59 protein-coding genes, 1 tRNA gene and 2 riboswitches are annotated in these 57062 nt (G+C 31.3%); of the genes, 25 read left to right on the top strand and 35 right to left on the bottom strand.

What is annotated here, in order from left to right; all coding sequences use genetic code 11:
- Nucleotides 1–268 precede the first annotated feature (268 nt).
- Together N5D46_RS08975 and N5D46_RS08970 are read left to right on the top strand one after the other, a co-directional pair.
- Complete coding sequence (locus N5D46_RS08975; RefSeq protein WP_125350177.1) at nt 269–1225, top strand: NAD-dependent epimerase/dehydratase family protein; 957 nt, start codon at nt 269–271, stop codon at nt 1223–1225.
- A 66-nt stretch (nt 1226–1291) separates the two neighbouring features.
- Entirely contained in the window at nt 1292–2650 is a 1359-nt protein-coding gene (locus N5D46_RS08970; protein WP_280049777.1) for an acyl-CoA dehydrogenase family protein, read from the top strand.
- Between the two features lie 46 nt (nt 2651–2696).
- Here N5D46_RS08970 and N5D46_RS08965 read toward each other — a convergent pair whose 3' ends face one another.
- The 3 genes from N5D46_RS08965 to N5D46_RS08955 all read right to left on the bottom strand — a co-directional run bounded on the left by N5D46_RS08965 (nt 2697) and on the right by N5D46_RS08955 (nt 6784).
- Nucleotides 2697–3197, bottom strand: a complete 501-nt coding sequence (locus tag N5D46_RS08965; RefSeq protein WP_280037347.1) for a YqiA/YcfP family alpha/beta fold hydrolase — start codon at nt 3195–3197, stop codon at nt 2697–2699.
- Nucleotides 3198–3311: 114 nt separating this feature from the next.
- Nucleotides 3312–6434 carry a preprotein translocase subunit SecA gene (secA, locus tag N5D46_RS08960; protein WP_114999722.1) on the bottom strand — a complete coding sequence of 1041 codons (3123 nt, stop codon included), beginning with the start codon at nt 6432–6434 and terminating at the stop codon, nt 3312–3314.
- Nucleotides 6435–6562: 128 nt separating this feature from the next.
- Entirely contained in the window at nt 6563–6784 is a 222-nt protein-coding gene (locus N5D46_RS08955; RefSeq protein ID WP_019976296.1) for a DUF2795 domain-containing protein, read from the bottom strand.
- A gap of 170 nt (nt 6785–6954) precedes the next feature.
- Here N5D46_RS08955 and N5D46_RS08950 point away from each other — a divergent pair, with 170 nt between their 5' ends.
- Together N5D46_RS08950 and N5D46_RS08945 are read left to right on the top strand one after the other, a co-directional pair.
- Nucleotides 6955–7896, top strand: coding sequence for a nitronate monooxygenase (locus N5D46_RS08950; protein ID WP_280049776.1), 942 nt, complete (start codon nt 6955–6957; stop codon nt 7894–7896).
- A gap of 61 nt (nt 7897–7957) precedes the next feature.
- Nucleotides 7958–8725 (top strand): hypothetical protein, encoded by a 768-nt coding sequence (locus N5D46_RS08945; RefSeq protein ID WP_181816286.1) that lies wholly within the window; start codon nt 7958–7960, stop codon nt 8723–8725.
- Between the two features lie 32 nt (nt 8726–8757).
- Here the strand turns inward: N5D46_RS08945 and N5D46_RS08940 are convergent, their stop codons facing one another.
- The 3 genes from N5D46_RS08940 to N5D46_RS08930 all read right to left on the bottom strand — a co-directional run bounded on the left by N5D46_RS08940 (nt 8758) and on the right by N5D46_RS08930 (nt 10674).
- Nucleotides 8758–9657: an MBL fold metallo-hydrolase gene (locus tag N5D46_RS08940; protein ID WP_114999717.1), complete on the bottom strand. Its 900-nt coding sequence runs from the start codon at nt 9655–9657 to the stop codon at nt 8758–8760.
- 1 nt (nt 9658) lies between these two features.
- Nucleotides 9659–10114, bottom strand: coding sequence for a hypothetical protein (locus N5D46_RS08935; protein ID WP_038332187.1), 456 nt, complete (start codon nt 10112–10114; stop codon nt 9659–9661).
- A 74-nt stretch (nt 10115–10188) separates the two neighbouring features.
- The gene (locus N5D46_RS08930) at nt 10189–10674 is read right to left on the bottom strand and encodes a TlpA disulfide reductase family protein (RefSeq protein ID WP_125350184.1); all 486 of its coding nucleotides are present in this window, start codon (nt 10672–10674) and stop codon (nt 10189–10191) included.
- 117 nt (nt 10675–10791) lie between these two features.
- On the opposite strand from N5D46_RS08930, the gene N5D46_RS08925 reads away from it, so the two are divergent.
- Nucleotides 10792–11259 (top strand): DUF4268 domain-containing protein, encoded by a 468-nt coding sequence (locus N5D46_RS08925; RefSeq protein ID WP_125350185.1) that lies wholly within the window; start codon nt 10792–10794, stop codon nt 11257–11259.
- A 41-nt stretch (nt 11260–11300) separates the two neighbouring features.
- Here the strand turns inward: N5D46_RS08925 and N5D46_RS08920 are convergent, their stop codons facing one another.
- Nucleotides 11301–12152, bottom strand: a complete 852-nt coding sequence (locus N5D46_RS08920; RefSeq protein WP_125350186.1) for an ATP cone domain-containing protein — start codon at nt 12150–12152, stop codon at nt 11301–11303.
- Nucleotides 12153–12263: 111 nt separating this feature from the next.
- Here N5D46_RS08920 and N5D46_RS08915 point away from each other — a divergent pair, with 111 nt between their 5' ends.
- The gene (locus tag N5D46_RS08915; RefSeq protein ID WP_125350187.1) at nt 12264–12848 is read left to right on the top strand and encodes an alkylphosphonate utilization protein; all 585 of its coding nucleotides are present in this window, start codon (nt 12264–12266) and stop codon (nt 12846–12848) included.
- A gap of 44 nt (nt 12849–12892) precedes the next feature.
- Here N5D46_RS08915 and N5D46_RS08910 read toward each other — a convergent pair whose 3' ends face one another.
- On the bottom strand, nt 12893–14524 hold the full coding sequence (locus N5D46_RS08910; RefSeq protein ID WP_280049775.1) for an ABC-F family ATP-binding cassette domain-containing protein: 1632 nt from the start codon (nt 14522–14524) through the stop codon (nt 12893–12895).
- 133 nt (nt 14525–14657) lie between these two features.
- Between N5D46_RS08910 and N5D46_RS08905 the strand changes: the two genes are divergently transcribed.
- Nucleotides 14658–15632, top strand: coding sequence for a tetratricopeptide repeat protein (locus N5D46_RS08905; RefSeq protein WP_280049774.1), 975 nt, complete (start codon nt 14658–14660; stop codon nt 15630–15632).
- 50 nt (nt 15633–15682) lie between these two features.
- Here N5D46_RS08905 and N5D46_RS08900 read toward each other — a convergent pair whose 3' ends face one another.
- On the bottom strand, nt 15683–16363 hold the full coding sequence (locus tag N5D46_RS08900) for a metal-dependent hydrolase (protein WP_038332212.1): 681 nt from the start codon (nt 16361–16363) through the stop codon (nt 15683–15685).
- Nucleotides 16364–16380: 17 nt separating this feature from the next.
- A complete protein-coding gene (gene menA / locus N5D46_RS08895; protein ID WP_114999711.1) occupies nt 16381–17307 on the bottom strand; it encodes a 1,4-dihydroxy-2-naphthoate octaprenyltransferase in 927 nt (308 codons plus the stop codon).
- An 88-nt stretch (nt 17308–17395) separates the two neighbouring features.
- Between menA and N5D46_RS08890 the strand changes: the two genes are divergently transcribed.
- Nucleotides 17396–18241 (top strand): GH25 family lysozyme, encoded by an 846-nt coding sequence (locus N5D46_RS08890; protein WP_038332218.1) that lies wholly within the window; start codon nt 17396–17398, stop codon nt 18239–18241.
- On the opposite strand, the gene N5D46_RS08885 is transcribed toward N5D46_RS08890, so the two are convergent.
- The 12 genes from N5D46_RS08885 to N5D46_RS08830 all read right to left on the bottom strand — a co-directional run bounded on the left by N5D46_RS08885 (nt 18238) and on the right by N5D46_RS08830 (nt 30345).
- Nucleotides 18238–18834 (bottom strand): hypothetical protein, encoded by a 597-nt coding sequence (locus tag N5D46_RS08885; RefSeq protein ID WP_280049773.1) that lies wholly within the window; start codon nt 18832–18834, stop codon nt 18238–18240. The genes N5D46_RS08890 and N5D46_RS08885 overlap by 4 nt on opposite strands.
- Nucleotides 18835–18973: 139 nt before the next feature.
- A complete protein-coding gene (locus N5D46_RS08880; protein WP_280049772.1) occupies nt 18974–19747 on the bottom strand; it encodes a hypothetical protein in 774 nt (257 codons plus the stop codon).
- Between the two features lie 78 nt (nt 19748–19825).
- A complete protein-coding gene (locus N5D46_RS08875; RefSeq protein ID WP_280049771.1) occupies nt 19826–21079 on the bottom strand; it encodes an MFS transporter in 1254 nt (417 codons plus the stop codon).
- 153 nt (nt 21080–21232) lie between these two features.
- Nucleotides 21233–21895 carry a 3,4-dihydroxy-2-butanone-4-phosphate synthase gene (ribB, locus tag N5D46_RS08870; RefSeq protein ID WP_114999705.1) on the bottom strand — a complete coding sequence of 221 codons (663 nt, stop codon included), beginning with the start codon at nt 21893–21895 and terminating at the stop codon, nt 21233–21235.
- A gap of 131 nt (nt 21896–22026) precedes the next feature.
- Nucleotides 22027–22155, bottom strand: a riboswitch (FMN riboswitch).
- 355 nt (nt 22156–22510) lie between these two features.
- Nucleotides 22511–23134: an SGNH/GDSL hydrolase family protein gene (locus tag N5D46_RS08865; RefSeq protein ID WP_280049770.1), complete on the bottom strand. Its 624-nt coding sequence runs from the start codon at nt 23132–23134 to the stop codon at nt 22511–22513.
- A 2-nt stretch (nt 23135–23136) separates the two neighbouring features.
- On the bottom strand, nt 23137–24546 hold the full coding sequence (locus N5D46_RS08860) for a radical SAM protein (protein WP_280049769.1): 1410 nt from the start codon (nt 24544–24546) through the stop codon (nt 23137–23139).
- A gap of 46 nt (nt 24547–24592) precedes the next feature.
- The gene (locus N5D46_RS08855; RefSeq protein ID WP_114999703.1) at nt 24593–24826 is read right to left on the bottom strand and encodes a hypothetical protein; all 234 of its coding nucleotides are present in this window, start codon (nt 24824–24826) and stop codon (nt 24593–24595) included.
- A 1-nt stretch (nt 24827) separates the two neighbouring features.
- A complete protein-coding gene (locus tag N5D46_RS08850) occupies nt 24828–25028 on the bottom strand; it encodes a hypothetical protein (RefSeq protein WP_114999701.1) in 201 nt (66 codons plus the stop codon).
- Nucleotides 25028–25774 carry a prolipoprotein diacylglyceryl transferase family protein gene (locus N5D46_RS08845; protein ID WP_311394708.1) on the bottom strand — a complete coding sequence of 249 codons (747 nt, stop codon included), beginning with the start codon at nt 25772–25774 and terminating at the stop codon, nt 25028–25030. The genes N5D46_RS08850 and N5D46_RS08845 overlap by 1 nt, the downstream gene beginning before the upstream one ends.
- A gap of 94 nt (nt 25775–25868) precedes the next feature.
- Nucleotides 25869–26702 (bottom strand): 1,4-dihydroxy-2-naphthoyl-CoA synthase, encoded by an 834-nt coding sequence (locus N5D46_RS08840; RefSeq protein WP_114999699.1) that lies wholly within the window; start codon nt 26700–26702, stop codon nt 25869–25871.
- A gap of 260 nt (nt 26703–26962) precedes the next feature.
- Complete coding sequence (locus tag N5D46_RS08835) at nt 26963–29008, bottom strand: pitrilysin family protein (protein WP_280049768.1); 2046 nt, start codon at nt 29006–29008, stop codon at nt 26963–26965.
- Between the two features lie 14 nt (nt 29009–29022).
- Nucleotides 29023–30345: a pitrilysin family protein gene (locus tag N5D46_RS08830; protein ID WP_038335678.1), complete on the bottom strand. Its 1323-nt coding sequence runs from the start codon at nt 30343–30345 to the stop codon at nt 29023–29025.
- A 221-nt stretch (nt 30346–30566) separates the two neighbouring features.
- Here N5D46_RS08830 and N5D46_RS08825 point away from each other — a divergent pair, with 221 nt between their 5' ends.
- The 4 genes from N5D46_RS08825 to N5D46_RS08810 all read left to right on the top strand — a co-directional run bounded on the left by N5D46_RS08825 (nt 30567) and on the right by N5D46_RS08810 (nt 34134).
- Nucleotides 30567–31370 carry a sulfite exporter TauE/SafE family protein gene (locus N5D46_RS08825; RefSeq protein WP_115001218.1) on the top strand — a complete coding sequence of 268 codons (804 nt, stop codon included), beginning with the start codon at nt 30567–30569 and terminating at the stop codon, nt 31368–31370.
- Between the two features lie 8 nt (nt 31371–31378).
- Nucleotides 31379–31966, top strand: a complete 588-nt coding sequence (locus N5D46_RS08820; RefSeq protein ID WP_280049767.1) for a methyltransferase domain-containing protein — start codon at nt 31379–31381, stop codon at nt 31964–31966.
- 137 nt (nt 31967–32103) lie between these two features.
- Nucleotides 32104–33543 carry an MBL fold metallo-hydrolase gene (locus tag N5D46_RS08815; RefSeq protein WP_280049766.1) on the top strand — a complete coding sequence of 480 codons (1440 nt, stop codon included), beginning with the start codon at nt 32104–32106 and terminating at the stop codon, nt 33541–33543.
- 78 nt (nt 33544–33621) lie between these two features.
- The gene (locus N5D46_RS08810) at nt 33622–34134 is read left to right on the top strand and encodes a hypothetical protein (protein ID WP_221854750.1); all 513 of its coding nucleotides are present in this window, start codon (nt 33622–33624) and stop codon (nt 34132–34134) included.
- Nucleotides 34135–34149: 15 nt separating this feature from the next.
- Here the strand turns inward: N5D46_RS08810 and N5D46_RS08805 are convergent, their stop codons facing one another.
- On the bottom strand, nt 34150–35391 hold the full coding sequence (locus N5D46_RS08805) for a glycosyltransferase (protein WP_221854751.1): 1242 nt from the start codon (nt 35389–35391) through the stop codon (nt 34150–34152).
- Nucleotides 35392–35490: 99 nt separating this feature from the next.
- On the opposite strand from N5D46_RS08805, the gene N5D46_RS08800 reads away from it, so the two are divergent.
- Together N5D46_RS08800 and N5D46_RS08795 are read left to right on the top strand one after the other, a co-directional pair.
- A complete protein-coding gene (locus N5D46_RS08800) occupies nt 35491–35892 on the top strand; it encodes a hypothetical protein (protein ID WP_125350201.1) in 402 nt (133 codons plus the stop codon).
- Between the two features lie 115 nt (nt 35893–36007).
- Nucleotides 36008–36589 (top strand): tRNA-(ms[2]io[6]A)-hydroxylase, encoded by a 582-nt coding sequence (locus N5D46_RS08795; protein ID WP_280049764.1) that lies wholly within the window; start codon nt 36008–36010, stop codon nt 36587–36589.
- A gap of 46 nt (nt 36590–36635) precedes the next feature.
- Here N5D46_RS08795 and N5D46_RS08790 read toward each other — a convergent pair whose 3' ends face one another.
- Both N5D46_RS08790 and N5D46_RS08785 read right to left on the bottom strand, forming a co-directional pair.
- On the bottom strand, nt 36636–37016 hold the full coding sequence (locus N5D46_RS08790; protein ID WP_038335667.1) for a hypothetical protein: 381 nt from the start codon (nt 37014–37016) through the stop codon (nt 36636–36638).
- 52 nt (nt 37017–37068) lie between these two features.
- Complete coding sequence (locus tag N5D46_RS08785; RefSeq protein WP_236688210.1) at nt 37069–37662, bottom strand: MgtC/SapB family protein; 594 nt, start codon at nt 37660–37662, stop codon at nt 37069–37071.
- A gap of 165 nt (nt 37663–37827) precedes the next feature.
- Here N5D46_RS08785 and N5D46_RS08780 point away from each other — a divergent pair, with 165 nt between their 5' ends.
- Entirely contained in the window at nt 37828–38493 is a 666-nt protein-coding gene (locus tag N5D46_RS08780) for a DUF2490 domain-containing protein (RefSeq protein WP_280049763.1), read from the top strand.
- A gap of 82 nt (nt 38494–38575) precedes the next feature.
- On the opposite strand, the gene N5D46_RS08775 is transcribed toward N5D46_RS08780, so the two are convergent.
- From N5D46_RS08775 to N5D46_RS08755, 5 genes are all read right to left on the bottom strand, one after another.
- Nucleotides 38576–39130: a biliverdin-producing heme oxygenase gene (locus tag N5D46_RS08775; protein WP_280049762.1), complete on the bottom strand. Its 555-nt coding sequence runs from the start codon at nt 39128–39130 to the stop codon at nt 38576–38578.
- A 3-nt stretch (nt 39131–39133) separates the two neighbouring features.
- Complete coding sequence (locus tag N5D46_RS08770; RefSeq protein WP_280049761.1) at nt 39134–41314, bottom strand: ATP-binding protein; 2181 nt, start codon at nt 41312–41314, stop codon at nt 39134–39136.
- Nucleotides 41315–41361: 47 nt separating this feature from the next.
- Complete coding sequence (locus N5D46_RS08765) at nt 41362–42063, bottom strand: hypothetical protein (RefSeq protein ID WP_038333628.1); 702 nt, start codon at nt 42061–42063, stop codon at nt 41362–41364.
- Between the two features lie 178 nt (nt 42064–42241).
- Nucleotides 42242–44128, bottom strand: coding sequence for a S9 family peptidase (locus N5D46_RS08760; RefSeq protein WP_038333627.1), 1887 nt, complete (start codon nt 44126–44128; stop codon nt 42242–42244).
- Nucleotides 44129–44313: 185 nt separating this feature from the next.
- Nucleotides 44314–45153, bottom strand: coding sequence for a hypothetical protein (locus tag N5D46_RS08755; RefSeq protein WP_236688191.1), 840 nt, complete (start codon nt 45151–45153; stop codon nt 44314–44316).
- 258 nt (nt 45154–45411) lie between these two features.
- Here N5D46_RS08755 and N5D46_RS08750 point away from each other — a divergent pair, with 258 nt between their 5' ends.
- The 3 genes from N5D46_RS08750 (at nt 45412) to N5D46_RS08740 (ending at nt 48036) form a co-directional block, all read left to right on the top strand.
- The gene (locus N5D46_RS08750) at nt 45412–45702 is read left to right on the top strand and encodes a hypothetical protein (RefSeq protein WP_280049760.1); all 291 of its coding nucleotides are present in this window, start codon (nt 45412–45414) and stop codon (nt 45700–45702) included.
- A gap of 103 nt (nt 45703–45805) precedes the next feature.
- On the top strand, nt 45806–47350 hold the full coding sequence (locus tag N5D46_RS08745; RefSeq protein WP_038333625.1) for a SulP family inorganic anion transporter: 1545 nt from the start codon (nt 45806–45808) through the stop codon (nt 47348–47350).
- 50 nt (nt 47351–47400) lie between these two features.
- Complete coding sequence (locus N5D46_RS08740; RefSeq protein WP_280037400.1) at nt 47401–48036, top strand: carbonic anhydrase; 636 nt, start codon at nt 47401–47403, stop codon at nt 48034–48036.
- A gap of 71 nt (nt 48037–48107) precedes the next feature.
- Here the strand turns inward: N5D46_RS08740 and N5D46_RS08735 are convergent, their stop codons facing one another.
- Both N5D46_RS08735 and N5D46_RS08730 read right to left on the bottom strand, forming a co-directional pair.
- Nucleotides 48108–48980, bottom strand: a complete 873-nt coding sequence (locus N5D46_RS08735) for a hypothetical protein (protein WP_280049759.1) — start codon at nt 48978–48980, stop codon at nt 48108–48110.
- A gap of 286 nt (nt 48981–49266) precedes the next feature.
- A complete protein-coding gene (locus N5D46_RS08730) occupies nt 49267–49719 on the bottom strand; it encodes a type I restriction enzyme HsdR N-terminal domain-containing protein (RefSeq protein ID WP_221854544.1) in 453 nt (150 codons plus the stop codon).
- Between the two features lie 3 nt (nt 49720–49722).
- Between N5D46_RS08730 and holA the strand changes: the two genes are divergently transcribed.
- Both holA and trxB read left to right on the top strand, forming a co-directional pair.
- Entirely contained in the window at nt 49723–50733 is a 1011-nt protein-coding gene (gene holA / locus N5D46_RS08725; RefSeq protein WP_280049758.1) for a DNA polymerase III subunit delta, read from the top strand.
- A gap of 71 nt (nt 50734–50804) precedes the next feature.
- Nucleotides 50805–51749 (top strand): thioredoxin-disulfide reductase, encoded by a 945-nt coding sequence (trxB, locus tag N5D46_RS08720; RefSeq protein ID WP_280049756.1) that lies wholly within the window; start codon nt 50805–50807, stop codon nt 51747–51749.
- 141 nt (nt 51750–51890) lie between these two features.
- On the opposite strand, the gene N5D46_RS08715 is transcribed toward trxB, so the two are convergent.
- Both N5D46_RS08715 and N5D46_RS08710 read right to left on the bottom strand, forming a co-directional pair.
- Nucleotides 51891–52538, bottom strand: coding sequence for a 2OG-Fe(II) oxygenase (locus N5D46_RS08715; protein WP_125350130.1), 648 nt, complete (start codon nt 52536–52538; stop codon nt 51891–51893).
- A 123-nt stretch (nt 52539–52661) separates the two neighbouring features.
- Nucleotides 52662–53198 carry a GNAT family N-acetyltransferase gene (locus tag N5D46_RS08710; protein WP_306822322.1) on the bottom strand — a complete coding sequence of 179 codons (537 nt, stop codon included), beginning with the start codon at nt 53196–53198 and terminating at the stop codon, nt 52662–52664.
- A gap of 370 nt (nt 53199–53568) precedes the next feature.
- On the opposite strand from N5D46_RS08710, the gene N5D46_RS08705 reads away from it, so the two are divergent.
- From N5D46_RS08705 to N5D46_RS08690, 4 genes are all read left to right on the top strand, one after another.
- On the top strand, nt 53569–54024 hold the full coding sequence (locus tag N5D46_RS08705; protein WP_125350131.1) for a hypothetical protein: 456 nt from the start codon (nt 53569–53571) through the stop codon (nt 54022–54024).
- An 87-nt stretch (nt 54025–54111) separates the two neighbouring features.
- Nucleotides 54112–54215, top strand: a riboswitch (TPP riboswitch).
- 25 nt (nt 54216–54240) lie between these two features.
- A complete protein-coding gene (gene pnuC / locus N5D46_RS08700) occupies nt 54241–54828 on the top strand; it encodes a nicotinamide riboside transporter PnuC (RefSeq protein ID WP_125350155.1) in 588 nt (195 codons plus the stop codon).
- Complete coding sequence (locus N5D46_RS08695; protein ID WP_185144185.1) at nt 54812–55837, top strand: hypothetical protein; 1026 nt, start codon at nt 54812–54814, stop codon at nt 55835–55837. Before pnuC ends, N5D46_RS08695 begins: the two co-directional genes overlap by 17 nt.
- 28 nt (nt 55838–55865) lie before the next feature.
- Nucleotides 55866–55937: transfer RNA gene (locus tag N5D46_RS08690), tRNA-Arg, on the top strand.
- 296 nt (nt 55938–56233) lie between these two features.
- On the opposite strand, the gene N5D46_RS08685 is transcribed toward N5D46_RS08690, so the two are convergent.
- On the bottom strand, nt 56234–56464 hold the full coding sequence (locus N5D46_RS08685) for a helix-turn-helix transcriptional regulator (protein WP_125350133.1): 231 nt from the start codon (nt 56462–56464) through the stop codon (nt 56234–56236).
- Nucleotides 56465–56638: 174 nt separating this feature from the next.
- Here N5D46_RS08685 and N5D46_RS08680 point away from each other — a divergent pair, with 174 nt between their 5' ends.
- Nucleotides 56639–56992 carry a hypothetical protein gene (locus N5D46_RS08680; protein WP_280049755.1) on the top strand — a complete coding sequence of 118 codons (354 nt, stop codon included), beginning with the start codon at nt 56639–56641 and terminating at the stop codon, nt 56990–56992.
- Nucleotides 56993–57062 lie beyond the last annotated feature (70 nt).

Below are 57062 nucleotides of genomic sequence, written 5' to 3'. Positions count from 1 at the left end.
AAGTATTAATAATTCGTGCAATTTTCAACACTTTTAAGGATAAAAATTAACATTTTTAAAACTTTCAAACCAAAACTCTTTATCATTTAAGATATTTTATATTGTAAAAAGCTTATTAAACAGAAAATTTTTCTATATATATCATTCCATATTTATATATTTAGCAAAAAACAATCGATTTCATTATTAATATCTAAATATTATTTTGTTATATCCATATTCAATAGAAAATCTTTAAATTTGGGACCAAACAAAGTAACTTTTTAAGATGGAAACCGATACGATTTTGATCACCGGCGCTTTAGGACAAATTGGTTCTGAATTGGCTGAGAAATTAAAAACCATTCATGGAAAAAATAATGTAATTATTTCTGATATACGTGATCCTAAAGATGTTGATTACGACGGGATTTACGAAGTAATTGATGTAATGGATGCTGATCGAATAAAAGAAGTCATTGCAAAACACAATATTAAAACTGTTTATCATTTAGCGGCTCTACTTTCTGGTACAGCTGAAAAAAATCCAATGTTTGGTTGGAAATTAAACATGGACACTTTACTTACTTTCCTTGAATTAGCGAAAGATAAAGTAATCGATAAAATCTTTTGGCCTTCTTCTATTGGCGTTTTTGGTCCAGATACACCAAAAGACAATACACCACAAAATACAATTCAAACTCCTTCTACAGTTTATGGCATTTCCAAATTGTCAGGAGAATATTGGTGCAAATGGTACCAACAAAATCATAATGTAGACGTTCGTTCTGTTCGCTTTCCTGGTCTTATTTCTTGGAAAACTCCTGCTGGAGGTGGAACTACAGATTATGCAGTTGATATTTATTACAAAGCAATTGAAGATGGAAAATATACTTCTTTCTTGAAAGAAGGAACTTATTTACCAATGTTGTATATGGATGATGCAATAAATGCCATTATTGAATTAATGTCTGCTGATCCAAAACAATTAGGTGAATTTAAATCTTATAATTTAGGAGGTTTAAGCTTCGCACCAGAACATTTAGCAGCAGAAATCAAAAAACATATTCCAAATTTCACAATCGATTATGCGCCAGATTTCCGTCAAGCTATTGCAGATTCTTGGCCGTCTTCTATCGATGATTCTGTTGCAAAAGCAGATTGGGGATTTGAACCAAAATTTGATATCGATAAAATGACAACTACAATGTTAGACAATTTGAAAATAAAATTAGGTAAAGCTTAATTTTTTCTTACAATACAATATTTTAGGAATGCTCTTTGATAATTTTTGGTTAAAAAACCACAAAATATGTCAGGAGCATTTTCTAATTTAAAAAATATCGTCCATCTACTAAAATCTGTTAATTTAGAGCAATTAAATAAAATTTCTCAAAAAGTAGATTTACCACTTTTAATGGAAAACTTTTCGAAACTTGATGATAAACAACTTCAAGGAATGATGAAAATGTTAAATCCAAATAAAAAAAACAAAGAACTTCCTCCAATTGATGGTGATTTCTACGATGTTTTTCACACTTTAACTCCAGAACAACGCGAATTACAATTAAAAGTAAGAGCTTTTATGGAAAAAGAAGTTAAACCAATTGTTAATGATTATTGGCTTCGTGATCAATTTCCTTTCGAATTAATTCCAAAATTTAAAGAACTTAACATTTGCGGCGTCACTTACGACGGTTATGGTTGTCCAAATTTACCTTTTATTATGGAAGGCGTTTTGGCTATGGAAATGGCTCGTGTAGATGCTTCGATTGCAACTTTTTTTGGCGTACAATCTGGTTTGTCTATGGGATCAATTTATATGTGTGGATCGGAAGAACAAAAAGCAAAATGGTTACCACAAATGCAAAAATTTGATAAAATTGGAGCTTTTGGATTAACTGAACCTGAAGTTGGTTCTGGTGCGGCAGGAGGTTTAACAACAACGTGTAAAAAAACAGAAGAAGGTTGGATTTTAAACGGTCAAAAGAAATGGATTGGTAATGCGACTTTTGCAGATTTAGTGATTATTTGGGCAAGAGATTTGGATGATGGAGAAGTAAAAGGATTCATTGTTGAGAAAGATAATCCTGGTTTTTCTGTAGAAAAAATCAAAGGAAAAATGGCTTTACGAATTGTTCAGAATGGCTTGATTACTCTGAAAGATTGTTTAATTACAGAAGAAAATCGTTTACAAAATGCTAATTCATTTAAAGATACAGCAAAAGTATTGCGAATGACAAGAGCTGGAGTTGCTTGGATGGCAACTGGCTGCGCGCGCGGAGCATATGAAAGCGCTTTAGATTACACTCGAAATCGAAAACAATTTGGGAAACCAATTGCTTCTTTTCAAATGATACAAGGACATTTAGTAGAAATGTTATCTAATTTAACAGCAATGCAAACTTTAGTTTTTCGCTTATCTGAAATGCAAGACGAGGGAATTTTACTAGACGAACACGCATCTTTAGCTAAAGTTTTTTGTACAATGAGAACACGCGATGTCGTTTCACGAGCACGAGAAGTAATGGGCGGAAATGGAATATTATTAGAGCATGACGTCGCTCGTTTTGTTGCCGACTCCGAAGCCATTTACAGCTACGAAGGCACAAAAGAAATCAATTCGCTTATTGTAGGTCGATCTATCACAGGATTTAGCGCGTTTGTATAAATAAAATTTAAAAATCCCAATAAATTAATTTATTGGGATTTTTTATCTACTTTTTGTTCTCCAAAAAAGTTTCAAAAGCTTTTTCGAATTCTTCTAATGTGATTAAATGTGTCATTTCAGCATCAAAAATCTGTTCGATATTTCCGTTTTGTTTTTGAAGATTTTCTACAAATTCAATCTGAAATTTTGGTTCGATCACATCATCTTTTAATCCTGTAAAAATTAAATTTGATTTTGTTGGAACTCCTTTTAATAATTGTTCTGGCAAAAAAGGTTTTAAACGTTCTACCGCTATTACAGCAGGATTAAACATCAAAACTGGAACATTTAACAATAATCCCAAATAATAACTTATCATTCCGCCTAAACTTGTCCCTGCAATAAATTCGATTGGTTCCTTTGTAAAATGTTCAATCAAATCTTGAATCAAAGTTGGAGCATTATCGTAATCAATTGATGGTGCATAACATTCTCCCAAAGAATCTAAATATTCTCTCTTTTCATCTGTTACAAAACCTTGGTAGCCGTGTAAGTATGCAAATTTCATTTGTTTAAAATTTTAATAATTTGATACTGAAAACTTTCAGTAGTTAATGTAAAAATACTAAAAAACCCTTTCAGAAAATTTCAGAAAGGGTTAAAGTTATATAAAAAAATCTTTTTAGTTTACTGATTCAGTTTCCTCTACAGATTCTTCTTTTTGAGTATTTGGTAATTCTCCTTTGAACAAGAACGAAATAATTTCTTTGTTCACTGTGTCTAACATTCTTTGGAAGATATGGAAAGACTCTTGTTTGTAAACAACCAATGGATCTTTTTGTTCGTAAACCGCATTTTGAGACGTTTTACGTAAGTCATCAACATCACGTAAATGCTCTTTCCAGTTATCATCAATCAAACTTAATACAACTGATTTTTCGAAATCTTTTATTAAAGTTTTACCTTGAGATTCGTATGCTTCTTTCAAATCACAAACAACTGTCATTTGACGAATTCCGTCTGTAAATGGTACTTGAATACGAGAGAACATATGTCCTTGATTCTCGAAAACATTCGAAATTACTGGGAAAGCTGTTTCTGCAACATATTTCATACGTGCTTTGTAATCTTCAATTGCTGCGTCGTACGTAATATTTGTTAAATCTTTGATTGATTTAGATCTAAATTCATCTTCAGTAACAGGAGTTCCCATTGTAAAGAATTTAATTAAATCTAATTCATATTGATCAAAATCTTCGAAATCTTTGTTAGATTTTACAACAGAAGCCGCAACATCATAAATCATATTTGCAATATCAACTTCCAAACGATCTCCGAACAATGCATTGTGACGACGTTTGTAAATTACTTCACGTTGTTTATTCATTACATCATCATACTCTAACAAACGTTTACGAATACCGAAGTTATTTTCTTCTACTTTTTTCTGTGCACGCTCGATAGATTTTGTAATCATAGAATGTTCAATCACTTCACCATCTTTGTGTCCCATACGGTCCATTAATTTTGCAATTCTTTCTGAACCGAATAAACGCATTAATGAATCTTCTAATGAAACGAAGAATTGAGATGATCCTGGATCTCCTTGACGACCAGCACGACCACGTAACTGACGGTCTACACGACGAGAATCGTGACGTTCAGTACCAATAATTGCTAAACCTCCAGATTCTTTTACTTCTTTCGTTAATTTAATATCGGTACCACGACCAGCCATATTCGTTGCAATTGTTACAGCTCCTGGTTTACCAGCTTCTGTTACAATATCAGCCTCGCTTTTGTGTAATTTTGCATTTAAAACATTGTGATTAATTCCACGTAATTTTAATGCTTTTGATAATAACTCAGAAATCTCAACATTAGTTGTTCCAACTAAAACTGGACGTTTGTCATCTTGAGATAAACGAACAATTTCCTCGATTACTGCTTTATATTTTTCACGATTTGTTTTGAAAACAATATCGTTTTTATCGTTACGTAAAATTGGGCGGTTTGTTGGAATAGAAACAACATCTAATTTGTAAATTTCCCAGAACTCACCTGCCTCAGTTTCCGCTGTACCAGTCATACCTCCTAACTTATTGTACATACGGAAATAGTTTTGTAATGTAATTGTCGCAAACGTTTGTGTAGCTGCTTCAATTTTTACATTCTCTTTCGCTTCAATTGCTTGGTGCAATCCATCCGAATAACGACGACCATCCATAATACGACCTGTCGATTCGTCAACGATTTTTACTTCACCTTCAACCACAACATACTCGATATCTTTTTCGAATAATGTATATGCTTTTAACAATTGGCTTAAAGTATGGATACGCTCAGATTTGATTGAGAAATCACGGAAAAATTCTTCTTTCATTTGAAGAATTTCTTCTTTAGTTTTTCCTGAATTTTCAATTGCTCCAATATTTGTCGAAACATCTGGTAAAATGAAGAAATTCTCATCTTCCATTCCTTTAGACAAATACTCGATTCCTTTATCTGTTAAATCTGATTGATTTTGTTTTTCATCAATAACAAAGTATAAATGCTCGTCAACTTTTGGCATTTCACGGTTATTATCCTGAATAAAATGCGCTTCTGTTTTTTGTAATTGAGCACGAATACCATCTTGAGATAAGAATTTGATTAATGGTTTGTATTTTGGTAAACCACGGTAAACTTGGTATAATTTGAAACCACCTTCTTTTAAATCTCCTTGTTTGAATAATGTTTTTGCTTCGTTTAATGTTTTTCCTAACATCTCACGTTGCATTTGATATAAACGATCAATTTTTGGTCTTAATACATCAAATTCGTGACGATCTCCTTGTGGAACTGGACCAGAAATAATCAATGGTGTACGAGCATCATCAATTAAAACTGAATCGACCTCATCGACAATCGCAAAATTTAATTCACGTTGTACCAAAGCATCTGGTGTATTTGCCATATTGTCACGTAAATAGTCGAAACCAAATTCGTTATTTGTTCCATAAACAATATCAGATGCATACGCATCGCGACGACCTGGAGAGTTTGGTTGGTGATTATCGATACAATCTACTGATAAACCATGAAAAGAGAAAATTGGACGCATCCACGCCATATCACGTTTTGCCAAGTAATCATTCACCGTTACTAAGTGAACTCCACGACCAGTTAGTGCATTTAAGTAAATAGGTAAAGTTGCAACCAACGTTTTACCTTCCCCTGTTTGCATCTCCGCAATACGACCTAAGTGTAAAGCGGTACCTCCAATAAACTGAACATCGTAATGAGACATATCCCATGTTACTTGACGACCTGCTGCATCCCAAGAGTTTTTCCAGATTGCAGTATTATCATCTTTAAGAGAAACGAAATCGTGTCCACGATTTACCAAAACTTTATCAAACTCAGAAGCTGTAACTTCTAACGTTTCGTTTTCAGTAAAACGTTTCCCTGTTTCGCGCATTACAGCAAAAGCTTCTGGTAAGATTTCTAATAAAATCTTCTCTTCTACTTCGTATGCTTCTTTATTGATTTTATCAATTTTAGCGTATAAATCTTCTTTTACACCAAAATCTTCTGTTTCCTCAACTTGTTTTTTTAACTCTTCAATTTGAGTTTTGAAATCTTTAGTCGCATCAGCTAATTTAGCTTTAAACTCTAAAGTTTGCCCTCTTAATTCATCAATTGATAATGAACTAAGCTTTTGACCAGCTTCATTCGCTAAGTCAACATATTTTCGTAATTCTTTTACATCTTTGGCATTCTTATCACCTAAGAAACCTTGTAAAATTTTGTTTAAAATATTCATATTTTTCTGCGTTCTTCGTCAAAATTAGCCACAATATATTTGAGACTAATTAAGATGCAAATATACGTTAACTATGTTAGTTATAGATTATAGAATCGAAAAAAGCCCCAATTTGGGCTTTTTTATTTTTAATATTCGTCCTCGTTCCAAAGGAAATCGTCGTCCGTTGGATAGTCAGCCCAAATTTCTTCAATGCTTTCGTAAGAATCTCCTTCATCCTCAATAGATTGTAAGTTTTCTACAACTTCCAAAGGTGCACCAGTACGAATTGCGTAATCAATTAATTCATCTTTTGTTGCTGGCCAAGGTGCATCACTTAAATAAGATGCTAATTCTAAAGTCCAATACATAGCTTATATTTTTTATTATTAGTAGAGACAATTAAACTCTAATTTATTTTCTAAAATTTGATTTTTTGCAAATCAAATAATCTGCCAAAGTCAAACTGTCAGTATTTATGTTAAAATTAAATTTTTTCGTTCTCTATATTTATTTAATTTTATGCCTAAATATAACGAAAATGGACACGAATATAACAAAATTATTTGCAATAAAATATCCAATTATTCAAGGTGGTATGATTTGGAATAGTGGTTGGCGATTAGCGTCAGCTGTAAGTAATGCTGGAGGACTAGGTTTAATAGGTGCTGGAAGCATGTATCCTGATGTTTTACGCGAGCATATAAAGAAGTGTAAAGCTGCTACAAATCATTCTTTTGGCGTTAATGTTCCAATGCTTTATCCGAATATTGAAGAAATTATGCAAATTATTGTGGAGGAAGGTGTAAAAGTTGTTTTTACTTCTGCCGGAAATCCAAAAACGTGGACAGAAACTTTAAAAAAAGAAGGAATAACTGTTGCACATGTTGTCAGTAGTGCCAAATTTGCATTAAAATCTCAAGATGCAGGAGTGGATGCTGTCGTGGCAGAAGGTTTTGAAGCTGGCGGACATAATGGCAGAGAAGAAACCACTACACTTTGTCTTATTCCGAATGTGAAACGTCAAATCGATATTCCATTAATTGCTGCTGGAGGAATTGGAACAGGTTCTCAAATTTTAGCAGCATTTGCATTAGGTGCAGATGGAGTACAAATTGGTTCTCGTTTTGCTGCAACTCAGGAATCTTCTGCTAATCAAGCTTTCAAAGATGTGATTGTAAATGCGCAAGAAGGTGACACGCAACTTACATTGAAAGAATTGGCTCCTGTTCGATTAATTAAAAACGAATTTTATACTCAAGTTCAAGAAAAATATCAACAAGGTACAACCGCAGAAGAATTGAAAGAGCTTTTGGGTAGAGGACGTTCTAAAAAAGGAATGTTTGAAGGTGATTTGGTGAATGGAGAATTAGAAATTGGTCAAGTTTCGTCATTAATAGATTCTATTCCGACAGTTGCAGAAGTTTTTGACGACTTATTAGTAGATTATCAAGTTGCAAAAGACAAATTAATTCGATTATAATCATCACAATTTCATATTTTTACAAGGATGCTTTTGCATCCTTTTTTAATTAGCATAAATGATGAAACAACTTTTAAATATTTTATTATTCTCTTTTTCGATTCTTAGTTTTAGTCAACAATCTAATCAAGAAAAGTCAGAAAATGGAGCGACCATAAAATGGCAGAAATATGAAATTAACAATAATAAATGGGGCGAACACAAAATAAAAAAAGGTGTTTATTCGCAAACAATTTTCGCAACTGACACAGCAGCTGGTTGGAAATGGCAAACGCCTGGCAAGAAATATGGCGTGGTGGGTTATCCTGAAATTTGGTTTGGAGAAAGTGCTTGGTTTAATTTAACTGACATCAAAACTGATAATTATTTCAAGAATATAAATGAGGTAAAAACATTTGAAGTTGACTATAAAACGAAGTTAGAGGTTAATGACAAAAAATATAATTTAGCTTTTGATTTTTGGTTACACAATTCGCCAAAAGTCGCTCTACAAACCATCGGAATTGAAGTAATGATTTGGGAAGATTACAATAAATTCAAGCCATTTGGCAAAAAAGTAGGAAATGTAATAACCACATTTGGACAATATGATATTTACAGAGGTCATATTATTAAAAAAGATTTGAATACAAGCTGGGATTATATTGCTTTTGTGCGAAAAGAAAAACGAACTTCGGGAAAAGTAAATGTGATGGAGTTGATAAATGAGATGAATAAACGAGATTATATTGGACAAAACGTCTATTTATCTTCGTTTGAATTTGGAACTGAAATTTTAAATTCTACGGGAAATATTTTGGTTGAACAATATGAATTAAAAATAGAATAAAAAAAGCTGTCAAAATTTGACAGCTTTTCGTTTTATAATCTTCCTTGTTCTTTTAATTTCCAATAACGCATTAGTCCATTAACAGACATCCAGCATGGATTGGCATATTCATACACCTGAATTTGATCTTCTGTCAAACCTAAATCTTTATAATTTTTTGTGACATAATCGACAAAAACAGGCACAATTTCTTCGTTCGGAATTTGATCATCATACATTGGTTTGATATAATTTGACCAATCATCCAACGATTTTTCTAATTGATCAAAATGATTTTCTAAATCTTCGTGATAACCATAATGCGTCGGATAAATTCCTTTTGCATTAATTTTTCTCAATTTAGCAATCGATTCTTTCCACAATTCAATATTAATATCTGGCGGCGGACAAGGCGGCACAACAGGTCCGTTTTCAATCTTCACTCCTGCTACATCACCTGTAAAAATAACATCATCTAACACATAAGCATTGTGATGAACAGCATGTCCAGGCGTATAAACAGTCTGAAAAACCGCATCACCAAACTCCACACTTTGTCCATCTGCCAAACCAACCAAATATTCTTCGTCAATTGGTTTCATTTCTCCCCACAAACGATCCATATCATCGCCATAAATCATTTTTGCTGATTCCCACAATTTTTCAGGATTTTTCAGATGTGGTAAACCAATCGGATTTAAGAAAATTGTTGCGCCATGTTCTGTAAATTTCCACGCAGCACCAGCGTGATCAAAATGAATATGTGTAATTAAGATATTTTCGATATCGATTACTCGCCAACCTAACGCTTCAATTCCCGCTTTCAAATTTTCAAAAGTTGAATATGGCCCTGGATCAACCAAGATTGGTCCTTGTTCAGTTTCGATTAAATAAGATGCGATTGCTTCGTTTTCATTCTGAAAATTAAGATCGATTGTATGTATTTTTGGCATGTTATAATATTTCTTCTATGGTATAATTGATTCCATTAAATTCTAATTTATCTCCAGCTCGTTTTCCAACTAAAGCATCAAAAATAGGCGCTTGTGTACTAATTCCAACAAACTTTTTATTTTCCCATTCAAAATCTTTGAAAGATAAACCAATTACAAAATTCACTTTATCTGTAAACACAACATTTCCTTCTGTAATTTCGTCAACCAATTCAGGTTTTAACGCTTTAAAATTTTCTAAATCTTCAGTTGCTTGATTGATACGAACTCGTAAACTTCTCGCTGCATCTGTCGACTGACTTTGTTGTGCAAAATCATCTAACTCTAAACTTGATTCTTCGTCTAAATCTGCTCCTTCAGCATAAATTCGTTCAGATTCTTTTAACGCATCAATTTCATTTTGTTTCAATTGAATTAAATGTTGAATAACATCTTTTCTAATATGTTTTTTATTCATTTTTGTAGTTTTATGTTAGTATAAACTTACAAAAAATAAAAAACTCCTAAAAGTATTTTCAGGAGTTTTATCGTTTAATTAAGATATTCGGTAATGTAATCTTCTAATTCAAATTTGGTCATGGCTTGATCATGAAAAACAACTTTTTCTCCTTTATTGTAAATGATTGTCACAGGAATATTTCCTGCCCATTTCGGATCAAATGACGGAATCCATTCATTCATTCGTTTGGTATCATCCAACAAAACAACTTCTGCATTTATCTTATTGTCAACCATAAATTTCTTTACTTTATCGATAATTTTTGGTCGATCCAACGAAACCAACAACATCTTGAAATTTGGATTGTCTTTGTATTTTTCATTAATTTCCATAAACGCAGGAATCTCCTCTACACAAGGTGCGCACCACGTTGCCCAAAAGTTAACCACCACAATTTGATCTTTATAATTTGCTATTTTTTCGTGCAAAGCTTCATATTTTACAGTTTCTACAGATTGTGCATTTACAGTAGAAAAAGCCAAAATTCCCATTAAACCAAGGAAAGAAAATAGTTTCATATTTACTTTTTAAAAATATTTGTTCAAATGTAATAGAACAAGAATCAATCCAAGCTATTTTTCTCGAAATTTTGTTGAATAGAATATTAAACCGATTTTTGTAAAAAAATAATCAATTTGTTTTCAAAAGAAGATGCTTATCGCATAAAAAAGGATTTTTGGATTTCGTATGGAACGTATATGAAATTGCAGATGAATGCCGAAGGAACGCGTATTAATTGGATAAATTACAAAACGGATATAAAAGGTGTTTATTTTAGAACGGATGTCGAACGCAAGTTTGCAGAGGTTTCGATTGAAATTTCGCATCCAGATCCGTCAGTTCAACTGATGATCTATGAACAGTTTGAGGAATATGAAAATGTTTTGGAAAATTATCTTGGCGAAAAATGGATTTGGACAAAAGAAGATTATGACGAAGACGGAAAAATGATTTCGACAATAAAAATACGTTTAGAAAACATTAGTATTTTTAGAGAAACCGATTGGCCGCAAATTATTCCGTTCCTAAAAGATCGAATGATTAATTTGGATGAATTTTGGTGCGATCACAAAGATAGTTTTGAGATTTTTAAAGAATTATAAAGCAAAAGAAGCTCAATATTGAGCTTCTTTTTTATTTCAGTTTAAGCAATTTCGCACGTAAAATTCTCGATTTCTAACAATTCATTCGTTTCTTCCAAAACTTCGTTTCGTTGTTCTTGAGACAAATTTAATGAATCTAAAAACTTATTATTTTGTTTTAAATCTTTCACCAAAATACATTCTTTTGACAAAAGAACTTTTTCTTGCTCTGGCGTCAAAGTCGTTAAACATGTAATTGGATACAAAGCCGCATTATCAACCAAATATTTGATACTATTTGTTTCTGGATAATCCCAAGAAATTAATCCAATTCCATAATAATTTGCAAAATCTATACTATCAGTTGTCAAATAAGCATTTGTTACCAAGAAACCTTTTGTTGGTTTCATATCTCGTCCAAAAAAATGATACGTATGACCTTCTACATCTTTCATTCGTGATAAAAAATACATCGGTGTTGTCACCGAAATTTTGGCATCTTCGTCATTTCTAAATTTACATTCACAGAAAAGTAACTGATCACCTTTAGAAGCCACCACATCTATTTCGTGCGTTACCGCATTTCCTTGTACAATTTCTGAATGCAAAGATTGATATCCTGCCGCTTGCATCACTTTTCCAATCCACTTTTCGAAATAGTATCCTTCTGGTCCCAAATCTCGCAAAGCTCTTTTCAAGCTATAACGCGCCGCATACGAATTTCTATAATTTTTGAGATGGGCAAAAGCAATTTTATACAATTCTCTTGTCGGAATACCCTCGTAAAGATCTTTCGAAACTAATTCGAAAACTTCTTCAACTTCCTCTTTTTTTGCGCCAGATTTCGTTAATGAACGTTTTAAAGCTTTTGGATTATATGGAATTAACTCACCTGAGTTTTTCTTTACTAACATATTTTAAGGTTGAATTTTATTCTTAACGAATTTAAATAATTCTGATTAAAAATCCTTAAAAGTTTAAATTCTAAATATAAGGTTATCTTTGCAAAGCTTTAAAATCAACATATGAAATTAGAAACATTTTTACAAGAAAGAAGTGGCAACCAATGTGAGTTGACAGGATTTACAGAAGATTTAGCTATTTATGAAGTGAATCCTGATGCAAGTAGTAATCCAGACAGAAATGTCTATATAACTCAAAAATGTATTAATCAGATTGAAAAAAGAGAAGAATTGGATGCATCTTTTTGGGAATCATTCTTACTTTCTTCTATGTGGAGTGAGGTTCCTTCTGTACAAGTGCTTTCTTGGAGAATATTGAATCGCTTTAGAAACGAGTCTTGGGCTGCTGATGCTTTAGACATGATGTATTTAGATGACGAAAATATGGAGTGGGCAAAAGCTTCTGGAGATCATGAAGGAGATGGGAGTGTTGATTTGCACAAAGATAGCAACGGGAATATTTTGGTGAATGGAGATACGGTGACATTGATTAAAGATTTGGATGTAAAAGGTTCTTCTATCAATGCAAAAATTGGAACTGCTGTTCGAAACATTCGTTTAGTTCATGATAATACCGAACAAATTGAAGGAAAAGTTGACGGACAATTAATCGTTATTTTAACGAAATTCGTGAAGAAACAAGCATAAAAAAATCCACTCAGTTGAGTGGATTTTTTGTTTTTATCTAAAATTTACTTTTCTATTTCTTTCAAGTTCTCCATTTTCTTTGTTGCAAGAAAACCTTTGATATCTTCGAAATGTTCTTTGACACGTTTATTTCCAAATTCGAAAACTTTCTCTGCCAATCCATCTAGGAAATCACGATCGTGAGAAACTAAAATTACTGTTCCTTCAAATTCTTTCAACGCATCTTTGATAATATCCTTTGTTTTCATATCCAAGTGATTTGTTGGCTCATCTAAAATCAAGACATTATAAGGTTCTAACAACAATTTTACCATTGCCAAACGTGTTTTTTCTCCTCCAGAAAGCACTTTTACTTTCTTATCGATATCATCACCTTTGAACATGAATGCACCCAAAATATTTTTAATTTGTGTTCTGATATCACCTTCTGCAATGCGATCTACAGTTTTGAAAATAGTTAAATCTTCATCTAATAAAGCAGCTTGATTTTGAGCAAAATATCCGATTTGTGCATTATGACCAATTTCTAATTTTCCTTCAAAATCAATTTCATTCATAATCGCTTTAATCATTGTTGATTTTCCTTCACCATTTTTCCCAACCAACGCCACTTTTTGTCCTCGTTCGATGACCATATTTGCATCCTTAAACACAATATGATCACCATACGATTTATCTAAATTTTCGACTACAACAGGATATTGCCCAGAACGTGCAGCCGCAGGGAATTTCAATTTCAAAGCTGAAGTATCAACCTCATCAACCTCGATAATATCTAACTTTTCTAACATACGAACGCGTGATTGTACTTGTTCTGTTTTAGAGAAAGTTCCGCGAAAACGTTCGATAAATAATTTATTTTCGGCTATGAATTTTTGTTGCTCATCATAAGCTTTTTGCTGATGAATTCTACGATCTTGACGCAACACTAAATAGTCAGAATATTTGGCTTTGTAATCATAAATTCGTCCCATTGTAACTTCAATAGTGCGATTTGTAATATTATCGACAAACGTGCGGTCGTGCGAAATCACCATAACAGCTTTGGCTTGATTTTTCAAGAAATCCTCTAACCATTGAATTGATTCGATATCCAAGTGGTTTGTAGGCTCATCTAATAAAATCAAATCAGGTTTACGCAAAAGAATTTTAGCCAATTCGATTCGCATACGCCAACCTCCCGAAAACTCAGAAGTTGATCGATCCAAATCTTCTTGCGCAAATCCCATTCCTTTCAAAACCTTTTCCACTTCGGCTTCGTAATTCACTTCTTCTATCGAATAAAACTTTTCACTAACTTCTGAAACACGCTCGATTAGCTTCATATAATCATCACTTTCGTAATCAGTTCGTACAGTTAATTGCTCATTTAATTCATCAATTTCATTCTTCATTGATAAATATTCAGCAAAAGCTTTTGACGTTTCTTCGCGAACAGAACAATTATCTTCGGTTAACAAATGTTGCGGCAAATATGCAATTACCGCATCTTTTGGTGCTGAAATATTTCCCAAAGAAGGTTTATTGATTCCTGCAACAATCTTAAGTAAAGTAGATTTTCCTGCACCATTTTTACCCATTAAGGCAATTTTGTCATTTTCGTTTATCACAAAACTAACTCCACTAAACAACGTTGAAGAACCGAATTGAACGGCAATATCATTAACTGTAATCATAAATTTTATCGAATAATTGCGGCAAAGATAATCGAATGAGAAAGATTAATTATTATCAATAGGATTTAGAATCGTATTATTTTTACCACTGAATCGATTAAATTGTATATTTATCTAAACATTAATACTCATTATGAATAAATTTTACATTTTAATTATAAGTTTAATCTCTGCAAGCAATGTTATTGCACAAGAAAAAAAATCGGATTTTGATAAATTTAAGGCAAATGCTGTTAAAAATAGTTGCGAATGTTTTCATAAAATAGAACAAAACCAATTATATAATCGAAAAGAGCTTTATGACAAAATCAAATCTTGTATTGATGAAGAAGTGCTGGCTTTTCAGATGATTGATAAATTAAGTGCTATTCCAATTGAAACAAACGAGAAAAAGAAAAAGGATAAAAAAGAAATCAAAATTAATATTGATACAAACGAAAAAAGTGGAGAATATCTAAAATATTACAGAGCAATCGAGTCAGATTTATTCGATAATTGCGATAATTTTAGAGATATTATCGCTTCAAGTGAAATTGGATTAGAAAATGAAATTCCTTCTGAAAATAGAAAAGCTTTGGATTATTATTCTGAAGGTTTGAAAGCTGTAAAGGAAAGTAATTGGAAATCTGCAGCAGAATTTTTTGCAAATGCGGTTAAAGAAGATCCGAAGTTTTATTATGCGTGGGATAATCTTGGGGTAAATTTGAGAAGATTGGAACGATATGATGAGGCAATAGAAGCTTATCAAAAATCTTTGCAAATCAATCCTTATGGCGCTATGCCATTACAAAATATTGCAGTGGCTTATATACATCAAAAAAATTATACTGCGGCAATAGAAGCCTATGAAAAGTTTGCAGATATTTATCCAAACAATCCTGAAACTTTTTACGGTTTAGGTCATTTGTATATCGTTGATCTTAAAGAATATGAAAAAGGTTTAGATTACATGTGCAAAGCCTATAATAAATACATTGAAAATAATTCGCCATACAGATCGGATGCAGAAACGGTAATTTCGGTTGCATATCAAGCAATGAAAAAGAATAATCAAGAAGAAAAATTTATGGAAATTTTGAAAAAAAATAATATTCACATTGGAGAATAATAAAAAAAGCTCGAGATAATCTCGAGCTTTTATATGTTGGAAAGAATTTATTAAACTGTTAAATCTTCTCCAATTTCTAATAAAATCAATTGAATATGACGCGAAAAGAAAATAGATTTCGCTTCTGCTTTATCAATTTTAATTGGTGGAAAAGTATCATAATGATAACCTAAAACTTTAGTTGCTTGCACATATTCTGCCGCAATAGAAGCACTTTTTGCACCCATCGTAAAGTTATCTCCGATTGGTAAAATTGCTAAATCAAGTTGTCCAATTGTATCTGGAATCAACTTCATTTCGTACGTCAAAGCTGTATCTCCAGCAATGTAAACACGCTTTCCTTCGCTTTCGATAATGTAACCATTCGGATCTCCTCCATACGTTCCGTCAGCAAATGAACTCGAATGAAATGCAATTGTAGATTGAATCGAACCAAAATCAAAACTAAATTTACCACCTGTATTCATTCCGTGTGCTTTTAAACCTCTTTCCGAATAATAAGAAGCAATTTCTGCATTCGAAATAATCAAAGCTCCTGTACGTTTTGCCAATTCTTCCACATCATACACATGATCTTGATGCGCATGCGTAATAACAATATAATCCGCTTTTAAACTTTCGAAATCGATATTCTTTGCTAATTCATTTGGTGTAATAAATGGATCAACAATAATGTGTTTACCGTTTGCTTCAATCGCAAGCGAGGCATGTCCTAAATATTGAATTTTCATTATATATTTTTTTGTGATTAACGAATTAAAGTATCAATAAAATCGAAACCGATTAAACTATATCCTAATAATACAGCGAAAAATAAAGCTAACATTGCTACTTGTTTCAAGAATGGATCGAAATCTTTAGGATCTTTTACTGCAAAAATTTGACGACGAATGGCGTTCGCAAAAAAGATTAAAATTAAAAATACAAAACCAGATAATTTACCTTGTTTAAGTGGTGACATCGTTACATATAATGCGCTTAATGCGAACGGAATCGTCATTAAAGCCATTTGGTAATATTTACTTTTTTGAAAACCTAATTTTGATGCAACAGTAATTTTATTGTTTTTGACATCATTTTTCACATCTCGCATATTGTTCAAATTTAGCACTGCTACACTCCAACATCCCATCGAAGCTGCAGGTAATAAAATTTGCCATTGAAAAACTTTAGAATATAAAAATTCTCCACCAGCAACAGCTAAAATCCCAAAGAATAAGAACACAAAAACATCACCTAAACCAATATATCCGTATGGTTTTTTTCCCATTGTATAAGCCATTGCTGCAAAAATAGACGCAACTCCCAGTCCAAGAAAAATGTAAATATATTTCATATCATTTGGATAAAAAGATACATACAACAATGCTGAAACGCAAGCTAAAGAAATTGCAACCATAATTCCAATAGCTATTTTCATTTGGTTTTGAGTTATCAATCCAGATGCTACAGCACGCTGCTCTCCTACTCTATTTGCGTCCGTTCCTTTTACCGCATCGCCATAATCATTCGCGAAATTTGATAAAATTTGGAAAGCCAAAGTTGTTAAAAGAGATAAGAAAAATATATCATTTCGAAAGATTCCTTCTGATTTTGCAATAAATCCAGCCAATAATAATCCACTCAAAGAAAGTGGTAATGTGCGAAGCCTTGCGGCTAATATCCATTTTTTCATACTGAACAAAGATAATGAAGATTTTACTTTTTTTATCATCGAAAATTGAAGTAATATTGCATAGAATTTATCTATTTCAACTACTAAAATGCCCCGTAAAAAGAAAACACAACAATCTATTTTTAATACATTAAAAAAAATCAAACTTTCGACTTATGTAATTAGTTTGCTGATTTTGTGCGTTGTTTATTTTGCATATCGTTATCGCCATGGTATTCATTACTATTTTTCGGTTGTAGAAAAATCGCTGAAAGGCGAAAAATTGGTTGATGATAAAGTCACAAAATTTGATATCCGAAATATTGAGGTGATGGATAAATATTATCTCAAAACTTTTGGTGTTGATGTTTCGCATTATCAAGGAAAAATTGATTGGACGAAAATGCATACGATTTACAATTTGTATCCGATAAATTTTGCTTTTATCCGTTCTACAATGGGAACTTCGTCTATTGATGAGACTTTTGAGGATAATTGGGAAGGTGCAAAAGAAAATAATATTTTGCGTGGTGCTTATCATTTTTATCGTCCAGATGAAAACTCTACTTTACAAGCACAAAATTTTATTGCAAAAGTAAAATTAGAAAATGGTGATTTGCCTCCAGTTTTGGATATTGAAACCTTACCGAAAACACAATCCATGGATCGTTTAGTCGAAGGAATCAAGAATTGGTGCAAAATTGTTGAAGAGCATTACGATATCAAACCGATTATTTATACATCAGATAAATATTTTGAAGATTATTTACAAGATCATTTTGATGGTTATATTATTTGGATTGCCAATTACAATTTTTGGGTCCAAGAAATGAAAGGGCATTGGGATTTTTGGCAATTTACCGAAAAAGCAACCATAGATGGTGTAAAACGTTATAAAGTTGATGTGAATATCTACAACGGGACCATTGATGATTTGGAAGGTTTGACGCTTTAGTTTTCTGGATAAAACTTCTTATAATCCTCGTGATAAGCGCTATCCCAATTTATTTTAGAAAAATCTTCGGAAGTGTTTTTAAATTTCGCATCGGCTACCAAACGTTCGCGCGTTGAAAGCGGACGATATTGATATCCGAAATCTGTGTTAACTAAATATTCTCTTAATTTTTGAAGTTCTTTAATTTTAATTGAATCTTTATTTACGCCTAAAACAATTGTTACTCTTTTATCAGATTTTACAATATCATTTTCTAAATTCTTTACCAAATCTAATATTGATTTATCATTTAATTTTACCAAATCTTTCTTAGGCACTTTAAATAACTCCGTTATTTTTTTATCATTAGAATCCTGTAACGCTTCAGTTCCACAGATTTTATCGTAAGGAAACTTATTATAATAAAAATATGTAACTGAATCGTTGTAAAAAATAAATTGATAATCAGAAAAAGGGATAAAGATCAACTCAGGTTTTACAGAATCATCTTCAATTTTTTTTTCTAAATCTTTCTCGTACTTTCTATAAGAAAACGAAGAATCTGCATTCATTCCCATTGCCAAAATCTTTTGATTAATCGAATCTTGACGCAATTTATCGCGTTCTTCTTACGATAATTCTCGCTTACAACTCAACAAACCAAATCCTAAAAGTAAAAAGTAAACAATAGATTTCATTGATAATTATTTTCTTAAAGATAACAAAAAAGCGAATCGTTTGATTCGCTTTGTGTTATTTCGTTAAATCTACTTTCCCGTTTTTATATTTGAATTCGCAATTAAAAACATTTTTAAACATCTGCACATTATCTTTATTAGTAATCCTAATACTTTTCTTGATAAAATTATTAAACGATAAATGTCTATAATTAATATCATCAAAAATTCCTAATCGAATAAATGGATTTTGGTAATCATCATAATCAAATTTTGTTACAGTTCTTATCAAATTGTCATCGTCAATAATATCAGTTCTTACAATACTATCCAAATTTGTTACATGTGGATATTTATTATTTCTGTCCCATGTATAAGTTTCATTAGCAACTAATCTATTATCTTTAAATTCTTGAACCGAAGTCAAAACTGTATCACCATCAATTGGTTGATAATCATATTTCGTTACAATGCCATTTTTTTCAGACCAAATTTTTTGAATGATTTTGTGTTTGTAATATAGTTTTAGCTGATAATTTCCTGTTTCTATTAATTGACCATTCTCTATAATTTCATACTCAGAATCATTGATATAATTTACTTTCTGATCCCTTAACGAATATAATAAATACTTAACTTTCTTCTCAATAGGACGATTTTCCTCATCATAAATAATTTGAATACTATCAAATTGATAAAGATTATCAAAATCATCAAAAAAATAACGATTAGAAAAATAACTTGTTGGAAACAAATTTTCATTCGATTCAACTAAATCTTCTTCAAAAGTATCTGTCGAACAAGAAATTAAAAATAAAGTACAAAAAGTAATTAATAAATATTTAAACATTTTCTGAACAGTTTATTGCAAAAATAGACTTTAAAAATTAACAAAAGCCTTATTGTCTATTTTTTTAAGTAAATTATTTTATTCTAAGGTTACTTTTCGAATAGGTTTGATGAAAAAAGCGATAAAAATTACAGTTAAAATTGTCATTGTTCCTCCAAAAATAATTCCTGGAACTAACCCTAAAAATGTTGCAGCAATCCCACTTTCTAAAGCTCCTAATTCGTTAGAAGAACTCACAAATATTGAGTTGACAGATGAAACACGACCTTTCAAATTTTCGGGCGTTTTGATTTGTAAAATACTTTGACGAATTACCATCGAAATTGCATCAAAAGCTCCTCCAAACATCAAAATCACAAAACATAAATACAGATTTTGACTAAATCCAAAAGAAATAATACAAACTCCAAACATTGCGACTGCTCCCAATAATTTTGGTCCAACATTTCCTTTCAATAAACTTGGAATCATCGACAAGAAAAACATCATTATAATCGATCCAATTCCATGTGCTGAACGTAATAATCCAAAAGCTTCAGAACCTTGATTCAATACTTTTTCAACGAAAGCTGGTAACAACGATTCTGCTCCACCAAAGAAAACCGCAAACATATCCAAACTCAAAACAGCTAATATAATTGGCGTTCCCCAAATAAATCTCAAACCTTCTTTGATACGTGTCATTGGCGATTCTGTCGATTCTGATTCTGATATTTCTGCTGGTTTTTTAGAAATTAATAATATCATCACCATCGAAATACACATAATTGTAAAAGCGGTTATCAAAGCGGCTTCAATACCAAATTTTGCTAAAATAACTCCTCCTGCCAAAGGTCCTAAAACTGATCCAATCATAAATGCAGACGAAGAAACTGGAATTGCTTTTGTGTAGTTTTCTTTACGGACAACTAAGGCTAAAAGTGCAAATAAAGCTGGTCCGCTAAAGGATCTTGTCAATCCTAAAATGAAAAATGCAAAATAACAGATTCCCAAATAAACAGGAATTCCGATTGCTTGGCGAACTGACGGAAAGTTAACAATCATCAAGACAAAAGAAGCGGTCATAAAACAACCAATACTTCGTACCAAGATCATCCGTTTATCCAATTTATCGACCAATTGTCCCGCATAAAAAGCAGTTAAAAGAATTGGTAAAAACTCGGCTAAACCAATTAATCCAAGAAAAATTTCTTTCTGAGTGACTTTAAAAATTTCGTACGCAACAGACGTACTCTGAATGAATAAAGCAAAGATTAAGGAAAACCTTAAAAATATGAATGGAATAAATTCTTTATTTTTCCAAACGGACGGAACTTTCTCCTCTGATGTCATTTTGTAATTTGAATTTTAAGTTTTTAAATGTACATTGATTTTATTCAAAACTACCTTGATTTTGGATAATAAATTTGTATAAAATCAAAAAAAATCTTCGTGTATTTCTACCCGAAGATTTTTGAAAGTTTATGATATATTTTATTGTTTAATTTAAGCGAATTCTAATTGTTTTTTCTCCTCTAATTGAAGACGATATTCGTAAATATCCTCAATTGTCAAAACAGTCATTTCATGTTTTTCGGCAAAATCTATAATTTGCGGAACTTTCGCCATTGTACCATCAACATTTGTCAATTCGCACAAAACTGCTTCATTTCCTAAACCTGCTAATTTCACAATATCAATACTTCCTTCTGTATGTCCTCGACGTTCCATAACGCCTTTTGGACGAGCAATTAAAGGAAAAACATGTCCAGGTCGATTAAGGTCAGTCGGTTTTGCAATTGGATTAATTGCTGTTTTTATCGTTTGTATACGATCGGCTGCAGAAACACCAGTTGTTACACCTTCTTTTGCTTCAATAGTTACTGTAAATGCCGTATGAAAACGTGAGTTATTGTTTTCGACCATAGGATTTAGCTCCAATTCATCTGCTTTTTCTTGTGTAAGACACAGACAAACAATACCGCTACATTCACGAATCAATAAAGCCATATCAGGCGCAGTAATTGTGGAAGCAGGAAAAATGATATCACCCTCGTTTTCACGATTTTCATCATCAATTAATAAAATTCCTTTTCCGTTTTGTAGATCTTTTATTGCATTTGCAATTCTTTCATTGGCTGTTGAGCCAAATTGTGTGATTGTTTTCATTTGATTTTTGTTTTATCATGAAACATCACTTCAGGGCGAAACACATTATTAAGTAATAAGCTCAAAGTTGTGCGTCATGAGTTTTTTACTCAGAACTTAACACTTATCACTCATGACTTTCAGTTGTGTTCAATTTTCTTCTCTCATCCAGACTATACTGTCGGTTTTGGAGTTTCACCAAATCAGTCCAATAACAGTTGTTAAAGGAGTCGCGGACTATAACCGCCGGTAAGGAATTTCGCCTTGCCCCGAAGAAAATTTCGTTTGTTAATACTAATTTTTTATTTGAAAAATTACCATAAACTTTCGCGAACAAAGTTACAAAACCAAAATGAGTTATTTATAATGAATAAAGATTATTTTGTTTACTATCAATAAAAACCATATCTTCATTAAAACACTAATAAAATGAAAAACAAAGCATTAAGAATAATTCTGAAAATTGGTTATTACGCTTTATGCGGATATTTAGTTGGATTATTAATTTCTTAGATCTCACCAACTGGAACAAGCCAAAACGCACCATTTACATGTATAGCTGGATCAATGACTTTTTTATTTTTTAAAGATTATATCATTCCTTATTACAGAAGTCAAATTCAACAAAAATAGATTTTACAAATATTTCTCAACAATCGGTTTGATTTGATTTGCGATAAATTGATATCCTTTTTCATTTGGATGAATACCATCTTTTGAAAGAAATTCTTCTTTAGTTGAATTAAAACGTGAGAAAATATCAATAAATTCTATTTGATTTTGAAGTGCTAATTCTTTTAGCTTTTGATTGTATAATTCAATTTTTTGAGTCGTACGAAATTTACGATCTGGAATTTTTATTCCATCTACTTTTTTAGAAATTGGTAAAATACTTATCACATAAATGTTAACTGTAAATTCTTTTGCTTGAGAAATTACTTCAAAAAGATTTGATTCAAAATTAACAAGAGAAACCAATTCTAAATCATTTCTTTCAGCTAAATCATTTGCGCCATAAAAAAAGAAAATTAGATTTTCGTCAGGAGAAAAGCGCGCTTTTGTCTCAACTTCAAATCGTTTTATTAACCCTTCTGTTGTCTCACCTCCTATTCCGAGATTAAAACAATTGACTTCATTTGCATTGTTGTTATAAAATTCTGCATGACAATAACGTTTCAAAATTTCTACATAACCTCCCAAAATTCCGTCATATTCGCCGTAGGTAATACTATCACCAAAAAATAAGCAGTTTGTCATCATCACTAAAACAATACTTTATCCTCTTTTCTCAACTCTTCTAAATAAGCAGCTTTTTCGTCGCGATAAAATAAATTCATTGTTTCGAATGGAATTAATTTCAAATCTTTGTTGACGATATGTACGCAAGATTTTTTAACAGCGCGAACATCAAAATCATGTGCATCCATAAAATTCATAATGATTATTCGGAACAAATTATCGTAATCTAAATCCAATTCGGGCGCGCAAACTTCTGGTAAACAACAAAGCAACTGATTCATTTTTGGTTGTACTTTATCCACAGAAATTCCTGTGCTAAAAATATCCAACAACTGTACTTTCAATTCTTCATCTTGTTCGTAAACAATTGTATTTTTCGATTCGTTATTCAACAAATCCGCAGGATTAATATAACGTGTAAGCGGAATTACCTCATCATTCAATTTCAGCATATAACCCATCGCCAAAGCATCTGGATTACATGGAACTGGAATAATATCATCTGAATTAAAAAGTGGATATTGATCAATAATTTCTTGACGAACTTCTGTCAATGTAATTTTTTCGTGAGCCGAATCATCTCTATTTCTTCCCGCAATTTCGACAGGTTGAAACGTCACGCCACGCACACATTTTTGTTTTAAAGCAAAATCGATGATTTTTCCAATTTCATCCGTATTTTTATCTTTTTGAAGAACAACAACCAAAGTTGTAGAAAGATTTAATTCATTCAATTTTTCTAAAGCTTTCATTCGAACATCTGTCAAATCTTTTCCTCGAAAATCTTCTAAAACTTCTTTTTTAAATGAATCAAATTGTAAATAAACTTCAAATTCTGGTGCATAAGTTGCTAATTTTTCTGCAAAACCTGGATCATTCGCAATTCTAATTCCGTTTGTATTCAACATCAAATGTTTAATTGGTTTTGATTTTGCAATTTCCATAATCTCAAAAAATTGTGGATGAATTGTTGGCTCTCCGCCACTAATTTGAACCACATCGGGTTCGCCTTCATTTTTAACAATGGTATCAAACATCGCTTCTATTTGCTCTAAACTACGATGAGAACCGTAATGTGGCGATGACATGGCGTAACAAGTAGGGCACGTTAAATTGCATCGATCCGTCACCTCAACAATTGATAAACACGAATGTTGCTCGTGATCGACACACAAACCACAATCGTACGGACAACCATATTCTACATCTGTCTCAAAATGCAAAGGCATTTCTGATGCTTTATTGTAATTTCTTATGTTTTTATAATAATCGACATCCGTTGCTATTTTTGTTTTGAAGAAACCATGATCTGGACAACGTTTTGTCATAAAAACATTCTCGTCCTCGATAATAATTTTTGCACCAACACGTTTTAAACATTCTGGACAAAGTGAAATTGTATAATCGTAATACGTGTAATTTCTAACCGGCATAATATAAGTTTTAAGTAGATTTAAGTTTTAATGAAAGGTACGATGTTTACATAGATCCACAAACCATTCCTGAAATAATAAGTGTAACCAATGCACACATTCCAAAAATCATTAAATAGTATTTTGAAGATTTACTTTTTCCAGAAATAGAATTTATGATTAGCGAAATTACTGTTCCAACAGCGCCTCCAATAAGTGCAATTACTGCTAAAATTGCTATAATAACATAAATAAAATCGTTTCCAAATCCTCCTTCTGCAAATATTACTGAATATATCATATTAGTTTCCAATTAAAATTAAGCCACAAATTGAACCCGAAGCAAGTAAAATCCCTATTCCCCAAACCATTAGTTTTAGAGACATTTCTACACTTTCTATCTCATTTTTATTCTTTGTAAATAAGTACAAAATAAAACCTGCTACAGAAAGTACAGAACCAATAAGAAGTAAAATAAAAACAATTGTAAATAAAGATTCCATTAGTTAGATTTAAGTTGTGATAACTTAAAGATATAATAAAAAATAACACCAACACAAGTAATTTGAATAGAACTTAATCCTAAAAAAATGGGATGTATTGGTTTGATAAAATCTAAACAGAAACGAAACACAAAATAAGCCAGCATAAAGATTTGAAACAAATATCCAGAAGGATAAATATATTTTTTCTGAACGATTTTTAAAACTATCCAAAGCAAAATAAGGTAAACAATTTCGTACAAAGCAACCGGATGACGTAACAATCCATCGCCTAAATCCATTCCGAAAATAGATGTTGTTTCTATTCCATATGTTTGTTCATAAATGCCTGTTAAAAAGCAACCAATTCGTCCAATTATCATCGCTAAAATCAAAGGAAAAGTAATCAAATCTCCTGTACTTTCTTTGTATCTAATTATCTTTTTTGTGAGTTCTACACCAATTAAACCAAAGGTTAAACCACCTATGATTGTGTTACTTGTCCAGAAAAAGAGAAAAGGATTTTTTGCATCCAAAAGAGCTTGCGGATTTTCTAATGTTCCAATTATTTTAGATCCCAAAAGTGCACCAATTAAAGCGCCTATAATTATACTAAACGATTGTGTTATCGATAAACTTGATTTGTTTCGTTTTCGTAGAAATGCATAATAACGCATCGCAATAAAAATTCCGACCGATTCGAGAATAGGATGAATTAAGACTGAATGTCCAAAAATTTCAATGGATACAGGAAAATCTATTATCACAAATTAATTAGGTTTTGAGTAAAAGTAATTGATTTTATAGAAATAAAAAAAGCGATGTTAAACATCGCTTTTCGTTTATATTTTGAAAATTTTCTTATCTAAATTTAGAAAAATCTCTTGGACGTTTTTCTAAGAATGCATTACGACCTTCTACAGCCTCTTCTGTACCATATGCAAAACGTGTTGTTTCACCTGCAAAAATTTGTTGTCCAACTAAACCATCATCTACCAAATTGAATGCATATTTCAACATTTTAATTGCTGTTGGCGATTTTGTTAAAATCTCTTGTGCCCAATCAAAAGCAACTTGTTCTAACTCGTCATGCGGAACAACTAAATTCACCATTCCCATATCGTAAGCCTCTTGTGCAGAATAATTAAGACCTAAGAAAAAGATTTCACGAGCACGTTTTTGACCAACTTGTTTTGCCAAATAAGCAGAACCATAACCACCATCAAATGAAGCTACATCCGCATCAGTTTGTTTGAAAATCGCATGTTCTTTAGAAGCCAATGTCATGTCACAAACCACGTGCAAAGAATGTCCTCCTCCTACTGCCCAACCATTTACAACGGCTACAACAACTTTTGTCGAAAAACGAATTAAACGCTGAACTTCTAAAATATTCAAACGACCAACACCATCTTGTCCTTCGTAACCTTTTGCACCACGAACGCGTTGATCACCTCCAGAACAAAAAGCCCAACCCCCGTCTTTTGCAGATGGACCTTCTCCTGTCAATAAAATTACACCAACTTCACGATCTTCTTCTGCTAATTGAAAAGCATCTAATAATTCGAAAACAGTTTTTGGACGAAATGCATTGCGAACTTCAGGACGATTAAACGCTATACGCATTACTCCATCACATTTCTTGAACGTGATATCTTCGTACTCCTTTACCGTTTGCCAATTGATTGTTGCCATTATATATTTTGTTTTTTGATTAAAATTTTCTCAAAAATAAGATTTATTCATTTTTAAAAATAATTTTCAGTTATTAATCTCAAGTTTTTCTGCTCTTTTTCTACGCAATTCTAGCATACACTGATCTATAATCTCTTGATACTCTTCTTTAATTACCTTATTTTTTACGCTAAGAGGTTTTATTCATCATAGTGGTATAAAAAAAGACAATCCGAAAAATACGAATTGCCTTTTAATTTGAAAAATATTTAAAAGAATTGTTATTTAAAATCTGCGTCAGAAACGTTTTTATTAATTTCTGTTGCATCGATAATAATTTTGATCGTTTGTGGACCAGTTTCTGTTATCATTTCAGAAGGCATTAATATTCCATCAAACGTTTTATATCCTTTGTTAATTGTCGTTGCAATCATATCACCTTGTGGAGATTTCATTTTTTGCTCAGATTTCATTAACAAACCAGTTTTTACATCATAAAAATCTGTACGAGAAATATCTGCAGCAACAACTTTGTAATATTCAACTCCGTTTTCAGAAACGATTCCTTCTACTTTAGCCGTTTTATACCCTTCTGACAAAGGCGTAAATAATGAATTTGTCTTAAACAAAGGAGCTGTCATATCTGCTGGTAAATCCATTTTTTGACCTGCTTGAGACATATAACCTTTTTGACCATCAAAAACTTGTTTAATAGTCATTCCCATAATCGTGAATTCAGTTGCAGTTTTATTAGGTGTTGCATTTTTTATGACATAGTCTCCACTCATTCCCATTGTCTCTATTTTTCCTTTTTGAGCAATCGATTTTACAGCTTTCACTTTGTCCGCACCACCAATAGCTTTGAAAAAATTATCTGTAATTTGAGCAACAGTAACGGTTGTAGTTTTTGCACCAGAAGTTGGTTTATCTGTTTTATTTCCGAAAGAATCGTAGTAATTAACTGGGTAACCTAATTTTTCTAAAGCTGGTGCAATTTGCTCTAATTTACCTGTTACGTTGATTTTTGCTTGATCTGGACGGAAATATTTTTTCGAAACACGTAAAACATCATCAATTGTTACTGCATTTATATTTTTGATATAATCTGCATAAAAACTATCTGATAATTGATTTGTTTTTTTCGTTAAAGCTTGGTTAGCAACCGTAGAAGGACTTTCTAAAGTCAAAATAAAGTTTCCTAAGAATTTCGCTTTTACATCATTCAACGTTTGCTGATCAATTTTGTTTAACGTCATCCCTTTGATTTCCTTCATCGTCTCAACGATTGCAGAATCCGTCACTTCGTTACGAACAGTTGCATTTGTATTGAAACGTCCAATGTAACGAGAATCAGAAACTCCCCCACGTGCACCATATGTCCAACCATGCGCTTCACGAAGATTCATATTCAATTTCGAATTGAAATCTCCCCCTAAAATAGACGACGCAATTAACGCTGCATAATAATCTGGATCTTTCTTCGTTAACTGAACTGGATACGAAACCGAAACCACAGATTGCACTGCATTAGGCATATTAATCGCGTTTAATTCCGTTTTTGTAACCTCTTCTACTTTTGGAAATGCTGGAATATTTAATTTTCCTGCTTGCCAAGAATTAAAGTTTTTCTCCGCCAATGCTTTTACATCTTTTGTCGAGATATCTCCAACAACAATCAAATAAGCATTGTTTGGTTTGTAGTAGGTATTGTAGTAATCCTTCACATCTTGCAATGTAATTTTCTCAATTTGGGCTGGTGTATCAAATTCTGAGAAAGGATTATTTTTTCCATAAACTAATATATTCGAAACGCGAGATGCTGCAGCTTCTACAGATTTTTCATTCGACTTTAAACCTTCGATGTAGCGTTTTTTAACATCCGCAAATTCACTTTCAGTAAAGTTTGGATTCATAGCCCCATCTGCCATATAACCAAAAATTTCGTTGAAATATTTAGTCAAAGAACTTGCAGAAGCTCCTTCTTCCCAAAAATTAACGCGAGCTCCTAAAAACTCAATACGTTTATTGAAATCGTCTTTCGATTTTGTTTTTGTTCCTGTTCCCAACATTTCGCTTAACAACGACTCTGCTCCTTTTTTTGCACCTAATGCAAATGGTGGATTATCGATAGTTAATGTCGCAGAAACTCGTGGTAATTTATGATTTTCAACAACTATAACTGTTAAACCATTTTTTAATTTGAATTCGTTCGATTTTCCTAAATTAACCGTTGGTGCTGGACCCGGTTTTGGCATTGGAATCGCCACTTGCGCATTTAAGCTAACTGCCATAAAAGCGATTGCAAGAGATAATATTTTTGTTTTCATAATTCGGTTGTTTTTTATTTTGCAGCTTTTTTAGATTCTGGTAAATAATGAATAATTACACGTTGGTTTTTGTTTAGATACTTTTTAGCAACATTACGAATATCCTCTCTTGTTACAGATTGATAAATTTTCAATTCTTCGTTGATTTTATTTGTATCTCCGCCCAACATATAAGCATCCGCTAAAGCATGTGCAATGTTTTGAACACCCGATTTTGAAGCCACAAAACTATTTTCAATTCCATTTAAGATTTTTTGGTAATCCTCTTCAGAAATCAAATTTGTTTGAACTTTTTCTATATCTTGTTGTAAATCTCCTTCTAATTTATCCAAAGAAACTTCTCCTTGAGGTAAAATTCCGATTGAATAAATTCCGTAATCTTCCATTTGACGATTGAAAGCAAAAATTTGTAATGCTTCTTTTTTCTCGTCAACATATTTTTTATATAAAACTGATGATTTTCCACCGGTTAAATAGTTTGATAACATTTCTAATGCATAAGCATCTTTTGATTTGTTGTCTGGCGTACGATAATTAATCGCTAATAAAGGAATCTGAATATTTGCATCATATTCTGTTGCACGAATTTCTGATGTAATTGGATCTTCCTTCACAACAGTTTTCACAACATCTTTTCCTCTTGGAATTACACCAAAATATTTCTCAATTAATTTCTTTGCTTCGTCTTTATTAAAATCACCCGCAACAACTAATACAGCATTGTTTGGCACATAAAAAGTTTGACTAAAGTGTTTGAAATCGTCTAATTTAGCATTACTCAAATCCTCAAAAGAACCAATTACACTCCAACGGTAAGGATGTTTTTTGAAAACATGAGGATTAACTGCTTCTCCGTACGAAAATTTACCATAAGGTTGATTGTCCAAACGAGAACGTTTTTCTTCTTTTACAACTTCTTTTTGTGTATCGACACCAATTTGATTAATAATTGGCTGACGCAAACGATCAGATTCCATCCATAATCCTAATTCTAAATTATTTGATGGAAAAGTTTCGTAATAATATGTTCTGTCCGTTGTTGTATTCGCATTGTTAGAACCTCCATGAGAAGAAACAATTTTGAACCATTCTCCTCTCTTAATATTCTCTGTTCCTTCGAATAATAAATGCTCAAAAAAGTGCGCAAAACCTGTTTTACCAACTTGCTCATCTTTCGAACCTACGTGATACATAACACCTGTTGTAATAACTGGAGCAGAATTATCTTGATGAAGGATAACATGCAATCCGTTTGGTAGAGTATACTCATCAAATTTTATTTGCTGACCAAATAACGCTGATCCTGCAAATAAGATAGACATAAAAATTTTCTTCATTTAGTAGTTTTTAAGTTTTTTATCTATTATGCTTATGTAACATTAGTAGCAGTTTTTTTGAAAATGTTACACCAAATTTGCATAATAATTAAAAAAAGTAAAATAATACACGTCTATTGATTTAGTAGGCATTTGTATTAATTTACAACAATATTTCATAATATACCTATAGTAATTGTTATTGTATTTGCTATAGATTTGTAAAAATCGAGAGAAAAAAAATGGATTTTATAGAGTTTTTTGGTTTTGTAGGCGCCTTCTTCATCGGACTAATTATGGGAGTTCTTGGTGGTGGTGGATCTATTTTAGCCGTTCCTATTTTAGCGTATATTTTTCATTTCGACGAAAAAATTGCTACTGCTTATTCATTATGTATCGTTGGATCCACAGGATTGATTGGAGGAATAAAGCAAGCTTCGCAAAAAATGGTTGATTGGAAAGTCGTTTTTCAATTTGGTTTACCAGCTGTTGTTGGAATTACACTGGTTCGTGCATTTTTAATTCCTGCTTTACCAAGTAATTTATTTTCTATAGGCGATTTTATCGTCACACGTCGAATGGCAATGTTTGGTTTATTCGCTATTCTGATGGTTTTCGCAGCTATTTCTATGTTAAAAGGTAAGAAAGAAGAACAAATTGATCAGAAAAATGATAAGCTAAATCCTCTTTTATTAATTCAAGGATTTTTAATCGGAGGATTAACAGGAATGGTTGGTGCTGGCGGTGGTTTTTTGATTGTTCCGGCATTAATGATGGTTGCAAAATTAGATATGAAAAAAGCTTCGGCAACTTCGTTGGTAATTATTGCCATCAATTCACTTATCGGATTTTTTATTGGTGATGCTTTACACATCAAAATTGATTGGAGTTTTTTGAGTGTTTTCATTGGAATTTCTATGGTTGGAATTCTTGTCGGAACCTACATCAACAAATTTTTACCAGTACAATTTCTAAAACGAACATTTGCAATCTTCATTATTTTAATGGCAATTTTTATGTTCATCGAAGAATTTATAATTCAATAATTTAAAGTATGGAACTGAACGAAAATTTTTGGAACGATAAATACATCACAAATCAAACTGGTTGGGATTTAAAAGCTCCTTCTACTCCACTAAAAGAGTATATCGATCAATTGGAAGATAAAAATATCAGAATTCTGATTCCAGGTTGTGGAAATGCTTACGAAGCAGAATATCTTTTGGAACAAGGTTTTACGAATATTACATTGATTGATATTTCGGAAATTGTAGTCGAAAAAATCAAAGAAAAATTTAAACATAATCCCAATATCAAAGTTCTTCATCAAGATTTTTTTGAGTTAAATGGTGAATTTGATTTGATTTTAGAACAAACTTTTTTCTGTGCATTAGATCCAAAATTACGTCAAAGCTATAGTATCAAAATGAATAAACTGCTAGCCGAAAACGGAAAATTAGTTGGTGTATTATTCAACAGAGAATTCGGAAATGAAACGCCTCCTTTTGGAGGTAATAAAACTGAATATCAGACGTATTTCAATGATTATTTTGATTTCAAAGTCATGGAAAATTGTTACAATTCTATTCCGCCAAGAGCGAAAACCGAATTATTTATTAATCTAAAAAAGATTGCCAAATAACCTATGATTTCATTCATGAATTTTAAGTTAACTATCAATCTTATTTGAGTTTAAATAGAAGAAAAGTATCAGAATTCATCCATCAGAGGAAAATTCTAAATTTAAATATTTGTATTTTTACACACTAAATCATTCTTATGAAAATTGAACAAATTTACACCGGATGTCTTGCGCAAGGTGCTTATTATATAGAAAGCAATGGTGAAGTTGCAATTATTGATCCGTTGAGAGAAACACAATCTTACATCGATCAAGCGACAAAAGACAATGCAAAAATCAAATACATTTTCGAAACGCATTTTCATGCAGACTTCGTTTCTGGACATGTAGATTTAGCTCAAAAAACTGGTGCTACAATTATTTATGGTCCAACTGCAGAACCAAATTTTGATGCACATATCGCAACTGATGGCGAAGTTTTTTCTTTAGGAAATATAACTATTACAGCTTTGTACACGCCAGGTCACACGATGGAAAGTACAACGTATTTATTGAAAGATGAAAACGGTAAAGATTATGCAATTTTTACAGGAGATACCTTATTTATTGATGATGTTGGTCGTCCAGATTTAGCTCAAAAATTAAATACAGATTTAACACAAGAAAAATTAGCTGGTTATTTATTTGATTCTTTACGAAACAAAATTATGCCTTTGGCTAATGATATTATCGTATATCCTGCACATGGAGCGGGTTCTGCTTGTGGAAAAAACATGAGTAAAGAAACTTTTGATTCGTTAGGACATCAAAAAGAAGTAAATTATGCGTTGAATCCTAACATGACAAAAGAAGAGTTTATCGTAGAATTAACTTCAGGATTATTACCTCCTCCATTCTATTTTCCAGAAAATGTAATGATGAACAAATTGGGTGTTGAATCTTTGGATGTAGTGAAAGAACGTGCGAATAAAGCTTTATTTCCAGACGAATTTATGCAAGTTGCGGAAGATACAAATGCGTTAATTTTAGATGTTCGCGATCCTCAAACTTTTGCAGCTGGATTTATTCCAAACTCCATCAATATTGGAATTAGAGGAAATTTTGCACCTTGGGTTGGTACATTAATCACAGATATCAAACAACCAATTTTGTTAATTGCAGAAATTGGTGAAGAAGAGGAAGCGGTAACACGTTTGGCTCGTGTCGGATATGACAATGTAATCGGATTTTTGAACAATGGTTTCCAAGCTTGGGCTGAAGCTGAAAAAGATTTCGATGAAATTGTTTCGGTTTCTCCAGAAGAGTTTGTAGAGTTAGTTGATGAAACTGAATTAAAAATTTTGGACGTTCGTAAGCCAGGTGAATATGAAACTTCTCACGTAGAAGGTGCAATTACAGCTCCATTAGATTTCATCAACGAATCAATGAAATTAATCGATCCAGAAGAAACCTATTTGGTACATTGTGCAGGAGGATATCGTTCAATGATTTTCACGTCTATTTTACGTGCTCGCGGTTACGAAAATTTAATTGACGTTGCTGGAGGTTTTGGTAAAATAAAAGAAGTTGAAGGTGTTAAAATTGTAGAAGGAGCTTCTCCTTGTCAATCAGGAAATAATTCTTGTTCAACGAAATAAACAATTTATTTTAAATAATAACGTTATAGCCTTGGGATAATCAAGGCTTTTTTTATATTCGTCATCTAAATTCATCCAATGAAAAAATTGTTATTCATCGCCTCTCTTTTTACATATATTACCGCTTTTGCTCAACAGAAAATACATGGAGCTGAATCGTTTGCGCTAACTATTCCAAAAGATTTTCAACGTACAGTTGGGTTAAATGATTATGCAACTATTCAATTTGAAAGTCTTGCTCCAAAGCCGAATTCGTATGGATTTGTGATTTTTGAACACAAAGATGAATTAAAATTGGCAGATTCTAATTTGGATATGATTGATTATACGCTAAATTCTATCGGGCCATATAAAACACAAAAAGGGTTTAATTATATCAAAAAACCTTATGTTGCTTACGAACAGGGATTCAATTATGCCTATACTGAATTTGAAACAAATGATCCCGAATCTGGACATATTTATTTTCTACAAACTGTAATCGAAACGAAAGAATTTGTCTATCAGATTTTACAATATTGCAGTTTCGAAAATCAAGAAATAATGAAAAGCGATTTTGTCAAAATTGTAAATAGCTTCAAAGTAGAATAATCAACAAAAACCTTCCTATTTCGGAAGGTTTTTGTTTTTCTGTTCAATCCAAAGTGACATATATTTTGTACTTTGATGATGATGATGTTGCAAAATTTGACCAATAAAATTTTGATTTCGATGTTGAATTAAATTTTCTTCAATCGATTTAATCTTCACTAAAAAATCAGCTTCAAATTTAGTTTTATTGTAATTTTCATTCAGAATTTTGACTCCATTTTGTTGAGCAATTTCCCACTCTTTCTCATTATTGTAAAGCAAAATAGCTTTCTCCACAAACGCTTCAAAATCATCTTCTACAAAACCATTCCAATCAAAATTATCTTTCATTGCTTCTGCTCCAATCGTAGTCGTAACCGAAGGAGTTCCAGTTTGCATTGCATCCACAAACTTTCCTTTTACACCAGCGCCAAAATTAATCGGCGCCAACAAAACTTTGTAATTTGACATCGTTTCTTGCGCATTTTCTGCTCTACTTTTGATCAAAAATCGTTCGGAAGGATTATTTAATTGCAAAACTTTTTGCATTGCATAAGCACCATAAATATGTAATTCAGCTTTCGGAAGTTTCTTTCTCAAAATTGGCCAAATTTCTTTTTTTAAGGTCTGAACACAATTAAAATTAGGTTCATGAATAAAATTTCCGATAAACATAAAATGTTCTCTTTCTTCAAAATTTTTCCAAAAATTGATTTTTTCTTCTGTAATTTCATTTTCTAAAAAAGGCAAATAATACAAGATTTTTTCATCAATTTTAAATTGATTTTGTAGAATTTCTATTTCCTTTTTCGAAATCATCAACGATAAATCACAGCGTAAAATAGAAGCTATTTCTCGTTTTGCTAAATCAGAAAACAATAAATCTTCTGTAAATTCTATTCCTTTTTTAGCTGTTTCTTGTCGCGCATTTCGTAAAAAATGCAAATCTTCTGTATCCAAAATTTTCAATGCATTTGGACATTCTTTCGAAACTCGCCAACCATATTGTTCTTCAATCATAAAACGATCAAAAAGAACAATTTCAGGATTTAATTCTCTTACAAAATCATCAAAACTTTCATCATTTAACTGAATTTCAACTTCTTTTATTCCTTTCGAAATCAAATCAAAACTATAATCAGATTTTGAGGCAGCGCACGCAAAAGTTATCTCAAATTCAGTTTTTTTGAAACAATCGATTAACTGAATCATTCGAGTTCCTGCCGCAGAAGAAGTTGGTTCTGGCCAAACTTGACCAATGATTAAAAGTTTTTTCATCCCACAAAATTACACTTTCTGTTTCTTAATTGGAAGATTAAATATTATACACTCAATTTGGCTTATTTTAATGTAAATTTGCAGATAAAATTATATAAAATGTCTTATCAAACTGTTTTTGAAGAATTTTTCGAGCAAGTAAAATTAAGTATCAAAGAAGGAACTTTTGCAAAACTTACAATGGCCAAAACTATTGGAGATACTGATCTTAAAAATATATTTGTTCGTTTACATCTTTTAGAAAATAATGAGTACGATTTTGCCTTCACATTTCGTTATAAAACCGAAGAAGTTGAGCAATTTCATAGTGTTGAACAGACTTTTTTAATTTTGAGTTCTTACATCAAAAATCCATTTACAAACGCTTTATTATTTACAATTGAGAAAGATTTAATTTTTAAAGTCAATAAAAAGAATGCTGCAAGTTTGACGGAACAAACACCAACTTTCAAACATGCATCGGATGTGATGTTAGAAATGATTGAGAAAAAAATTATCTAATAAAATTAGTGCTCAATTTATGAATTTACTTGATTCCTGAATAAATGATAAGAATCTTGATGTGCAATTTTACACAATATAATTTCGTAAATTTGAACTTTAAGAATTTTCGAAAATGCTTGGATTAAAACTTTTAACAGACCCACGTTGGGCTGATATTGCGGAAAGAAATTTAGAAGAAATTTTAACAGATCATGCCTGGTGCGAACAAAAAGCAGCGACAAATGCGATAACAATGATTGCATATAATTCTGAACATGACGAATTTATTCAGGAAATGTCGGATATTGCAATCGAAGAAATGCAACATTTCAAAATGGTTGTAGAAATTATCGAGCGTCGTGGATACAAATTAGGTCGCGAGCGCAAAGATGATTATGTTGGTCAGTTGATGAAATTTTGTAAAAAAGATGGTTCCCGTAATATGGCTTTTGTGGATCGTTTGTTATTTGCTGCGATGATTGAAGCAAGAAGTTGTGAGCGTTTCAGAACATTATCTCAAAATATAAACGACGAAGAATTAGCAAAATTTTACTATAATTTGATGGTTTCGGAAGCGAATCATTACACAACTTTCTTAAATTTTGCTCGAAAACTTTCAACTGATGTTGATGTTGACAAACGTTGGAAAGAATGGTTGGATTTTGAAGGAAATTTGATTCAATCTTACGGAAATAAAGAAGCTATACACGGATAGAATTTAGATAATAAAAAAGTGAAATCAAGGTTTGATTTCACTTTTTTTATTCGACATAAATCAATCGACAAGGAACGTCCAAATCTTCCGTCAAATAATAACTACAACACAAGCGATGATAACCATCTGCAATGATTAATTCGTTTGCAGATCGCACCAACAAAATTGGAGAAAGCCTCTTATTTGCTTTTATTTTTTTGAAATTCTCTTGAACATGCCTATTCTCCAAAGGAAGTAAACTCAATTTACTCGCTCTGAAAATGTCTTTGGATTTCTTGATAATTGTCTCGGCTTCCGATAATTTATTTGCAAGCGAAACTGCTATTTCAGGTTTAAAAATTAATTCCAAATAATCTTGCGCAGCAGGAAAATCGTGATCTTCTGGTTCATCTAACCAAATATTTTTGTCATCTGTTAGGTTTTTCATTCTAATTAAAATTGATAGGTTTTTATAATTTTATCATCTAATAATTGTTTCATTAACATTTTATGTTGTTTACTTTTACCTCTAACCAAGTTGTAGAGACATTTCCATCTGTAGTATGTTGCTTAGCAACCGAAAATTTTAAATCAAATTTTTTAAATAATGTTTGGCAATATTCATATTCCTCTTTCGACTTTGTCAGAATTGTATAATTTTTAATTTTATGGTAATCATCAATATAATTTTGAAGATAAGTTAATCCAACCAAAATAATCAAAACGATAACACTTCCCAATAAACCTAAATAGACATAACCCGCGCCAATACACATTCCCAACGATGCAGTCGCCCAAATAGTAGTTGCGGTCGTAATTCCTGCAACTTTATTATCGTCCTTAAAAATTACTCCGGCTCCTAAAAATCCAATTCCCGTAATAATATTTGCAGCCAATCGATCTGGGTTCCCTACTCCAATTCGGATCGAAAGAATTGTAAACAAACAAGATCCAAAACTAACTAAAATGAATGTTCTTAATCCAGCAGATTTGTTGCGATATTCTCTTTCCGTACCGATCAAAACACCAATTATAATCGATATACAAATTAAAATCAAATCATTTTGAATCGATTTTGCTAAAAATTCTTCCATAATCACAGAAATAATAACTTAAATATACAACTTTGATGAATTTTTCACTCTCCAATTTCAAGATAATTGTTTAAACAAAAGCGAAAAAAAACTTAATCATTGAGAAAATGATAAATGACACGAATCATTTTCAAAGCTTTTTATATTTTCGTTAAAATTGAATGAATGAAGAAAATATTAGCCAGTTTTATTGTTTTAGCCAGCTTCGGGGTACAAGCGCAAGAAAGTAATTTCAGGACTTGGAATGCCTTAAATATCAATCAAAAAATCAATAAAGATTTTAATTTTCAGTCGGATATACAATATCGTTCGTACGAAGATTTAGATCAGTTACAACAACTTTTGATTCGTGGAGGAATTGGTTACAACTTAACCGAAAATAACAATACAGTGTTAGCTGGTTACGCCTACATTCAGAACAGAACACCTACTTCTACCGATGATTATGCACATAGTCACGAGCATCGTTTGTATCAACAATTCAATACAAAACATACTTTACAACGTTTTAATTTTGCCCATCGCTTTCGTGTCGAAGAACGCTTTTTAGAAAATGATACACAATTTAGATTTCGTTATCAATTGACTGCAACTATTCCTCTAAATAATGCCAAATTAATCGAAAACACGTGGTATTTGAAAGCGTATGATGAGATTTTTCTACAAGCTGTAAAAGATAAAACGTTTGATAGAAATCGACTTGGTTTAAGCTTTGGTTACGTTATTTCGCCTACTTTTAGTTTAGAAGCTGGTTACATGTTACAAAGTCTTAAAGCATCTCATACTGATCATTTGATGATTGGATTAACAGTTAATAATCTGATAAAATAGCTTATCTTAATTAGGATAATTTACACTTGAATATAATTATTCTAATCAATAATTTTAATTACTTCATAAAAAAATATTTTTTCTAAGCAAAACTTATCAAATCTTCGTAGGCTTTTTTAGCACCTTCAAAAACTTGTTGTTGCTCTTCTTCTGTTGTAAATTCTTGATTGATATAACCAATAAAAGTTTTCCAGATTTGACCAAGGTTTTCACCATAATGTCCAAAATAATTGAAACTTTTATTCTCTAAAAATGGATACTTTTTCAGTGTTTTTGCAATAACATTTCCGCCAAGCATGGAACCTTCTATCACATACAAAGCTCCAATTGCTTCGGCTCTATTTTGTAATTCGAATTGTTTTGGTATATTCAATTCTTCTAAGCCCAACTCGTTAATATCTTGTTGAATCAAAGACAATTTATTGAGTTTTGTTAAGGCTAAATTTTCTAAGTCTTTTTCATTCAAAAATTCTTTAATAGAATCTTCATACGATTTTAGAAAAATATGATTAACCTGCAACATTTTATAATAATTTTTATCTGTAAATGTGCTGTTAAACAATTTATTCGATTCTAATTTATCTTCAATTTCTTTGTGATAAACCGCTGTTTTTTCTTTTAAATAATCAGATAGCATTTGTTAGATTTTTTTAAATGTTAATATAAAAGTTGTTTCTTCTCCCACTTTACTTTCAAAAGATATACCACCATTCATTCTATCCATCATTCTGTGCGCAATAGAAAGCCCTACACCATTTCCAGAGATATTTCCTGTGTTAGACATTCTGCTAAATAGCTTAAACATCTTGTTGTAATCTTCCTGTTTTATTCCGATTCCGTTATCTTTTACTTTAAAAATAACCTCCTCTTCATTCAATTCTGACCATATTTTTATGATTGGATGTTGTGCTTGGGAAGAATATTTTATTGCATTACCAATAATATTCAGAAAAACCTCATAAAACATCGTTTTATCCCCCAAAACATTATGTATTTCTTCTACAACAACTTGTGTATCATTAGTTTTATAATACAATAAAACATCGTGTATAATCTTTTCTATGATTGGTTTTGTTTCGATTGTAGACAATACAATTTCTGATTTTTTAGCTTTACTCAACGCCAAAAGATCCTGCATCATTTGTGTCATTCGATCAATTTCTTCAATAACACTTTTTAATCGATCATTTTTAATTTCATCATCTATCAAACTTCTTTGAAGCATCTGACAATTCAATTTCATCACCGATAAAGGTGTACGTAAATCGTGAGAAACTGTATAGGTAAACGAGTCTAATTCGTCATTTATTTCCTTTAATTGCTCATATAAACTATGAATTTTGAATGATTGTAAATGAAGTGTTTCTATAATTAACTTTATTACTTCTTTGGCAACATATTTCTCCTTATCTAACCAAATAAACGATTTATTCTTAATATTCTCTTGCCAAATTTTGAAAGAAGTTCGAGGAGAAAAACTATGTATTTCATCGCCATTTATAACATCTACATTTTTAATTTTACTTGGTTCTCCAGCCCAATCTAAGGTTTGAACTTGTTCTTTTTTGAACCAAATAATAAAATGTTCGTAAGTTTGATTTAGAAAACAAAACATTACACCAGCCGAACTTGGACTAAGCCTAATCTCTTGTCCATAATCTAGATAAAAAGTATTCGAGGTAAATAAACGTGCTGAGTTTCTTTTAAATGCCCATTCTTTTATTCTCAAAATTTCTTCTTTATCTGGCGTTTCGCCTTCTACAAAAACATCGTCAAAATTAACCAACGCAATCCCATCTGCCTTTGTAAGGTTAAGAACCTCTTTTAGATTATTGTTCATTGATTGCTGAAGATTTTCTTCCGTTAAAAGATTTTCTTTCAGTTTAATCGCTGTTTCGTTAAAATGATTTTGGAACTTTAATCGTTCAGTTGATTTAAAATTCACATAAGTCAACCTTGCTTGACGCGTCAATAATTCAGTTTGCAAACGAACTTGATTTGGAATAAATTTTGGCTTGGAATTCTGACATGCTACAATTCCCCACAATTTTTCGTTAATTACAATAGAAATAGAGAAACTTGCTTCACAATTAGCATTGCGTAAATACTGTAGATGTATCGGAGAAAGTGCTCTAACAGAAGAGTACATCAAGTTTATTTTTTGATAATTCTCATTACTAATTAAAATGATTCTTTTACTATCAACATCTGCAACCAAACGGCTTTTTTTCTTTAAATACAGTTGACGTGCTTGTTTAGGAATATCAAATTCTGGAAAACGCAACCCCATATAAGAATCTAATCCCTTATCACTTTCTTCCGCTATAACAACGCCACTACCATCTTCCAAAAATTTATACAACATTACTCTCTCGTAATGAATCAAACTCTTGATAGATGAAATCAACCTATCCCAAGTTGAGCTTATAGACTTAGAGTACAGGATTTGTTCAGAAAAATTATAATAAGCTAATCTGTTTTCTAAAATAATTAATTCTTCTAACTCCAAATAAATCAATTCATCAAAATGATAAACTGTTAAATGGTAGGTTTTTGAATTAACTTTTGTATTAGTTCGGTAAAATTCACCTTGTTCTAAATTCAAAACCTCATCAAAATCAAGCTCAAAATCATGAAGTTGATTAATATGTTGGCTTAATATCTTTTCAGTAGAAATTTTAAATAATTCATCAATATTTTGAGAAAAAAATTCAATTTGATGCGAATTTTTATGAATTCCTATCAAATATCCAAAAGGTTGAATTTCATTGAAAAACTGAATTTCTTCGTCTTCACAATTTTTGATAATTTGGTTGATCATATAAATGGTTTAGGAGTGTAATTATGAATCTAAGGTAAATTTATTTTTTAATCTTCTTGTCTTTTAATTTTCAGAATATAGTTTTCTAACTCTAATTCATCGGTATCTACTAATTCGAAATCATTAAAATGAGTTAAACTTTTCTCAAAAAATGCTGTAACTTTTTCTTTTTCTAACGATGGATGAACTTTAATTCCGTTAAATTTTATGTTCTTCATATAGACATAAAAATCATAATCAAAATCGGTTTCTCCTAAATAAGTATTGGCTATTTTTCCTTTCCATTTGATGTCAAAAACACCAAATTCTTCTGTATCTAAAAACGTAATTTCGTGCTGAGCAACCGTGTCATTACCTAACATTGAAATACCAAAAGCAAGATTTTCTGACTCGTCAAGATTTACTGGAAGAGGATCAATTTCGAATGTTTTTTTATTGAGTTGATTAAAATCTAATTGCGCATCATTGTCTATCTTTATCCCTTTGTTGTTCCAATATGTACTCGAGATGATAGCATGATCATAATTAATCCAAAGCTGTTTTTCGGCATTCTCTTCAGAAATGTCATCTATTTCATCCAAATCATCTTTATATTCTTCTTCTTCGTCATAATTATCTGACTCTAAATGAAGATCCATCCAAAGGTCAAAATTTTCATCAAGGCGAGCACTCCAAACAAAATCTATTACTTTGTGTCCGTTTGTAAATGGGCTATTCGAAAAATATATTTTGTTATTATCCTTACTCATAAATTGGGTTTTGACTTATGTTTTTGAATTTACAACGATTATTCTACTCTACAAAATTTTAAAAAATAATTGGTTCGTTTATTAGATATTGTCATTGATTTTCAAAGAAATAAAAAAAGTGCAATTTCTATAGAAATTGCACTTTTAAATTATAGTTATGATTTATAAATCAAATGAATTACAATGTTTCTTTTAACCACTTGAAAAATTCTGTATGCCAAATCACAGAATTTTGTGGTTTTAACACCCAGTGATTTTCTTCAGGGAAATAAATAAAACGAGATTTGATTCCTTTCAATTGTAAAATTTGATAAGCCTCTTGTCCTTGTCCCATTGGCACGCGATAATCATGACCTCCAACATAAATTAACATTGGCGTATTCCATTTATTTACTAATTCTGTACTACTTGGATCAAATTTAGAGTACGTTTTTTGCGCAGCTTTGTTATTTGTTTCCCACCAAGCACCACCAGCATCCCAGTTTGTAAAGAAAATTTCTTCTGTAGTTCCGTACATCGATTTCAAATCGAAAACACCATTATGTGCAATAAAAGACTTGAAACGACCTTCGTGAATACCTGCTAAATAATAAACAGAATATCCTCCGTAAGATGCACCAACAGCACCAAGACGATCTTTATCTACATAAGATTCTTTCGAGATATCATCAATCGCAGCCAAATAATCTTGCATTACTTGTCCTCCCCAATCTTTAGAAATTTGCTCATTCCACTCTACTCCATGACCTGGCATTCCACGACGGTTTGGCGCAATTACAATATACCCTTGTGCTGCCATTAATTGGAAATTCCAACGAGGAGAATAAAATTGCGTTAAAGCAGATTGTGGTCCACCTTGACAATACAATAAAGTTGGATACTTTTTATTCGGATCAAAATTTGGTGGATAAATTACCCATGCAAACATTTCTTTTCCGTCTGTAGTTTTAATTTTACGTGCTTTTACATCACTCAACGCAATGTTATCGAAGATATCTTTGTTTTCGTTTGTTAATTGCGTTAATGCTCCAGATTTCAAATCAACTACATAAATTTCTGCAGCGTGATTGATATCTGTTTTTGTAACAATTGCTTTATTACCAACAATTTCTTTGATGTCTGCAATGTCAAAATCACCTTTTGTAATTTGTTTGATGAAAGGCATTTTTCTCATTTTGAAGTTTACATCAACCTCAAATAATTGAATTGTTCCTCCTACTGGTGCATTGAAATAAATTTTGTTACCATCATTGCTCCATTTATAACCTTGTACGGTTCCGTCCCAATGTTTTGTAATATTCATTTCGATATCACCACGACGAACGATTAAGTCATTTTTATCTGCCTCGTAACCATCGCGCTCCATGCTCAAAAACGCAAAATCTCCTTGAGAAGAAAAACTTGGTGTATTGTCATAACCCATTTTTCCTTCCGTGATATTTTTCGTCGTTTTCGTTGCTAAATCGTATTGATAAATATCTGTATTTGTGCTTAATGCGTAATCTGTTCCGAATTTCTTCTTAGAAACATACAAAACTTTTGTTCCATCTGGCGTCCAAACAAATTCTGAAACAGAATATGGTTCGTCTTTTAAAACATCAATTTTAGTTGAACCTTCTTTATTTTCTGATACAAATAAATGATCGTAATTTCCATCATTCCAAGTATCCCAATGTCTGTAATTTAATTCATTATAAATCTGCACATTCGATTTGTCCATTTCTGGATAATAATCAGAACCAAAAACCTTTTGTAATTTAACTTTATCAGTTTCTGCTTTATATTGTTGAGATTTATTCAACGATTCATCAGCCAAAAGCGTTTTATAATCTTCGATTTCCGAAGCTTTTCCTCCTGCCAACGAAATCATATATGTTTTCGATGTGTCTTCTTGTGTTTTTACGTTAGTAGAAGTTACTTTATAAATCAGATTTTTTTGATCTTTTGTTACTCCAACTGGAGCTACTTTTTTTACTTGCCAAAGAAGTTCTGGCGTCATTACTTTTTGTCCCATTGCTGTTGTCGATATCAAGATACTTGCGACTAATACAGAAAATCTATTCATGTTAATTTCAAATCTAAATAATTGTAAAAGTAACAATTCTTTATCGAGAAAGGTTAAATTTATAAATAAAAAAAGACATCATCCAGTACAAATTGTACTTAAATGATGTCTCCGCTAATAATTTTTTTCAAATCGTCTAATCGATTCTTAAAATTAGGCTATATATTTTATATTAAACCACTTAATTAAAAGTTTAACTTATTTTTATGAGTAAAAACTGGAATAATTGCTCCAAAAACTAAATTTTGTTGAGAGAATACAATATCCTGTTTTGCTTTATCCGCTTTGTTTGCAGTTGTACGAATATCACTTAAGTTAGCATATCCACCTTTTAATTCGGCTTGTACAAAGAAATAATCCCAAAAAGTAAAGTTGATCCCAACCATTGCAGCTGTAGCAAAACCTGCTAAGTGAAACTCATCATAACGTTCGTTACCCATCAATTTTACGTTAGAACGTGGATATAAAATCCCTGCTCCCAAACCAGCTGTTACGTTAACATCGATTCCTTTTCCGTTTTTTGTAATTGGAAAATGTTGAATATTATCAAAACGACGAACCTCTAAATTAGCATAGTTCAAACCATCTGTATGTTCAAACGTTAAGAAATCTTCTGTTAATTTTTGATCGACATTATTATATGTTCCATCGTAATCTGAACCTGTATTGATGTGACCATTCATTTTTACAACTTGGTCTTGATCCATCACATATTTCATGTGATCAATCCCAAAAGAGATATTCCAATTATCCGAAACAAAGTAACCTAAACGGAAGTTATATTGCGGAATTGTCATAGAACTTGGATTGAAATACTTGATTCCAAAAGAAGTTTGACGGTCATGAGCTGCTACATTATCTAATGTAAAATCGTATCCATCTCCTTTGAACTGAATATCTGATTTTGTATACTGCGCGTGATTCCAACCCCAATAAACATAAAATTTACCTTTATTATTTTTTCCTTGCCCGAAAGTAGTTGCAACCAAAGCAACTAAAAACATTACACTTATATACTTTCTCAAAATTTAACTTTTTGCAAATTTATTCTTAAAAAAATTGAGTAAAAATGATTTATGATATCAATTTTATATCTAGACAATATTTAAAATCAATAAACATTGTTAAGCGTCATAAAATAAAATGATAAATATTTATTAAAAATGATGTTCTCTATTTTGTAATTAAAAATTAAAATATATTTTTGTGACATAATGAAAGACTACCTGATAAAACATAGCATTGGAATTTTTTTCACGCTTCTTTTGGTGTTCAGTACGAACATGCAAGGGTTGGCGGGTTATGTAGATTATCAGATGAGAATGGAGCAACAAGACAAAAAAGATTCTTCTGACAATGATCAAAAAGCTTTGTTTTCTCAAACTTCAACTGAAGAAGAAAATAATCAGAAAAATTCTTCGAGCGAAATCACAGAAAAAATACATTATTTCCACGAAATAAAATTGTTTACATTTTTTAATGTGAAACAAACTACACATTCGGATTTTCATCATTCTAATGCATATGCGTCTTTAGACAATGGTGTGACAACTCCACCTCCAGAATTAGTTTAATTTTTTAATTGATTTTTTGCATCATCCTATTCAAATCTATTGAATGGACAGCAAATTTATTTTTATCATTTTAAATTATTAAATAATTCATTTTAAAATTATTATGAATCTTTTTCAAAATTGGAAAAAGGACATACCTGCGAGTATTGTTGTCTTTTTCGTTGCATTACCTTTATGTTTAGGTGTTGCGTTGGCCAGTGGTGCGCCTTTATTTGCCGGAATTATTGCGGGAATTGTAGGAGGAATTGTTGTTGGTCTTATTTCTAAATCTCAAATTGGTGTTTCTGGTCCAGCGGCTGGTTTGGTCGTTATTGTTTTAACTGCTATTACAGATTTGGGTGCTTACGAACTCTTTTTAGTGGCGGTTGTTATCGCCGGAATTTTTCAGATATTACTAGGTATTCTAAAAGCCGGAGTTATTGGTTATTACTTTCCATCTTCGGTGATTAAAGGAATGTTGTGCGCGATTGGTATTTCAATTTTCTTGAAACAAATTCCGTTAGCGTTAGGCTATACAGAAACGTTTAGTTTTAGTAATTTTAGTTTAGATTTTATCACACCAGGAGCGATTATTATTACAGCAATCTCTTTATTTATCTTGATTGTTTGGGATAATATTTTAGGAAAAAAATCAAACTTTTTCAAATTATTACCAGGATCATTAGTAGCTGTATTAGTAGGTATTTTGTACCAAGTTACAATTGGTGATACCAACCACGAAGTATTTTCTATCGACCACAATTTATTAGTAAAAGTTCCTGTTCCTGAAAGTGTTTCAGATTTCTTAGGACAATTTACTATGCCCGATTTCGCCTCTGGATTAACAAATCCTATGGTTTGGCAAGTTGCATTTACCATCGCAATTGTAGCGTCATTAGAGACTTTATTATCTGTAGAAGCAACTGATAAATTAGATCCTTTAAAGCGTCAAACACCTACAAATCGAGAATTGATTGCACAAGGTGTCGGAAACTCTTTAGCTGGTTTAATTGGAGGTTTACCTGTTACGCAAGTTATTGTACGTTCATCTGCAAATGCAATGAGTGGCGGGCTTACAAAACTTTCTACAATTACGCACGGTGTTTTATTATTAGTGAGTGTGATCTCTATTCCAATGTTTTTAAATTTAATTCCAAATGCGGTTTTAGCTTCTATTCTATTGGTTATTGGATACAAATTAGGTAATCCGAAACAATTCTTGGATATGAAAAAATTAGGAAAAGATCAGTTAATTCCGTTCGCAGTAACAGTTATTGCAATTTTGGCAACAGATTTATTAAAAGGTATCATCATTGGTCTTATTGTTGGTGTAGTGGTTTCGTTAATCAAATCTTACAATAACTCGCACGTAATGTTGGTGAAAGAAGGAAATGTTTTCCATATGAATTTTGCTGAGGAGGTAACGTTTGTAAACCGCGGTGCAATTGTAAAAGAATTAGATGGTTTGAAACCTGGTTCTAATCTTGAATTAGATGTTCGTAAAACACGAATTTTAGATTATGATATTATTGAATATTTAGATGAATTTAAAGTCAAAGCAAAAAATAATAACATTAATATTCGACTAATTTCCGAACGTGGAACAGTCGATAATCCACCATCATTCAGAGAGTTTTTTGGTTACGTCTTAGTTGCTGGAGCTCATTAATCTGTAAAAAACATATAAAAATTAAAACACCCACAATAAAATTAAATATAATGAAAGCACATACATCAGAAACTCAAGCAACAACAACTCCAGAGAAAGCGTTAGAATTTTTAAAAGAAGGAAATGCAAGATTTGTTCAAAATTTAAAAGCGAACAGAGATTTACTTTCACAAGTGAATGACACAAGAGAGGGACAATGGCCGTTTGCGGTTGTTTTGAGCTGTATTGATAGCCGTACTTCAGCGGAACTTATTTTCGATCAAGGTTTAGGAGATATTTTTAGTGTACGAATTGCTGGTAATTTCGTTAATCAAGATATTTTAGGTTCGATGGAATTTGGAACAAACGTGGCTGGCTCTAAATTGATTGTTGTCTTAGGACATTCTAAATGTGGCGCTTTGAAAGGCGGATTAGACGCTGAAGCAATTCACAAAACTGGAATGAATAATTTGTGTCATTTGGTTGATCATTTCAATCCAATTATCGACGAAATCATTCAAGAAGGTGAAGAACGCTCTTCTAAAAATGCAGATTTATTAGAAAGATTAAATCACCAAAACGTTATACAAACCATAGAAGATATTCGTAACCAAAGTACAACCTTGAACACCTTAGAAAAAGAAGGGAAAATCAAGATAATAGGTGCAAACTACTGTGTAGATTCAGGCGTTGTAACTTGGTTATAAAACAATTAATTCTTTAGATATTTTTTAGTAATGTAAAAGCCACTCGCAGAGTGGCTTTTGTTATTTAATAATTACAACGGATTATTAATATTTGACTTAATAAATAAAAATATACCCTCTTCTTCTTTCAACTGTTGTTTATTAAATATTATCATTCTCTTCATTTTATTTATCTTCTTAAAATTAATATTTGCTAATACTATAAATGATAGCTTTATCTTTAACAGTCTTTTCTTATTTAAAAATTTATACCTATTTAAATTAATAAATGCTTCTTCATATTTAATATAAAGCACAATTAAAAAAAGTAATGGTATATATATTATTGTTAAAAAAGGAGCTACAAAAAATGTTTTAATATTATCAAGATTTATAAATTTATTAAAATCTAAAATTATTTTTAAAACTGTGAAAATCAAAACTGAAAAGCCTAATAATAAAAATATTAAATTCAAAAACTCTGTAACTTTCTTATACCTATTATCAGTTTTACTTTTATATAATGATAATTGAAGTATGAATGTAAACAATACAACTATAGGAACTAAAAAAAATTCTACTATAAAACTGAAAGATTCTAAATTTATTAAATAATCTAAAACAGAATTAAAGGTAAATAATTCTAAAATTATTACTACAAAATCTCTCAATCTGTTTATTTTATTAATATTAAAAAGAAGTATAAACTGACTTGTAAAGAACCAAAACAAAAGCTCTTTATAATATGAATTTTCCCAAAACCCTTTTGATATTAATAAAAACACAAAAAAGCCTAAATAAATTATAATCAATATATAAAGTATAACAAAGCTTTTATCAAAAATTGACTCTAAAATTCTTTTTGTTCCATTCAAATTAAAAAATGATACATAAACTAACAATATTAAAAACCATAAAGCAATCGATAAATCTCTATTGCTTATTGCCTGCCAAAATTCATTCATTAAAATTAATTTTTATTTGCAAAAATGATTACTCCACCACTTCTTTTACCAACCTTACTACCTAATTTACTCAGCAAGTTTACTTCAAGACTTAGTTGACTACGTTCTGAACCCCGTCAGCTTACTAAAATACAAAGCTAGCTTACTTCGGAACGTACTCAGCTTGGTTTAAAACCACATCGACTACGTTCGGGACGTGGTCAGCTACGTTTGAAACGTAGTCAAGATCCATTAAAATCGCTCGAATTGACAAATTTTCAAATCAACACATTAGCTCATTTTCAAATTATCCCTTCTTCGGCAACTCTTTCAAGAAGTTATATCTTTTTTGAACAAAATCCATCATACAATAAAAATGATTCAAACCATTTGTTACCATCAACAATTGAGAACCTAACACAATGTTGTAACGCGCTATTTGATCAAAAGTTGCTTGCGAAATTGCAATATTCGGCGCTTTACATTCCACCATAATAAATGGTTTTTCTTGCTGATAAACGACAATATCTGCACGTTTTCGCATTCCTGTAATATCAATTGCAACTTCCAACGCAATCGCCGAAGTTGAATAACCCAAATCGTTGATTAAATAATTCAGAACGTGTTGCCTAACCCATTCTTCGGGCGTATAGACCAACCATTTTTTTCGAATCAAACAAAAGATATACAATTTATCTTGGGCTTGTTTCAATCTTATTTGGTATTTTTCGGAAAAATTTAATTGTACTAATTCAGTCATTGTATGAGTCCTGTAGAATCTTTGATCAAAGATATAAAAAACAAAAACTATAAACCGATTTACTTCTTGGCGGGCGACGAGCCGTTTTTCATCGATCAGGTAACTGATTTGTTGGAAGCAAATATTTTAACAGAAGAAGAAAAAGGTTTTAACCAAACAATAGTTTATGGACAAGATGTAGAAGTTGGACAATTGATTGGAATGGCCCGTCAATACCCGATGGGGGCAGAAAAATCTGTAGTGATTGTAAAAGAAGCACAACATCTTAGCCGTTCGATAGATCAGTTGGAAATGTATGCAAATCAAGTACAAGATTCAACGGTTTTAATCATCAATTACAAAGGAAATTCACTTGATAAACGCAAGAAAATCTATAAAATTCTGAATGAAAAAGGGTATTACCACGAATTCAAAAGGATTTATGAAAGCGAACTACCTGCTTGGATAGAACAGAAAGTTGCAGCTAATCAATTTAAGATTGAACCAAAAGCAAAGTTTCTGTTGACGGAATATGTAGGTGCAGATTTATCTCGTTTGAACAATGAATTAGAAAAACTCTTTACAATTGTTGGTGCGGATAAAACCATCACACCAAATCATATTGAGGAACATATTGGGATTAGTAAAGATTATAATGTTTTTGAACTTCGCAATGCAATCGAAACGAAGAACATCGAAAAAGCATTCAAAATCATTAAATATTTCGAAAAAAATCCGAAGGATAACCCGTACGTCGTTTCAATCACAACAATTTTTAACCTATTTACAAACATCATTCAAATTCATGTTACGCCAGATAAATCAAAACAAAATTTGGCAAAAGTATTAGGAATTAATCCCTACTTTGTACAAGGAATGATAACGGCTGCGAGTAATTATCCGTTAAAAAAAACTACGAGAATTATCTCATTTATTCGCGAATATGATTTGAAAGGAAAAGGTGTTGGAACTACTGGAAATGTGACGCCAAGCCAATTGCTGATTGAATTAGTGTATAAAATTATGAATCTATAATTTTCATCTATTTATAGAATCGAGAAAACTAAATAAGAAATACTAAATTTGTAAAAAAATAAAACAACACAATGGAAAATAACGTAAGAGATGTTATCATAATAGGATCTGGACCTGCTGGTTATACAGCGGGAATTTATGCTGCACGCGCGAACATGAATCCTTTGATTTTAACTGGTATGGAGCCAGGTGGACAATTAACAACAACAACAGATGTTGAGAATTTTCCAGGTTATCCAGAAGCAATTACAGGACCAGAATTGATGGCTGATTTACAAAAACAAGCTGAGCGCTTTGGAACTGAAATAAAATACGAATATGTAACGGAAGTAACTTTTGGAGAAAAAGAAGGTGATGTACATATTGTAAAATCAAACAATGGAACTTACCAAGCGCGTTCTATCATTATTTCGACAGGTGCAACAGCGAAATATTTAGGATTAGACGATGAAACTAAATACGCTGGTAGCGGTGTTTCGGCTTGTGCAACTTGCGATGGTTTCTTTTACCGCGGTAAAGATGTTGCTGTAGTTGGTGGTGGTGATACCGCTGCTGAGGAAGCTACTTACTTATCAAAACTTTGTAACAAAGTTTATTTATTGGTTCGTAAAGAAGAAATGCGCGCATCTAAAGCTATGCAAGATCGTGTTACAAATACACATAATTTAGAGGTTTTATACAACCACGAATTAATTGGTTTAGAAGGAAACAATGTTGTTGAAAAAGCTAAAATCATCAACAATATTACAAATGAAGAAAAAGAATTAATCATTGATGGAGTTTTTATCGCGATTGGGCATAAACCAAATACAGAATTATTCCAAGGGAAATTGGATATGGACGAAACAGGATACTTAATCACACAAGATCGTTCGTATAAAACAAATGTACCAGGTGTTTTTGCTGCTGGAGATGTACAAGATTCTGTTTACAGACAAGCAATTACTGCTGCTGGTTCTGGTTGTGCTGCTGCTTTGGATGCTGAGCGTTATGTTGCAGAATTCTTTGAAGCATAATTATATTTTTAATAACATATCAAAAAAACTCAACCAATTGGTTGAGTTTTTTTGATTCTTATTGTCTAAATCGTTCAAATTGATGCCAATATTTATCTAATGTAAATAGAAATTGAAATCTCGAAGCAACTACAGATTTTATTACAAATATGTCAAAATATTTCCTCTGGTTTTCAACCAACCTGTGATACTATATCTTGGTCGATTAACAGTTTTTACTTCGTGCGGAATAGTTTTACTATCAAAAACAGCCAAACGACCAGCAAGAGGTAAAATATCTAATTCTTTTTCAACCTTATTTTCATCTGCCAAATACAAGGTCAATTGTCCGCCAAATTCATCTTTCCATTCTTCATCATTCAAATACAAAACAATAGAAAGTGTGCGTCTATCATCATTCTTAAAAGCATCAACATGTTTTTGGTAAAATGTCCCTTCTGGATAAATAGCGTAATGAAATTCACTTTCCTCAATGCCCATGTAGCATGTTAAATTGAGATAGTCAATAAAATCATTGATTTTTGAGAAAAAAATTTCTTCCGTTTCTGTTTTATTTTCTTCATCAATCCATCTGATTTTATCGCCTCTGATTGATTTTATAATTTGTTCGTTAACCGAACTTCCGACAGCAGCTTGATGAAAATCTTTTTTATTTTCTTTTCGAATTATAGCTTCGCGAAGTTGCTTTGTTTCCTCTGTTGAGAAAAAAAAGTCTGAAATAGAGTATTTTTGATTTGATAAGTCATCAATAATCTTTTCATAAATTGGGTTTAATGTAATATTACTCATTCATTATTATGAAAACTTCAGTAAAAGTATATTTTATTACGAAAAACATAATCATATTTTTAAGTTTTTTTTCAAAAAAAGGACATAAAAAATCTGTCCTCAAAAAATAGTTTTAATTATCAATTACTTAAACCAGTCAACTTTATTCAACTGATAAATAAAATTTAACTTTGGCTCTTCTCCAAAATATTCAATTTGTTCTTCTTTCACTTTTTTACAACCCAAACGCTCTACTGCAATTTGCGAACGTACATTATCAGCGCCAACATGTAAATAAATTTTGTCAACAAACTGAAAAATATAATCAAACATTAATTTCTTAACAGACGGATTAAAACCTTTTCCCCAACAATTCGTCGAATAAAACGTATAACCAACCAAAATAGATGAATCTTGCTCATCATAATCGTAAAAACGAGAGCTACCAACAACTTGATTTGTCTGTTTATCAATAATCTTGAAAGCACCTTTACTTTGAATTGCACCTTCGAAAAAATTCATAAAAACATCTCTTTTCCAACGATTTTTATTTGGGTGCTGTTCCCAAACTTTCGGGTCTGAAGCAGCTAAATAAAGCGCTTCAAAATCATTATCGTTGAGCGGTTGAAGTTCTACTAAATCATTTTCTAAATTGGGCTGAATATTTATCATTTGTTTCATTTAATACAATACTAATTTACATTTTTCTTATACGATATTCATTAAAAATGATAATTAATTCATTGAAAATTTTTACATAAACTTTCTTAAAATGAAATCAGATAACTAAACTCAAAAAACAATTGGACTTTTATGGGAAGTCTATGAAAAGAAGCAAATTCTAGAAAGATTTCAAAGAACTTAATTAAAATGACAACCGAAGGATATACCCTTAAAGTTATTAAGATTGGACAATTAGAACTCTATAACCACAACAAGTTTCATTCAGAATTTTGTAGACGCTTATATAAAAAGGCTTGAACAATTAACAAAATAAATCTTGAATTTTATTGATTATTATTATACGACTAACTAACTTCACAGAAAAAATATGTTTTTAAATTTTGAAGATAAAGCCAGTCTTATTTCTAAACTAAAAAGTTTAAAAGTAGATCAACAGCCAGAATGGGGAATTATGACACCTCAACACATGGTTGAACATTTGATTGTAACCACTAAAATTTCAAATGGAGGTTTAACAGTACCTTGTCGAATTCCTGCAGAGCAAATACCCCAATACAAATCCTTTTTATTAGAATCTGATCATGAAATGCAAAAGGGGATAAAAGCAAATGGAATGGAAGGTTTACTAGATTTACGTTACCATTCTTTAGAAGCTGCAATAGAAAAATTAGAACAAGAAATTGATAAATTCAATTCATATTTCACAGAAAATCCTGATGCTAAAATTGTCAATCCTGTTTTAAATGATATTGGATACGAAGATTGGAAAATATTTCATAAAAAACATTTTACACATCATTTCAAGCAATTTGGTTTGATATAAAAAATACAATAATCAAAAAAGCTTTCTCAGAACTGAGAAAGCTTTTTTGATTATTAATTAGGAAAACTCATCAAAACTTTTCATCTTTGTCTTTCAATGGGGTGCTAAAAAGCTGAGAATATACCCAAGAACAATTTTGTTCTATACCTGATCCAGATAATGCTGGCGGAGGAATTGATGTTAGCAATAACTTCTATCTCCTCATCAAAACAAATTATGATGAAGGAAATTATTTTACACACAACTTGGCTTGAATGGCTAGGTGTCACATTTTCTATTTTTCAAGTCGTATTGGCGAGATTCAATAATCCAAAAAATTATTTATTTGGAATTGCAGGAATTACATTATCGCTTTTCGTTATGTTCAATTCTAAGCTATATGCCGAGTTCACTCTTAATATTTATTATTTAGTGATGAGCATTTATGGTTGGTTATATTGGCAATTTGGACAACAAAAACACGAAATTGAAATTACGATAACCAACAAAAAAGAATGGGGAGTTGTCACAGGAATTGTTTTAAGTAGTTTTACTATTTTTTATTTAGCACTTACACATATCACCGATTCTGACGTTCCAATTTGGGATTCAATCGTAAGCGCATTTGCATGGGCTGGTATGTGGTTAATGGCAAAACGTAAACTCGAAAATTGGATTTTGTTGAATATTAGTAACATTATTTCAATTCCATTAATGATTCACAAAGATTTGTATTTATATGCTATTTTATCGTTGATTTTATTCTGTGTGGCGATTTCTGGATATTTTAATTGGAGAAAAATTTTGAATGAAAATAATGCTTGATATTCCCAAACTTCAAAAAGAATTATTGAATAAAGAATCCTTTAATCAAGTAGTTCTCGATCATATTTATACTCAAAATTGGTTGAATATTTGGGTTCCGAAACAATACAATGGACTTGGCTTACATTTTTCTGAAGGATTAAAAATTCTTCAATCAGTTGCTAAAATTGACGGAAGTTTAGGTTGGTTTATAACGCTTTGTAGTGGAGCAAATTATTTTTCTCGAAATCTAAAACCCGATATTGTTTATAATTTATTTTCATCACAAAAAACGTGTTTTGGTGGAAGCGGAATGCTTGGTGGAACTGCTGAAAAAGTTGGAGATAAATATATCATAAACGGTTTGTGGCATTATGCAACTGGCGCTCCTTACCTCACTCATTTTACATTAAATGCGAAAATAATCGAAGATGGAAAAGAGAAATTGGATAAAAATGGTGAACCAAAGTTTTTGTCATTTATTTTAAATAAATCTCAAGTTAAATTAATTTCAACTTGGAAATCAATGGGAATGGTTGCTACATCTTCTCATAGTTTTGAAGTAGAAAATGAAATCGTTCATCAAGATTATAGTTTTATTTATAATGAATTTTATAGTGATGATTTGGTCGAAAAAATACCTTTCCGAATTTTTGCTGATTTAACTTTATTGGTAAATTATCTTGGAATGGCAGAACATTTTATCGAAAAAAGTTTAGAGATTATTCAATACCAAAAACAAACTAATTTTGATAATTTCGTTATTAAATCAACTTCGAAAACTATTGAATTTGCTAAAACAATAGAAAATTTATTGACAAATAATTCTCCTATTTCAGAAGAAATCGAAACTGAAATTCATTCATTTGGAATAGAAACTGTTGAGAAAATCACTCAATTTATCATTGAAATTTATCCACAACTTGGGATTAAAGCTTCAAAAATAAATGAAGAAATCAATCAAATTTTCAGAGATTATTTTACCGCAACCCAACACCGAAATTTTAGACAAAATATTCAACTCAAATAGTCTATTTATCTATATTTGCAAAACTTTTGGCTGCGTAATTTAATGGATAGAATATCAGATTCCGGTTCTGACAGTATGAGTTCGAGTCTCATCGTGGTCACAAAATAAAATTACAAAACCTTGGTATACAATTTTATAATAAATAAACTCTACATTTTTGTTACCTAAAACGTACCCTAAAATAGAATTTAACAAAAATTAAAGCTATTTTAATCTAATTGTATTCAATTTTTATCAAAGCAAACTTATAGGGGGAATATCAAAAAAATATTCTACACAACCACAGGAATCTATATAGTAGGGTGCGTGTTTTTAGGGTAAATTTGAGAACGATATATAAAAAGGATATAGTTTTTATAAAAGAAACTGATAAGGTTATCAATAATAAAAGCAATACTAGACAGAAGCCTCTGTAATTAAATCAACAACTTTTACTTCTAAAACGTCAGCAATTCTTTTTAAAGTTAAGATTGACGTTGAAATCTCAGCACGTTCTATTCTCCCAATTTGATTTTTTGATAAATCGCACTCGGTAGCAAGTTGAAACTGTGAAAGCCCACATTCTTCTCGTATTATACGAATTTTAGTACCAATAAGTTGAAGATATTTTTTATCTGCTGAATTCACATTTTAAAATTCATCAGATTATTTTTTACTATTGGACACTTATTTGGGGTATTTTTAATTATGTTTGCAATATTAAATTTTATCGTTTTATGGTTTTACGTAAAATCACGAAGGATTGAATCAATAAATTAGCAAAAAAAAAGCAACTATATTAATGACGAAAAAATACGTTATATGTTATCTACCGAATTCATTTCTTGGCAAAAATCTGAATATGATTTAACAGCCGAACCTGTTATCATTAAATATCAAGATTTTATTATAAAATTAATAAAAGATGGAGATATGAAAATATTTAAATATCTTGACCAAGAGACTAAATCAATGTCAAAAATTGATAGTGTATCTAAAATGGACCCTATTATCTACCAATTATACAAACTAGATTTCGGTGAACCTGAATTAGCAATAGATGATAAATATATAAAAACATCAAAAGAACAAATAATTGCACAACTTTTTTCTCCAAGAGTTGTCCTAACATGTGTTGTATATGTTAATAGTAATAAAAAAATAATAATGCAATAGAACGCAATAATCCAGGTGGTTGCTTATCTGTAATAATTGCGTTTGTTTTTGTCTTGTCTTATATAATTTA

It is taken from the genome of Empedobacter sp. GD03865 (assembly GCF_029840775.1).
GTDB classification, from domain to species: domain Bacteria; phylum Bacteroidota; class Bacteroidia; order Flavobacteriales; family Weeksellaceae; genus Empedobacter; species Empedobacter falsenii_B.
This window is presented reverse-complemented; position numbering and strand designations above follow the sequence as displayed.

Excerpts from the sequence above, each read along its gene's own strand:
- N5D46_RS08975 (WP_125350177.1), top strand. The coding sequence starts at position 269 with ATGGAAACCGATACGATTTTGATCACCGGCGCTTTAGGACAAATTGGT.
- N5D46_RS08970 (WP_280049777.1), top strand. The coding sequence starts at position 1,292 with ATGTCAGGAGCATTTTCTAATTTAAAAAATATCGTCCATCTACTAAAA.
- N5D46_RS08965 (WP_280037347.1), bottom strand. The coding sequence starts at position 3,197 with ATGAAATTTGCATACTTACACGGCTACCAAGGTTTTGTAACAGATGAA.
- secA (WP_114999722.1), bottom strand. The coding sequence starts at position 6,434 with ATGAATATTTTAAACAAAATTTTACAAGGTTTCTTAGGTGATAAGAAT.
- N5D46_RS08955 (WP_019976296.1), bottom strand. The coding sequence starts at position 6,784 with ATGTATTGGACTTTAGAATTAGCATCTTATTTAAGTGATGCACCTTGG.
- N5D46_RS08950 (WP_280049776.1), top strand. The coding sequence starts at position 6,955 with ATGGACACGAATATAACAAAATTATTTGCAATAAAATATCCAATTATT.
- N5D46_RS08945 (WP_181816286.1), top strand. The coding sequence starts at position 7,958 with ATGAAACAACTTTTAAATATTTTATTATTCTCTTTTTCGATTCTTAGT.
- N5D46_RS08940 (WP_114999717.1), bottom strand. The coding sequence starts at position 9,657 with ATGCCAAAAATACATACAATCGATCTTAATTTTCAGAATGAAAACGAA.
- N5D46_RS08935 (WP_038332187.1), bottom strand. The coding sequence starts at position 10,114 with ATGAATAAAAAACATATTAGAAAAGATGTTATTCAACATTTAATTCAA.
- N5D46_RS08930 (WP_125350184.1), bottom strand. The coding sequence starts at position 10,674 with ATGAAACTATTTTCTTTCCTTGGTTTAATGGGAATTTTGGCTTTTTCT.
- N5D46_RS08920 (WP_125350186.1), bottom strand. The coding sequence starts at position 12,152 with ATGTTAGTAAAGAAAAACTCAGGTGAGTTAATTCCATATAATCCAAAA.
- N5D46_RS08915 (WP_125350187.1), top strand. The coding sequence starts at position 12,264 with ATGAAATTAGAAACATTTTTACAAGAAAGAAGTGGCAACCAATGTGAG.
- N5D46_RS08910 (WP_280049775.1), bottom strand. The coding sequence starts at position 14,524 with ATGATTACAGTTAATGATATTGCCGTTCAATTCGGTTCTTCAACGTTG.
- N5D46_RS08905 (WP_280049774.1), top strand. The coding sequence starts at position 14,658 with ATGAATAAATTTTACATTTTAATTATAAGTTTAATCTCTGCAAGCAAT.
- N5D46_RS08900 (WP_038332212.1), bottom strand. The coding sequence starts at position 16,363 with ATGAAAATTCAATATTTAGGACATGCCTCGCTTGCGATTGAAGCAAAC.
- menA (WP_114999711.1), bottom strand. The coding sequence starts at position 17,307 with ATGAAAAAATGGATATTAGCCGCAAGGCTTCGCACATTACCACTTTCT.
- N5D46_RS08890 (WP_038332218.1), top strand. The coding sequence starts at position 17,396 with ATGCCCCGTAAAAAGAAAACACAACAATCTATTTTTAATACATTAAAA.
- N5D46_RS08880 (WP_280049772.1), bottom strand. The coding sequence starts at position 19,747 with ATGTTTAAATATTTATTAATTACTTTTTGTACTTTATTTTTAATTTCT.
- N5D46_RS08875 (WP_280049771.1), bottom strand. The coding sequence starts at position 21,079 with ATGACATCAGAGGAGAAAGTTCCGTCCGTTTGGAAAAATAAAGAATTT.
- ribB (WP_114999705.1), bottom strand. The coding sequence starts at position 21,895 with ATGAAAACAATCACACAATTTGGCTCAACAGCCAATGAAAGAATTGCA.
- N5D46_RS08865 (WP_280049770.1), bottom strand. The coding sequence starts at position 23,134 with ATGATGACAAACTGCTTATTTTTTGGTGATAGTATTACCTACGGCGAA.
- N5D46_RS08860 (WP_280049769.1), bottom strand. The coding sequence starts at position 24,546 with ATGCCGGTTAGAAATTACACGTATTACGATTATACAATTTCACTTTGT.
- N5D46_RS08855 (WP_114999703.1), bottom strand. The coding sequence starts at position 24,826 with ATGATATATTCAGTAATATTTGCAGAAGGAGGATTTGGAAACGATTTT.
- N5D46_RS08850 (WP_114999701.1), bottom strand. The coding sequence starts at position 25,028 with ATGGAATCTTTATTTACAATTGTTTTTATTTTACTTCTTATTGGTTCT.
- N5D46_RS08840 (WP_114999699.1), bottom strand. The coding sequence starts at position 26,702 with ATGGCAACAATCAATTGGCAAACGGTAAAGGAGTACGAAGATATCACG.
- N5D46_RS08835 (WP_280049768.1), bottom strand. The coding sequence starts at position 29,008 with ATGAAAACAAAAATATTATCTCTTGCAATCGCTTTTATGGCAGTTAGC.
- N5D46_RS08830 (WP_038335678.1), bottom strand. The coding sequence starts at position 30,345 with ATGAAGAAAATTTTTATGTCTATCTTATTTGCAGGATCAGCGTTATTT.
- N5D46_RS08825 (WP_115001218.1), top strand. The coding sequence starts at position 30,567 with ATGGATTTTATAGAGTTTTTTGGTTTTGTAGGCGCCTTCTTCATCGGA.
- N5D46_RS08820 (WP_280049767.1), top strand. The coding sequence starts at position 31,379 with ATGGAACTGAACGAAAATTTTTGGAACGATAAATACATCACAAATCAA.
- N5D46_RS08815 (WP_280049766.1), top strand. The coding sequence starts at position 32,104 with ATGAAAATTGAACAAATTTACACCGGATGTCTTGCGCAAGGTGCTTAT.
- N5D46_RS08810 (WP_221854750.1), top strand. The coding sequence starts at position 33,622 with ATGAAAAAATTGTTATTCATCGCCTCTCTTTTTACATATATTACCGCT.
- N5D46_RS08805 (WP_221854751.1), bottom strand. The coding sequence starts at position 35,391 with ATGAAAAAACTTTTAATCATTGGTCAAGTTTGGCCAGAACCAACTTCT.
- N5D46_RS08800 (WP_125350201.1), top strand. The coding sequence starts at position 35,491 with ATGTCTTATCAAACTGTTTTTGAAGAATTTTTCGAGCAAGTAAAATTA.
- N5D46_RS08795 (WP_280049764.1), top strand. The coding sequence starts at position 36,008 with ATGCTTGGATTAAAACTTTTAACAGACCCACGTTGGGCTGATATTGCG.
- N5D46_RS08790 (WP_038335667.1), bottom strand. The coding sequence starts at position 37,016 with ATGAAAAACCTAACAGATGACAAAAATATTTGGTTAGATGAACCAGAA.
- N5D46_RS08785 (WP_236688210.1), bottom strand. The coding sequence starts at position 37,662 with ATGGAAGAATTTTTAGCAAAATCGATTCAAAATGATTTGATTTTAATT.
- N5D46_RS08780 (WP_280049763.1), top strand. The coding sequence starts at position 37,828 with ATGAAGAAAATATTAGCCAGTTTTATTGTTTTAGCCAGCTTCGGGGTA.
- N5D46_RS08775 (WP_280049762.1), bottom strand. The coding sequence starts at position 39,130 with ATGCTATCTGATTATTTAAAAGAAAAAACAGCGGTTTATCACAAAGAA.
- N5D46_RS08770 (WP_280049761.1), bottom strand. The coding sequence starts at position 41,314 with ATGATCAACCAAATTATCAAAAATTGTGAAGACGAAGAAATTCAGTTT.
- N5D46_RS08765 (WP_038333628.1), bottom strand. The coding sequence starts at position 42,063 with ATGAGTAAGGATAATAACAAAATATATTTTTCGAATAGCCCATTTACA.
- N5D46_RS08760 (WP_038333627.1), bottom strand. The coding sequence starts at position 44,128 with ATGAATAGATTTTCTGTATTAGTCGCAAGTATCTTGATATCGACAACA.
- N5D46_RS08750 (WP_280049760.1), top strand. The coding sequence starts at position 45,412 with ATGCAAGGGTTGGCGGGTTATGTAGATTATCAGATGAGAATGGAGCAA.
- N5D46_RS08745 (WP_038333625.1), top strand. The coding sequence starts at position 45,806 with ATGAATCTTTTTCAAAATTGGAAAAAGGACATACCTGCGAGTATTGTT.
- N5D46_RS08740 (WP_280037400.1), top strand. The coding sequence starts at position 47,401 with ATGAAAGCACATACATCAGAAACTCAAGCAACAACAACTCCAGAGAAA.
- N5D46_RS08735 (WP_280049759.1), bottom strand. The coding sequence starts at position 48,980 with ATGAATGAATTTTGGCAGGCAATAAGCAATAGAGATTTATCGATTGCT.
- N5D46_RS08730 (WP_221854544.1), bottom strand. The coding sequence starts at position 49,719 with ATGACTGAATTAGTACAATTAAATTTTTCCGAAAAATACCAAATAAGA.
- holA (WP_280049758.1), top strand. The coding sequence starts at position 49,723 with ATGAGTCCTGTAGAATCTTTGATCAAAGATATAAAAAACAAAAACTAT.
- trxB (WP_280049756.1), top strand. The coding sequence starts at position 50,805 with ATGGAAAATAACGTAAGAGATGTTATCATAATAGGATCTGGACCTGCT.
- N5D46_RS08715 (WP_125350130.1), bottom strand. The coding sequence starts at position 52,538 with ATGAGTAATATTACATTAAACCCAATTTATGAAAAGATTATTGATGAC.
- N5D46_RS08710 (WP_306822322.1), bottom strand. The coding sequence starts at position 53,198 with ATGAAACAAATGATAAATATTCAGCCCAATTTAGAAAATGATTTAGTA.
- N5D46_RS08705 (WP_125350131.1), top strand. The coding sequence starts at position 53,569 with ATGTTTTTAAATTTTGAAGATAAAGCCAGTCTTATTTCTAAACTAAAA.
- pnuC (WP_125350155.1), top strand. The coding sequence starts at position 54,241 with ATGATGAAGGAAATTATTTTACACACAACTTGGCTTGAATGGCTAGGT.
- N5D46_RS08695 (WP_185144185.1), top strand. The coding sequence starts at position 54,812 with ATGAAAATAATGCTTGATATTCCCAAACTTCAAAAAGAATTATTGAAT.
- N5D46_RS08680 (WP_280049755.1), top strand. The coding sequence starts at position 56,639 with ATGTTATCTACCGAATTCATTTCTTGGCAAAAATCTGAATATGATTTA.